Here is a 57,671-nt window from a genome sequence, read left to right as displayed (position 1 = left end):
AGCTAAGCCTTGTAGACCCTTCTGCCATAAGGGTTTGCGAAGCCCATTTATCTGATTTTTCAATTTACAAAAGTTCCGGTTTTTAAAGAGCATTTTTGTACGTATCCTTTTGAGCTTTTTTCTTGTAAATGTAAGTTAAAAGCAACTTCATTATATGCAAAAGTTTACATAAAGACAACTTGCTAATTCATTGCCTAATATTCTTAGCTGTTAATCAAAATTTAAATTAAATAACTTTTCTATTTGATTTTTGTTTTTACATAATAACAAATGCTTCAGGTTAATTTGAGGCTAATGCAGTACGAATAAAAGCACTGATATAAGGATGCATATTATCTTCCTCTCGAATGCCGATATAAATTGTTTTTATAATTCCCTTAATACCGAGCCTCCTGCTAACGATGGATTTATCAGTTCCCATCCATTCTTCTAGCCAAGATGGAAATGCGCTTACCCCTCTGTTAGCCTGAATCATTTGTATAATCATTTCGGTCGCTTCAAGTGTTTTATGCCTTTTAGGGAAACAGTGTGCTGGGATGAGAAATTGAGTAAATACATCTAATCGTTCAATTCCCACAGGATAAGTAAAAAGAGTCTGCCCTGTTAAATCAATTGGTTCAATAAATTCCTTCTGTGCAAGAGGATTATCTTTATGCATAAAAAGCTTCTGTTCATAATGTTTGATAGGTTCAAAATTGAGCGAAGGTCGCTTAATCGGATCTGGGGTAACTAATAAATCTATTTCATGTCTAAGTAATGCGTTTAATCCAGCAAATTGAGCTGCATGATTCACATCGATGTCGACATCTTGCCAAGCAATCAAAAATGGATGAATAATTTTCATTAACCATTCAAAACAAGGATGGCATTCAAGCCCAATTCTAAGCACTCCTTGTTTACCCGTCGCAAATTGTGTCAAAGATTCATCTATACGTTCTAATTGAGGGAGTAACCGTTTTGATTGAGTTAATAGCATTTCACCTGCAGCAGTTAATTTAAGTTTTCTACCTTCTTTCACCCATATACTGATTCCAATTTGTTGTTCTAATCTTTTTATGGTGTGGCTAAGAGCAGATTGGGTGAGGTGCAAACTTTCTGCGGCCGCGGTTAATGAACCTTGCCTTTCAATTTCACGTAAAATACGTAAGTGCATCCGTTCTATCATACTTTTCTATCCTAGTCATTGCAAAGCGTGAAACTTATAACAAAGCGATTAAGTTGGGTAATTAAACAATATTATAGGTTTACCTATAAATTGCATTAAATCTTTTGGTACCCGAATAAAATCTAACTTCAATATTAAAGCATGCGTATTATGACAAATTTTAACGAGTTTATTGATGAAATATACTCATCAAATAATGAAAAATTGCCATTTTTTATCTTTATATATCATATATATAATCAAAAGTGGTCTATTTGATTCAGCCAGTTGCCAAAAAGATAATTTAAGGCAACAAGCCACATCAATCCAAGGAGCTTGGATGATGGGCAATTTAACCTATCATGACAATGCATATCATTCAGGTGCACACAGGCATTTAATTCGATTGCAAGGAGGCGGTATGGTCAAAATTCATAGTCTTGGTTTTCCAAGAATTGGTAGTAAACGAGAATTAAAAATTGCACTTGAGCATTATTGGCAAGGAAAAATAACACAAGCCGCTCTTTTACACGTGAGCAAAGGGTTACGCAAAACAAATTGGGAGCTACAGGATTCTCTCGATTTTACAACTATTGGAGATTTTTCTTTATACGATCAAGTTCTGGATGCTACTTTTTTATTTGGTAATTTTAATAGTCGCGGAGCTAAATTTGCAAAATCACTAATAAATTTATCAGAAATTGACGCGTATTTTTTATTAGCACGAGGAAAAATAAGTGGTGATAATCAGGAATTGCATGAAGAATGTGGATGTATCGAAGCAGGACAAATGCGAAAGTGGTTTGACACTAATTATCATTACATTGTGCCTGAACTTTCTAGTAAATCAACGTTTACGCTTAACCCCTTAAAGTTACTCGCTCAAATCGATGAAACTAATGACATTGAGTGCCCCCTTAAACAAGGAAAAAAAGTAACTCTGATAGGACCTTTAACCTATTTATGGTTAAGTCAGGTATTAGATAAAATTGATGGTATGCTATCTACAGTTATTTGATTTATTAAAAGAAAAAGAGGTTGACTGGGTCCAAATTGATGAACCTATCTTAGTTATGGATATTTCACCTGATTGGAAAGCTGCTTTCATAGATACTTACCAAAAATTATCTTCAAAAGGTGTGAGTATACTATTAACTACTTATTTTGGTAAATTAGAAGAAAATTTAGAGTGGGTAGTCACGCTACCTGTGCAAGGATTGCACATAGATGCCGTGCGTGGTCTTGAGGAAGTTCAAACGATTGATGGTTTATGGCCTTGTGAAAAAGTACTATCAATTGGCATAATTGATGGACGAAATATTTGGAAAACGGATCTCAAGGCTGCATTAGAAATTCTAGAGCCTATTTATCAAACTAGGGGAGAACATCTTTGGCTAGCACCTTCGTGTTCATTGCTCCATGTGCCCGTTGACTTAGAACTTGAAAAACAACTCATTGATGAAGTTAAAAGTTCTCTTTCATTTGCCGTTCAAAAAATTGCAGAGCTCTCCATTTTAAAAAAAGGATTAGAACATGGGCGTGAAGCAATAGCTGAAGAGCTTGTTTTGAATCAGAATGATATAGAAAATCGTAAAAATTCTGATTTAATCCATGCATTAGATGTTCAGCAAACATTGAAGTATATAACGGGTGAAATGAGCAAACGAAATTCAACTTATGAGAGCCGCAAACTAATTCAACAAGATTCATTCATAAAAAAAGGAATTAATTTACCATTATTTCCAACTACGACAATTGGATCATTCCCACAAACTGATACCATTCGAAAAATCCGCAAAGAATGGAAACTCGGTGAAATCGATGAAGATAAATACAGGCAATTAATGCATGTTGAAATTGCAAAAGCCATTAAAGAACAATTAGAATTGGGAATTGATGTTTTAGTTCATGGTGAGCCAGAGCGTAATGATATGGTTGAATATTTTGCAGAACAGCTCTCTGGATTTGCGTTTACCCAATTTGGATGGGTTCAATCTTATGGTTCAAGATGTGTTAAGCCGCCAATTATATTCGGTGATATAAAGCGACAACATCCGATAACAGTGGAGTGGGCTAAATTTGCGCAATCGTTAACGAATAAACCTGTCAAAGGAATGTTAACGGGCCCTGTTACGATACTAAATTGGTCATTTGTGAGGGATGATCAACCTAGAGAAGTGACTTGTCAGCAAATTGCTCTGGCGATTCGCCAAGAAGTACTTGCATTGGAAAAATCAGGTATAAGTATCATTCAAATAGATGAAGCGGCCTTAAGAGAGGGATTACCCTTGCGACAATCTCAATGGGCTGACTATTTAAAATGGGCTATTGAGTGTTTCGGGATTAGTGCTAATGGTGTGAAAGATGAAACGCAAATTCATACTCATATGTGTTATTCAGAATTTAGTGATATTATGCAGGCGATTATCCAAATGGATGCCGATGTAATTACTATTGAAACGGCAAGGTCAAATATGTCATTGTTAGAAAGTTTTTGCCAATATGCCTATCCTAATGAAGTTGGGCCAGGGCTATATGATATCCATAGTCCTGCGATTCCAAGTGTACCAATGTTGGTTGAACGGTTAGAAAAAGCGATTCAGTATATTGATAAAGAACGCCTTTGGGTTAATCCTGATTGTGGATTAAAAACCAGAAAATGGCCAGAAGTGATTCTTGCTCTTAATAATATGGTTTTAGCAGCCAAAACATTACGAGAAACTTATGGAGCAAAATAACCTATTTCAGCCTCTCTTAACATATTTGATAAGCTAATAAGTGGCAGTCCAATTAAGGCATTAGGGTCATTACCTTCTAGACGGTTAAATAAGGTAATGCCTAATCCTTCGCATTTGAAACTACCAGCACACAAAAGAGGGGAATCTAATTCAACATATCGAATAATTTCTTGTCGACTCAACTCTCTAAAGTGTACTGTATAAGTTTCCACACTGATTAAATGCTTATCCGAATAGGGAGCATACAGTGCTAGTCCAGTATAAAATACGACAGATTGACCACTTGCCTTTGTTAATTGAGTGATTGCATTTTCACGTGTATAAGGCTTACCAGTAATTTGATTATCCAACACACAAACTTGGTCGCATCCTATAATTAAGTGATTTGGGTATGCTTCACTCAATGTTTTTGCTTTTGCAAGTGCTAATCGCTCCACTAATTGCGTAGGTAATTCATTTAATCTCGGCGTCTCATCAATATCTGGCGCACCGCATTGAAATGAGGGAATTATTTTTGACAGTAATAACTGTCTATATTTTGAAGTAGATGCAAGCAAAAGTGGAGAGGGGAGGGTAAACATATCATATTTTCCAGTCTAATAGAGAACAAGTAATCGCTTGATTGACTATTCATTAAGTTAATTTATCATGATTTCATTAACTTGATGAACAGAATAAAGTTGAACTCAATGTTCAATCGCAAGAAACCCCAAATTAGCGCCCTTATCTCCCCGCCTGATTAGGCAGGGTTTACGGACATTTTTTTAAGAGTGCTTGTTTGCTTAGTGATTTTGTTCTCTTTCAATTGCACGATAAGCAATATCGGTGCGATAAAAGGCGCCTTGCCAGGTGATTCCTTTTAAAACGGCATATGCTGCTTTTTGGGCTTCACTAACTGTGTTACCAAGCGCTGTTACACACAGCACACGACCACCAGAAGTAACGATTTTCCCGTCAGATAATTGTGTTCCAGCATGAAACACTTTAGTTGTCTCTTCAGTTGCTGAAGTAGTTGAATCAGGCAAACCCAAGATAGGGTGATGAGTTGTATAATTCTCTGGGTAGCCTTCTGATGCCATAACGACACCGACAGATGCTCTTTCATCCCATTCACATGTCCCTTTATCAAGCTCTCCTTTAATCGCAAGCTCGCAAAGTTCAACTAGGTTGCCTTGCATACGCATCATAATAGGTTGTGTTTCAGGATCACCAAAACGACAATTAAATTCGATTACTTTTGGTTGCCCTGATTTGTCAATCATTAGCCCAGCATATAAAAAGCCAGTGTAGGGCATCCCTTCTTTTGCCATACCCTCGATTGTTGGGTAAATGATCTCTTTCATAACTTTATCATGGATTGTTTGTGTAACAACGGGCGCAGGGGAATAGGCACCCATGCCTCCAGTATTAGGACCAGTATCGCCGTTTGAGACTCGTTTGTGATCTTGACTTGTAGCCATAGGTAAAACATGAACACCATCAGCCATAACGATAAAGCTAGCTTCTTCGCCATCTAAAAATTCTTCAATCACAACGCGGCTACCTGCATCACCAAATTTATTACCCGAAAGCATATCTTCAATCGCAGCAATCGCTTCTTCTAGTGTCATGGCAACGATAACGCCTTTTCCTGCAGCAAGACCATCTGCTTTAATCACAATAGGTGCACCTTGTGCTTTAACATACTCAATTGCTTGGTCTTTATCTGTGAAATTGGCATAATTAGCCGTTGGAATATGATGGCGAGCTAGGAAATCTTTAGTAAAGGCTTTAGAACCTTCTAATTGAGCTGCAGCTTGAGTAGGTCCGAAAATAGCAAGGCCTGCTTTTTTAAAGGCATCGACTACACCAATCACAAGCGGCGCTTCTGGGCCGACAATAGTTAAGTCAACGTGATTGGCTTTTGCAAACGTGATTAATGATTCAATATCGGTTGCACTAATGGCAACGTTAGTGATTTTATATTCGTTAGCAGTTCCACCATTGCCTGGAGCTACGTAAACAGTTTGGATATCATTTGATTGGGCGATTTTCCATGCAAGAGCATGTTCTCTGCCCCCGTTGCCTAAAATGAGGATGTTTTTTAGTGGAGAGTGAGCCATGTAAAGCATTCCTTTTAAATAAGTTGATGTTCAAGGTAAGAGACCATTGACTTAAGTAATAATAAGTCCTTTGAAGAGCCTGCAAGTTAGGTTAACGCATAAGGCATTTAATTATTTTAAACTATTTCTCGATTGTTTGATAAAAATCAGTAAATAGATTTAAGCTAGCCGTATGATACAATTAGAACCATATTATTCTATTATAAGGTTGCTAGGTTCAAATAATATACCAATACTGGTATTATCTAACATAGCAGTACTTTATTTCTTTTATATTCTACTTTAAATTATACCAATAAACCATATTAAGGAAATAGCAATGCAAACTTGGGATCATGTTTATACTCCATTTGGAAGTGTTTGGTTATCAGCTCTTGTTGCGCTGATACCGATAGTCTTTTTTTTCATCGCACTAGCAGGACTCAGGCTCAAAGGATATGTTGCTGGTGCACTGACAATGATGGTATCGATTGTTGTCGCTGTTATTGCATTTAATATGCCTGTTGCAAAAGCATTCAGTGCAGCATTATATGGATTTGGCTATGGTTTATGGCCGATTTCATGGATAATAATTGCGACAGTCTTTTTGTATAAACTCTCAGTGAAAAGCGGTAAATTCGAGATTATTAGGCAATCTATTTTAGCTATTACGAATGATCAACGCTTACAAGTATTATTGATTAGTTTTGCTTTTGGATCTTTTTTAGAAGGTGCTGCAGGATTTGGTACACCTGTTGCTATTTGTGCTGCGATTTTGGTTGGGTTAGGGTTTAAGCCATTATATGCTGCGGCTTTATGCTTAATCGCAAATACCGCACCTGTTGCTTATGGTGCACTTGGTGTACCCATTATTGTTGCTGGTGAAGTAACAGGCTTAGACGCATTTGACATAGGTGCTATGACGGGAAGACAACTCCCTATTTTATCATTATTAGTCCCATTTTTATTGGTTTTTATATTAGATGGATTAAGAGGGATTAAAGAGGTTTGGCCTGCCGCTATCGTTGCTGGTGTTGCGTTTGGTAGTGCGCAATTTATTACGGCAAACTTCATTGGGCCAGAATTACCTAATATTACTGCTTCTTTTGCAACGATAATTTCTCTCACTATATTTTTTAGATTTTGGCAACCAAAACGTATTATGAAGCCAGAAACTGCACAAAATGCTGACAATAATAGTGAACAGACCAATATTCGTTATTCTCTATTTCAGCAATTTCATGCCTGGTCACCTTTTGTATTACTAACAGTGATGGTAACGCTTTGGACAATGCCTACCTTTAAATCTATCGCTAAGGTATTTGATTTTAATTTTAATGTCCCTTTTTTATATGAAAGTGTGTTTCGTGTAGAGCCGATAGTACAAGCAAGAGAGGTGATGGATGCAACCTTTAAATTTAACCCTCTTGGGGCAACAGGAACGGCCATTTTCATCTCTGCTTTAATATCTATGCTAATTTTAAGAGTGACGCTCCCTAAAGCGATTGAAGCTTTTAAAGAAACCTTGCAGGAATTGAAATTTGCCATTCTTTCTATCGGAATGGTGCTTGGATTTGCTTTTGTTATGAATTACTCTGGCATGTCAGGAACATTAGCACTAGTCCTTGCAAGTACTGGGTTTATGTTCCCATTCTTTTCACCTTTCTTAGGATGGTTGGGGGTATTTTTAACTGGTTCCGATACCACATCAAATGCACTCTTTGGCGCATTACAAGCTTCAACTGCTAATCAATTAGGACTTGATCCTGTCTTAATGAATGCAGCAAATACAAGTGGAGGAGGTTCAGGTAAAATGATTTCTCCTCAATCTATTTCTATTGCTTGCGCAGCAACAGGATTAGTTGGGCGCGAGTCTGAACTCTTCAGATTTACATTAAAGTATAGTCTCTTTTTCGCCATGCTCTTTGGTATATTAACATTCTTGCAATCTTATGTGTTTACCTGGATGCTAGTCTAGTTGAGTTCTACAACTCACCTTGCTAAGCAAGGTGAGTTTGAAACTTTTATAAATCCTGCATTAATACCAAATTGATAATCTTTAATATCTCTAAATAAAGTTTCAATCCCCCCATCTTTTATAGAAGCAATATCTCTCTCATTTTTAGATCATGACGACTCGCTGCAATTATCCATGGTACCAAATGCTGGTTTCATATTTAATGAGTAATTAAAGAGATTTTATTACAGTAATTGCAATGTTATGATATTTTAATTACTCATTATTTGTGTTTTTATCATTTAATATCACTTACTATACGCATTAATTTTTTAAAAGGTTTTACATGGAAAATTTGACGATTCAGGCGTATCAAGATCATACATGGCGTGATGTCGCACTGCTAAAATTTTCAAATGCTGAACAACACAATTTTGAACAGGTCTTTATAGGTTACCTACGCGAATATGCACTCACTAATTTAGACAGAGACGATGAATTTGCTGTTTCAATTAATTATCCAGTCTCCTTATTTTTTAATTTTAGTACGCATGGATGCTTATCTTTTTTAGATGATTTGATACCCAATGGCGCAAGTCGACGATTTTAGATTAAACATTTAGGTATTCATGATCTATCCGACTTTGAAAAGAATTATATCTTATTAAAAAAAGCAACTATGGCACCGATTGGGCATTTACGGATAAAGGAAGCTGTGCCTTCTAAAGAAGAGGTTATGGATGACCTATATTTTAGCATTGACGAAGTCATTAATAGAGGCAGTAATTTTTTGGATTATGCAGCGCATAGAGGGGCTATCGCGGGCGGTGCAACTGGTGCGGGCGGAGAGGCACCTAAGCTATTGCTAAGACATTCAAAAGAAAAAGGAATTTGGATTGATACCTTACAGGATAATAGTATTAATCAAGATAAGCACTACCTAGTTAAATATCCTAGAGGGGCAAGAACTGAGATTGATTGTAATATTTTAAGAGCGGAATATTACTACTACCATGTATTGCATGAATTTGGTTTTAATACGATTGATATTGATCAGATGCGGTTAGAAGAAGGAATCGCCTATCCTTCACTTTGGATACCTAGATTTGATGTCCGGTTTAATCAATCAGGTCAATTAGAACGTCTTGCTATGGAATCAGTTTATTCAGTATTAAACAAAGAGCAGGGTAGTTATTTAGAGCATAGTGAAACAATTAGAGCACTGATAGCGATTATTGAAAATAGTGATATGGTGGTCAATCAGCAGTTTAAATTCAATAAAAGTGCTTTTGTAATAGAGTGGGTCAAACGAAATCTTTTAAATATTATATTTGGTAATAGTGATAATCATGCTAGAAACACCGCTTTTATACGCTACCATGGTGAGATAACGTTAGCCCCTATCTATGACTTTGCGCCAATGGCGGCAGATCCTGAAGGTGTGGTTAGAACAATCAAATGGCCTAAATCTTGTGAACTAGGTGGGCGTTACCATTTTGGTAAAATTGTGGCATTATTGAGTGATTTAGTCGATACAGAACAATTATGGACCGAATTGCGCGTGATAGCTAATCAATGTCTTAAATTGGAAAATATTCTAGCTGAAAAAGGTGTGCCAACTCAGATATTAACGCACCCCAATATTGGCTTTTTTGCGATTAAAGAAAGGTTAAATGCATGGGGTTTATTAGAGTAAACAGGTGAGGGTATGAAACAAAACAAAGAGATGATAAAAGGAAACGCAAAAAAAGTACAAGCGCAACGCGTATCGAAGCATCTACAACCCACAGAGGATATAGATAGGCACACAGAGATTTTAAACGTGATGCATGACTTACTTTTGGGCAGGCTCACTCAAGGCCAAGCATTAAAGGTTTTACGTATTCATATCGCTGGATTGAAACAAGCTGAATATGTAAAACTAGTTAAAGTATCCAGGAAAACCATTTCAGATATTGAAAATGATAGATCTTGTTTTAACACGGATATACTAGATAAGGTTTTTAAACCTTTTGGCATCAAAGTAGGGTTAGTACCGATCAATTCAAAGGTGATTCAAAGCCTAATGCAGCCTTAATAATAAGTGCAATATTTAACGTATTGGCTGAACATTTACGGCAAGCTATGCTTGAACGCAGCTTAGTAACTCTCCTCAACATGGCAATCAGATTCTAATCAATCCAACCATCTAATGTGATTCCAGCATCAGTAGTCCGACGGCCATAATCGCCATCCACAGGGTCGTAGCCGAGATCAGCGCAGCTATCTTCATAGATTGGCTATTACCCCATTTTTTAGTGTATGTATTGACCTTTTATACTGAGAAAGTTTGAAACGTAAAAATATGCATTTTTACATGGCTCTGATATATAATTTTAATCATACTAAAATTTGGTACAGTTGAAATTGAACTCTAACTTTAGGGGGAATATAAATGCCAAAAAATACCTTAATCTCTTTGGACGAATGTTTCAAAGAATTTTTAGACAAACAAGTGCAGAGCGGTCGTTACAATAAGGCGAGTGATGTTGTAAGGGTTGAGCTGAGATTGCTTGAAGGACATGAAACCCGTTTGAAAGCACTGCAAGATGCACTTTTATTGGGCCAACAATCTGGTGAACCAAAATCGTTTGACAGTGATGCATTTCTAAAAAGGATGCATTCAAAAACTGTTTCCTGATTAAATATTTAAAAAAATCAATCATATAAATATTTTGGTGTTTTGAACTGATTCCTCTTATTTTATCTTGATTAACCTAGATCAATATAGTTAATTCCCTGGACTAATATACGTTTTGATACTTGGCCACCGATTTTGTGCATGGTTTAGTTGCACTCTCAACCAGTATTTTCTCTAATGTGCTATCTATCCAGCCCTCAAGCGCTTCTATAATAGGCCGTGCGATGCTGTTTCTTATCATATGTCTGTATTGATTTGTTTTGAATTTAAGCCGTGCCTCAAGCCGATAAAGCTTTGTGACTTGTTTAATCAAGTACTGTGCTTCATCGCAGATCGTATTTGGACAAATGATATCAGTAAATTTACGTCTTTTAACCTTACAAAGCCAGCGAAACCTATCAGTCAATAAAATTAACAATGAATGATGTTTTATTCATAGTTCCATTTGGTAATGCATTGAATATTAATAGGTTGGGGAAGGTGATATTGAAAGGATGAATAGCCATTTAGACGAGTAGCACAATAAATGCACTAACTAGCTAATTAACCAGTTAGTGCAAATGAAATGAGATTAACCGGTATTACGCATGCCTGCTGCAATTCCAGCGATCGTCACCATAAGCGCATGCTCAATTCTATCATCAGGTTCGGTTTGTTGCCTTGAACGATGGAGCAATTCCGCTTGTAGCACATTTAAAGGATCCGTATAAATATTACGAAGTGCAATAGATTCAGCAATCCAAGGTAAATCTGCCATTAAATGTTCATCATTCGCTAATGATAAAACAGTATTGATATCTGCTTTTAATGCTTCACGAAGTTGTTTACCAAGTGGCCAGAGTTTTTCTTCAACGAGTCTTTGGTCATAATATTCAGTTAACCACAGGTCTGTTTTAGAATACACCATTTCTAGCATACCAATTCGTGTTGAGAAAAATGGCCAATCACGGCACATCTCTTCAAGCATGGGTTTTTTACCATCTTCAATGACTTTGGCTAAAGACGCACCAGCACCTAACCAAGCAGGAAGGATTAAACGATTTTGTGTCCAAGCAAATATCCATGGAATAGCGCGTAGAGACTCGACGCCTCCATTAGGTTTACGTTTCGCAGGGCGAGAGCCTAGTGGAAGTTTGGCAAGTTCTTGTTCTGGTGTTGCAGCCCTAAAATAAGGCACAAAGTCAGGATTTTCTCTTACATAGCTCCGGTAAATATCGCATGATATGTCTGATAGACTGTCCATCAATTCACACCATTGTGCTTTAGGCTCAGGCGGAGGTAATAGATTCGCCTCTAGCACGGCACTGGTATAAAGTGCGAGACTGTTAATTGCAACTTCAGGTACCCCAAATTTAAACCGGATCATTTCACCTTGTTCTGTAACACGCAGTCCGCCTTTTAAGCTACCAGGAGGTTGAGATAATAGTGCTGCGTGAGCAGGCGCTCCACCACGACCAATTGAACCACCACGGCCATGGAATAAAGTTAATTCAATTCCTAAGTTTTGACACAGTTTGATCAATGCATCCTGCGCACTATATTGTGCCCATGAAGCGGCCATCGCTCCAGCATCTTTCGCTGAATCTGAATACCCTATCATGACCATTTGTTTACTTTGTTGCTTGCTTAGCAAAAGTCCACGATACCAGTCAATATTTAATAATGATCCCATTACCGTTTCGGCATTATTAAGATCGTTGAGAGTTTCAAAAAGTGGCGCAACCATTGGCGGATTAATGCAGCCAGATTCGCGAAGTAAAAGGTGCACTGCAAGGACATCTGATGCCGTCCTAGCCATAGAAATCACATAAGCTGCAATCGCTTTTGAAGAAGAGCCTGCAACGAGCTTACAGGTATCTAACACTTCTTGTGTATCAGCAGAAGGCGACCAGACAGATGGAAATAAAGGCCTTCTTGAATTGAGCTCAGCAATTAAAAAGGCTTGTTTATCACATTCAGCCCAACTGTTATAATCGCCAAGCCCTAAATAGCGAGTGATCTCTGCAATCGCATCACTGTGGCGAGTGCTCTCTTGTCGGATATCAATGCGAACAAGGTGAACGCCAAAACATTTGATTCTACGTAAAGTATCAAGTAGTTGACCTTCAGCAATAATATCCATCCCACAAGCTTTGAGAGAGTCAAAACACGCTTTTAAAGGCTCCCACAGGTCCTCATCTTTAAGCAGTAAACTATGGTCAAGTTTTGCATCTTTATTCAGAACCGCTTCTAAATGCTCAAGAGAAGTTGTCAACTGCTTTCTGACACCTTTTAATATATCACGATAAGGCTCTTGTGAGCCCTCAGGTGCGATAGATTTAAGCGCATCAGTTGCATGACTCATGGATAATTCAGAGATAAGTTGCTGGATGTCTTTTAAAAACAAATCTGCAGCTTTCCAGCGGCCTAAAAGTAAAACATGCCTTGTTACGGTTGCTGTGACATTGGGATTGCCATCTCTATCGCCCCCCATCCAAGAGGTGAATTTGACAGGGTTTGCGTCGATGGGTAAGCGGTAATTCGTCGACACCTCGAGTTGTTCATCGAGTTCCCTTAAAAATTCAGGTACAGCTTGCCATAGGCTATTTTCAACCACTGCAAATCCCCATTTTGCTTCATCAACAGGGGTAGGGCGCACTTTACGCATTTCATCCGTATGCCAAGATTGTGCAACTAATTGGCGTAATCTTCTTGTCAGGTTACTTCTTTCATAGTCTGTGATATCAGCATGATCTAAACGTTGAAGACAGTTGTTGACTTCAATTAATTTATGAATCATGGTTCTTCGAGTAATTTCGGTTGGATGGGCCGTTAGGACAAGTTCAATAGAAAGCTCTTTAATCGCATCAACGACCTGTTCACTTGTCACTGAATGAGCTCTTAAACGTTCACGAAGCTGCTGAATGATTTGTGGCGTGGTTGTGTTCCCAGCTTTAGGGCTGATGCTATGGTATTGCTCAACTGTATTGGTCAAATTTAAAAATTGGCTAAAAGCACGGGCAACAGGCAACAATTCATCATTGGATAAATTTTCAAGTGCAGTTAAAAGTGCTTTTCTATCTTCACTATTACCTGCTCTTGAGGATTTAGATAGCAACCTAAGATTTTCAACTCGTTGAAGAATTTTATCGCCCAACGCATCTTTGATTGTATCCCCTAACATACTACCTAACATACTGACATGGCTACGCATAGCCGAATATTGCTCGTTCATGTTGCTCCTGATTATGCTAAAACAAAGATAAAAGTATTTCTTAGTGTTACATGTTCTATTAGAATGCAAAGAAATGATTGCTCTGTCAATCCTTCTTTTATGTTTGATACTTAATTAGTTTGATAAGTTTCATTTAAACAAAAAAATTGAATAAGTTGCGTCAGCACCTTACGTGTTGGCTCAATGAAACTCATATCTATAAACTCATCTGGTTGATGTGCTTGATCTATTGAACCCGGTCCTAGTACGAGTGTTGGACAGAGTGATTGAATAAAGGGAGCTTCTGTGCAGTAGTTTACAACATCTGTTCTTTTGGCTAATAATTTTTCGATTTCTTTGACTAAATGATGATCGGTCGGGCATTCATAACCTGGAATAGAAGCATGCATCTCTTGGATATTTAAACGACCAGGATATTTGTCTGTCACAGGTTTTAACGCATCGGTAACCAAACCATTTAATTCATCTAAGCTGAGACCAGGAAGAGGCCTGATATCTAAATGTAGTTCACAACAAGCGCAGATACGGTTAGCAGCATCGCCCCCATTAATATAGCCAAAGTTCATTGTAGGGTGAGGGACAGTAAAGGAAGCATTTTGATAGCGTGTTTTAAGCGATTCTCTTAGCTCAATCAGATGACCGATTGATTCATGCATTAAGTCAATTGCATTGACGCCAAGCGCAGGGTTACTTGAATGGCCCGATTGGCCAATAATTTTGAGAGCATGGGCAACATGACCTTTATGTGCCCTGATAGGTTCTAAGGACGTGGGTTCACCAATAATGGCAAAATCAGGTCTAATCAGTGCATTTGCAGCAAAATAACGAGCGCCTGCCATAGTACTTTCTTCATCGGCAGTCGCAAGAATATGAAGTGGTTTAGTGATTTTACTTAGGTCAATTTGTGAAAGTGCATCAAGAATAAAAGCGAAAAACCCTTTCATATCGGCAGTTCCTAAACCATATAATTTGTTTTCGCGTTCAGTCAGTTTAAATGGATCTTGCGTCCAGCGACCTTGATCAAATGGGACGGTGTCGGTATGACCAGTTAATAGTAAGCCGCCTTGGGTGACCCCATTTTTAGGGTAAATGCTTGCTAACAGATTGTATTTATCACGACTTTCTGGGACCTTTGATATTGTGATTTCAAAACCAAGTGTTTCAAACCAACTACTTAGAGCCTCAATGAGTGGTAAATTAGGGTTATCTAAATTAGTATCATCAGAACTGACAGTTGGAATAGCAATTAAGGTGCGATATAGCGTAAAAAAGTCTGGTAGTTGAGTCATGATTGGGTTCCTATTGAACATATATTTTGATATATTATGCTAATATTTTGCATAAAAATGCAAGTTAATGGTATCATTAATTTAAAAAAAATTTGAGTATAATGACTTTAATGGATCTTCAAATGACAAGCAAGCTGGCTTTGTATAATGTCGCATTTTTTTGAAATTTCCAATGACAGGTGATTAGCCTAGATGAACACTCTATTGGCAATAAAGCAAACTAATATACAATAAAATGACAAATATTCTTTTTGATTGGATGGTAAGTAAATGATTTCAATTGTACTGCAGGGATTTTTATTAGGGCTCTCATTAATCGTGGCGATTGGTTCACAAAATGCCTTTATTTTAAGACAGGGATTGATTGGTAGACATGTTTTTGCATTAACATTTTTTTGTGCACTTGCTGATGCGTTACTGATCACAATAGGTGTAAGTGGATTTTATTTAGTGGTACAACAGTATCCAATAGTGATTGATATTGCCCGTTTTGCAGGTGCAGCATTCATTACAACCTATGGTATTTTGAGGCTTATTTCAGCCTATAAAGGTACTGGTATATTAGACTCAGCAAACGCAAAAGAGACACAAAGTTTGAAAGTCGCACTATTAAGCTGCGCCGCGTTTACGTTTTTAAACCCTCATGTTTATTTAGATACGGTCATTCTACTCGGTTCGATTGCCGCTCAATTTGGGCAATATGCTTGGTTATTTGGGCTAGGAGCCTGCATTGCTTCATTTAGCTTCTTTTTCTCACTTGGATATGGTGCACGCTTTTTAAGACCGCTATTTGAGAAAAAAAGAAGTTGGCAAATATTAGATCTCATAATTGGTATTATGATGCTGATGATATCAATTAATCTTTTATTTTTCTTCAATGTATGATGAGTTTATCTAAAATTATCTTTTAAACGTGTTCTTCATCAATTAAATTTTATTCAGTGATTGTATGTCAAACTATTTTATTATAAGGAATGAATCAGGTGAATCTTAAAAAACTTAAAACAGCAATTATAGGGGCAAGTGGGTATTCAGGTGCGCAGCTAGCTAGAATTTTATCTCACCATCCTCACTCTGAATTAACCGGATTATATGTCTCAAAAAACAGTCTAGATGCAGGGAAAAAACTTCATGAATTATACCCACAATTGAGAAATGTTGTCTCATTAGAACTTCAACCGATTTTAGATATTAATCAAGTCGCTGAAAATGTCGACGCTGTATTTTTAGCGACGGCACATGAAGTTAGCCATGATATTGCAAAGTGTTTTTTAGATAAAAATGTGACTGTTTTTGATTTATCAGGTGCATTTAGGGTACCTGACCCAGCCTTTTATCAATCTTATTATGGATTTGAGCATCAATATCCAGATCTTTTAAACTCAGCAGTCTATGGATTAGCTGAATTTGCAGCAGATGCCCTTAAACAAGCTTCACTGATTGCTGTACCTGGGTGTTATCCAACAGCTGCACAATTAGCACTTAAACCCTTAATTGACGCATCGTTATTAGACCTATCTGTTTGGCCTGTTATTAATGCGACTAGTGGGGTAAGTGGTGCAGGGCGTAAAGCAACGTTAACGAATAGTTTTTGTGAAGTAAGCCTACAACCATATGGATTATTTAAACATCGCCATCAACCTGAAATCAGTTATCACCTTGGTACAGACGTTATTTTTACTCCACATTTAGGTAACTTTGATAGGGGAATACTTGCCACAATTACCTGTAAATTAAAACCAGGCGTATCACGTGATAAAATAGTGATGGCATATCAAAATGCCTATCAAGGCCAAGAGATTGTCAGACTCTACGAGGAGGGCATTCCCGCTCTTAAATCCGTTGTAGGATTGCCATATTGTGATATTGGATTTGCTGTAGAAGGCGAACATGCAATTTTAGTCAGTGCTGAAGATAACTTATTAAAAGGTGCCGCCTCACAAGCTGTGCAATGTTTTAACCTGAGATATGGTTTGGCAAGCTCTACAGGACTGGTTTGATGCGTTTAATCTTTTGGTAATCATTGAGTGATTATAACAAGGTGAGCCAATGATTAATGACATATTATTCGGTTTAAACTGTCATGTATGAATCATCATAATGAATATTAACTATTTTTCTAATTGAATTAAGGTCAGTAACCTATGAGTAAACAAACGCCTTTAGTACTTAAACTTGGCGGTGTGATTTTAGATACACCAGGCGCTTTAGAATCACTGTTTAACGCTATCAGTGATTTTTGGTCAGAGCAAATACGTGCATCACAGTCAAAAAGACCCATCGTGATTGTGCATGGAGGTGGCTGCGTAGTGGATGAATTGATGAGTAAGCTGAATTTACCCGTCGCTAAAATTGATGGATTAAGAGTCACTCCTCGGTCTCAAATTGATATTGTGGTAGGTGCACTTGCAGGAAGTGCCAATAAGATTTTAATGGGCAAAGCAAAGCAGGCAAATTTAAAGGCGATAGGCTTATGCTTAGGAGATGGAGACAGTGTTTTGGTTTCACCGATTTCTGAGGCACTTGGTCATGTGGGGCGTGCAACTGCAGGGGATCCTGAATTTTTAGAGTTACTGCTTTCTAAAGGCTACTTACCCATCATAAGCTCAATTGGCATTACAGAAAATGGGGAGCGTATGAATGTGAATGCTGATGAGGCAGCGGTTGCTGTTGCTAAATGTTTATCTGGCGAATTAGCGTTACTTGCAGATGTCAGTGGCGTGCTTGATGCTAATAAAACGCTCATACCCAAAATGGATAGAGCACTAGCTGATGAATTGATTCACGCCAAAGTTATCACCGATGGGATGGTGGTAAAAGTGAACGCTGCGCTTGATGCAGCGACTAATTTAGGCGCGCCAGTGGCGATAGCCAGTTTCAAAGCCTTTGATGAATTACCTAAGTTATTTTCTGGTCACTCGATAGGAACTTTGATGTTAAATACCCAATAACGTATGTTAATCTTGTCAAATTAGCATATTATTAGCATACCAACAGATAAATTGTATTTGATGTTTAGTGGCTTACTGCACGCAATATGATAAGTGACGAGAAAGCACGATAAATGAAATCATTGATAGAAATTAAAGGATAAAATATGGCACTTTGGGGTGGAAGATTTACGCAAGCAGCAGATGCTCGCTTTAAATTATTAAATGACTCTTTAAGATTTGATTACCGTTTTGCAAGGCAAGATATTATCGGTTCTATAGCTTGGTCGAAAGCATTGGTGACAGTCTCTGTGTTAACCGAGCAAGAACAAACAAATTTAGAAGTTGCTTTAAATGCACTTTTAGCTGAAGTAGATGCGAATCCTACAGCGATGATAGACAGTGATGCTGAAGATATTCATAGCTGGGTAGAGCAGCAATTGATTGCTAAAGTGGGTGATTTAGGTAAAAAATTGCACACGGGGAGAAGTCGCAACGATCAAGTAGCAACAGATCTTAGATTGTGGTGTAAAGCTCAAATTAATGAATTAATAGGACATCTCACACTTTTGCAGCAAGCATTGGTCCTAACAGCTGAAAGTCAGCAGCACGTTGTTATGCCTGGCTATACCCACCTTCAACGTGCCCAACCGATTACCTTTGCACATTGGTGCTTAGCTTATGTTGAGATGTTAGAACGTGACACGAGCCGGCTTCAAGATGCCCTTAATCGAATGGATTACAGCCCATTAGGCTCGGGCGCTTTAGCAGGAACCGCCTATCCTATGGATAGAGATCAGTTAGCAAATTGGCTAGGATTTAAGGGTGCCACACGCAATAGTCTTGATAGTGTTGCCTCACGTGATCATGTATTGGAATTATTAAGCACGGCTTCAATAAGCATGATTCATTTATCTAGATTCGCAGAAGATATGATCTTTTTTAATAGTGGTGAAGCAGGGTTTATTGCTTTATCAGATAGGGTTACTTCAGGATCGTCATTAATGCCGCAGAAGAAAAATCCAGATGCGCTTGAATTGATAAGAGGTAAGTGTGGCCGAGTCCAAGGTGCCTTATCAGGCTTAATGATGACCTTAAAAGGTTTACCTTTAGCCTATAATAAGGATATGCAAGAAGATAAAGAAGGTTTATTTGACGCGCTTGAGACTTGGTCAGATTGTTTACAAATGGCAACGCTTGTATTAGAGGATATTCGACTTAATGAGTCCAGATGTGAGCAAGCCGCTTCTCAAGGTTATGCGAATGCAACAGAACTTGCCGATTATTTGGTTGCTAAAGGAATACCTTTTAGAGAAGCGCATCATATTGTGGGTGAAGCAGTTGTTGGAGCTATTGCAAAAGGTAAAGCATTAGAGGCATTATCCTTAGAGGAATTAAAAGCGTTTAGTTCGGTTATTGAAGATGACGTTTACCCAATTTTATCTTTACAATCATGTCTTGAGAAAAGAAGCGCTAAGGGTGGGGTGAGTGATAAGCAAATGAATAATGCCATTTTAGCAGCTAAAACACGCTTGGGATTAGAATGATAGTCTATTTAGCCAAATGAACTCGTTAATCAGTTGAATGTAGGTAATAGTTTAGTATTGAATGAATATCACTAAGCTATTACCTAATTGCTAAAATGGAAAAAATTAACAATAAGCAAACTCAAAATCGCTTGTTTGTTAATAAAGTTATTCTTTTGCTACCCCAACCATTGCAGCTCTTAATAGTCTGCCGTTTAGTTGATAGCCTTTTTGCATGACAAAAGCGACATTATTTGGGGCGATTTCTTTAGTTGGCACATTGGTAACGGCTTCATGTAAATCTGGATTAAATGGAACATTTGTCTCTTCTATTACTTCTACACCATAACGCTTGACTGTATCAAGTAGTGATTTTAAGGTTAATTCAACCCCTTCAATCATAGGCTTTAAAGATTCATTCTCTTTATCTGCTACATCTAGTGCACGCTCCATGTTATCTATAACAGCAAGTAGATCTTTAACAATACGCTCAAGTGCAAACTTGTGTGCTTTTTCAATGTCTTGTTCTGTTCTTCTGCGAATGTTTTGCACTTCAGCTTGAGCACGTAATACGCTATCACGAGCTTGTTTTTGCACTTCAGAATCCGCAGCTGCAGCAAGTTGTGCTTCTAATTCAAGAATGCGTGCATCACGTGGATCGATCTCAGTACTCGTCTCTTGCTCGGTAGACGTTACATTCTCTTGTGCTGCTTGATTATCTGTCATGTCTTGATTGGTATCATGTTGACTCATTTAAAAAACTCCTATTTCATCAGCAAGTAAAGCCGTAATGGCAAAATTAAAAATCGATTGGTTTATTTAGTTCTAGGTTTTAAGAAATAAAATATCTGACTTTATTATGGGGATTAATTTAAGTGTTTCAACTCATATGTCAGAAGATTATTTTTAGAGTGCTAAAAAGAGTAACTATTTAGTTACCTAAATCTTAAATCGCTTTGTTCGGTCTGCCTAGTTAAAAAGTATTTGGGAACATTTTGAACTGGGTCTGTGCTTTGCAAAACCTCGCCTGAAACTTCTTTTTAGTGATGTTATGATATCACTAGTTTATATTAAAATGGGATAAAGAATATAATGGTATCACTTATCATGCCAGTCAATGTGGAAAAAAAGCTTGTGTAATAAGCTCGTGTACGACGTTAGCAAATGGATCTAACGAAGGAAGGTCTTGCTGAACGCTCAGGCGTTGCATTACCTACATTTTGTAAATTCGAACGCACTGGAGTTTTATCGCTAGGATCATTTCTAAAACTACATATAGAGCTTGGTGGGTTAGAAGATGTCCTCAGCGACGCAAGTTAAAGACATGCATTTGTCATCAATTGACGATGCAGCTGCGGCAGATTGCAATCTTACCCGTAAAAGACGGAAGCGCAAATGAGGCTGCTCACATCAGTTAAACCAGTGAAGCTTGACATTAACTTTGAATATTGTGTCAATCCACTTGTACGTTTGGTTATATGAAACTGCTAGCGCTATTTCGAACGTGATCAAACGCTTTGTTCATGGCATGCCATACCATATGCACAGGACTCGCGGATGGATTAAGATTTTCGTACACTCCCCTTTGATTACTAAGATTTGGCTGCGCTTACAGTATCCTGACCTTGTGATATGAGTTAGATTGATTAACTTTTAGTATAATCTTCTATAACGAGTGGATAAAACAGATATATATTCAAAATATGAATGTTTTTTGTTGGAAATTGTACATGCTAAGAGAGATATGTACATTTTTTGCCGAAAATTGTACACGTTAAGAGGGATATGTTCGTTTTTTGCCGAAAATTGTACACGTTAAGAGGGATATGTACGTTTTTTGCCGAAAATTGTACACGTTAAGAGGGATGTGTACAGTTTTTGCTGAAAATCGTACACGTTAAGAGAGATATGTACAATTTTCAAACGAAATTACACGCATCAAGGAACGTATGTGTAATTTATTAGGAATAAGGAAGACTAAAAGACATACCAAGGTTCATAATTAAGTAATTAAATTTAACAAGGAAAAGCAGTGCGTCATGACTATCGTAAAATTGCCATTAGCAGACAGTGAAAAATTGGAAACTCGTGCTGTTTTAAAAAAAACAGCATTAGCCCATCGTTACCTTGCCGAACTAAAAGGCAGGGCGGTAAGTATTCCAAATGAAGCTATTTTCATTAATATATTAACTCTACAAGAAGCAAAAGATAGTTCCGAAATTGAAAGTATCATCACAACCCATTATGAGCTCTATAAAGCAAACTTATTTCACAATAGTAGTATAAATGTGGCAGCAAAAGAAGTGCAAAACTATGCATCAGCATTAAAGCAAGGATTTTATGAAGCTAAAAAAAACCGATTAATTCGACTCCATGATATTATTGCCGTTCAACAAAAGCTAGAGCAAAATAATGCTGACATAAGGAAATAGCCTGGAACAGAACTTAAAAATGCTAAGACAGGCCAAGTCATTTATATTCCTCCACAACATTCAGATGAAATAGATAATTTAATGGATAATTTAGTCCAGTTTATTAATGATGATGAATTATGTGGGTGTGATCCTCTCGTGAAGATGGCAATTATTCATCATCAGTTTGAAAGTATTCATCCTTTCTATGACGGTAATGGTCGGACTGGACGCATCATCAATATCTTATATCTAGTGATTAAAGATCTGCTCAATTTACCCATTTTGTATTTAAGTCGATTTATCATAATGCACAAATCTGAATACTATCACCATTTACAAGCGGTTCGTGATACAGGTGATTGGGAGCCTTGGTTGCTTTTTATCCTAGATGGTGTTATCGATACTGCACAGAACACCATTTCTTTGATAACCGGAATGAAAGATCTTATGATTAAAATAAAATCTGAAATTCGCCAACAATTACCACATATTTATAGTCAAGATTTACTCAATAATCTATTTAATCATCCATATACAAAAATTGAATATCTAGTTGAAGAACTAGGGGTGACTCGTGCAACAGCGAGTAAATATTTGGAACAACTCACTGAACACGGTTTTTTAAGTAAGCATAAAATAGGGTGCGCAAATTATTATATTAACCAACCCTTATATGATTTATTGCTAGCGCATAGTTAAGTCTACTCAATCAAATTATTGAAAGAGTAGACGTATTGTTAATGGTTATCTATGATTTTAACGTATTCACAGTTGTAGAATAAACCTGTGAATACTTCATACTGACTAATCAGAAACTAGGGCCTGCGCCCTAGAGTGAATCTTTAATCAAATGCATAAATATTGTTGAATGTAGCTTATAGAAGCGTGTTGTGTGTTAATTTCTCCTGTAGCCATAATAATGTGGTGGTGCAAAGCATTTTTTACCCTTTTGAATGACTCTGGCATTTTGATCGGTTGTTTTGACATACACACATACAGTATATTGCTCATACCCATAATACCAATCTCTTCCTCCTTGCCAACTGTCTTGTACTACCGGTAATTTGATTACCATCTTTGGCGGTTGCGATAACAAAAATTGTTTTGCCTAAATCTGCATCTGTTGGAGTAAAACTGTTACCTTCTACAACACGAACAGTTTGACCTGATACAATACGCCACCTAATCAAAGATGTATCATTTCGATTGCTACCTGGTGTGAAGCTATAATCAGCAACTAAAGGTGTATTGGACTCACCATTTCCAGTGATACGATTGTAAGCACACGGTGAATACACCTACCTAACCGAGATTTTTTCAAAAAATAATGCATGCATCTTAAATAACAAGGAGATGTCCCATGCAGTTATACTCGTTAGATGAAAAAATAGTGCATAATGAACGTTACCGTGCAAGTGGCCTTACTAGAGCACAGTATGCTAATGAAAATGGTATTAAATTTGGTTCTTTTAAAAACTGGCCAACACACATTAAAAAAGCACAAGCTGTACAGAATGAGTTATTGATTGTTCCTGTTCAAATCCAGGAACCAGATAATAAAGATTCAAAGCCTTCTTCTAAATCTCATCTTGCTAATGATTTTAGTCAATCTCAACCTCATGATGATTTATCTATTTTGCTGTCATCTGGTTTGATCATAAAATGCAATTTAACTGTTTTACCACAGGTCGTTAAGATGATGGAGTCTCAACATGATGTTTAAGCCTAATTCTATTTATTTTGTCAATCAACCTATCGATATGCTTATGGGATGACTTAGTTTACCTTATTCGTTCAGGAACACTTTAAAGGAGTATGGCGAAATGGTGCTGCCTTTATTTTTATTAATCGTCGTGCAAATGTGATTAAAATCTTGCAGCTAGACTCTCATGGTGTTTGTCTCTGTCAACGAAAATTACATCAAAGCACATGGGCGGAAAGAACGCCGTAGCGCATATGCTTTGCCGATTGAATTAAATGAAAAGCTATTAAAAAAGTGGCCACATCTCAAAACAACTATAGCCATAGTGAGAGACAGACAAGTAAAAGGAAAAATAGGGACCTACGTTATATCTTATTACGTCTGTATAACTGAAATGACAGCAGAAGAAGCACTTAAAATTGTTCGTCTGCACTGGGGTATAGAAAATCAGTTACACTGGATATTGGATGTGACACTTAAAGAAGATCAGAGTGCTGTACATGATAGGATTGCTGCAAAAAATTTAGCTTCATTCAGAAGAATAACACTGAATTTATTGCGAATAACACAGCTTCTTGAAAAGAAGAAGGAAGCACCGATGACAGCTAAAATGATGAAATCAGTATTTGATATTAATTTTAGAGAATCAGTCATATTTAATTTAGCACGGGGGTAATTTTATATGAATAGCCTATTTACTAAAACTTACAGAGTTTAATCTCCCCCTGTGTATTAAGGGTATTGATGAAGAACTTAGACTTATTATTAGAGTGTTATGCGAACCCTAAAAGTCAATATATAGTGAGGCCGAAAAATGACCAGTTATTAACTAGGTAAATAATTATAAAATATAGTGAGGAAAGACAGTTAAATACCTACGGATGAACGTTAAGTAAAGTAAAGTTCTGCAAAAATAAATTGTAGTTGTTATTCTTTTTAATAATAAAAATTAAGGTTTATGTTATTTTAAGTGATTTATATTTATATTTTTTTAATGGTTTTAATTGATTTTTTATCTAAATTTTTATCCAATTTTTATTGAAAATAACATTGAAATGAAATTAAAAAAATATTTGTAATGTGGTAATCTATCTGGATAATCTACATGAGTGTAAATTAATCATGAATTATTTATCTGAGTCTATGCTGAATAAATTAGCAGATCAGTTAACACTAAAATGTAAATTAACCATAATCAAATTTATAATATTAAAAATATAATGGGAAGAACTTAAATGATTCAATATATAATAAATTTTTTGATTAACTATTCAAAAAATAAAGCAAAATTTATTTTTACAAATTTTGCTTTATTACTTTGTGTTTTTACAGTTGACGCAATACCAATGTCAGCTAATAGTTATAAAACAAAATCAATACAAGGTCACGCACCTTATATGCATTCTATCGCTGCACGATTAGATATTGATAAAAACCCTGCATTTACTGAAAATGGTGAGGCAATTTTAACTATAGGATCAATTGTTTATATTCCTTCAGAAATCTGTAATATACCTACAATTACGTTAGAATCAGGTGTGATCCCAATAGATCAGTTATTTTTTTATTATTTCCATGATCAAGATAGAGATGATTGTATCGGATTAGAACATGAAATTGAATGGTATATGTTACAAAGTAATGACAAACCATGGGAAGAAGTTAATAGTTGGTCTGAACTTTCTGCTACCTTGATCAGTAATCAAGATTATCCAGGGTCAATTTTAGAACCTAGTTTGATTTATCCTGGTCTTAGAACCGCAGGGTTAAAAATCCCGCAAGAAGCAGTGGGTAGTAGAATAGGTTTTATTTATAAAGCCTATTCTAAGCAAGGGGTACCATTTTTAGGTCCTACGATCAAAGTATGGGATCTAAATTACTTTTTTTCACAAAATGCCACGTCTAAAGATAAATCAAACCAAAGTTTAAATGAGGGGAGTAGAACTAATTTAATTCTAGATAACACTAAAGCAGGAGGAGTGGTTCAGCCAACGACCTTACCTCCCAGCATAGAATCACTCAAGATCACAGGTGAATTTGCACTAGGTAGGCAGCTTAAAGCAGAATATGTTTTTATTTCAAATGGAAGTGCTGATGCTGAGGATAGATCTCTATTTTGGTGGGGACCTGAAGGCACGACCGCTTATTTAGCTGCACAAGCACCTACATCAGGTGGTTTAAATGCTCAGTCTGGCATTTTAACTGAATCTGATCTTGGTCAAGTATTAGAGGTGACTGTTTTACCATCAAAACTAGAGTTAGGGCAAATAGTTAGGGGGCAGGCTGTTACAGTAACAACGCGAGAAAATAGTAATGAAATACAATTTGCACCAAGTTTATTAGAGTTGACAATAGAAAGCCGCTTTCCAGAAGCAGATGGATTAGTAGTGAATGATATGATTTATGGTCAATACCGAATGCAGTTTGGAACAAATGAACAAGATGCTTCTCGTTATGAATGGAGACGAGGCCTTACAAATGAAATAATTCAACAAGGTTCAACTTTACCTGCAGTCATTAATGCAGGTTCGCAAGGACTGACTGCACCTCTAATACTGATCCCAGATTTTATTGGTGATTTTATTACTTTGACCGTATTTCCTATAGATAGGAATAATTTACAAGGCAAATCTTTGATAGTTAGCAGTGGAGATATTAATCCATTGCCCTTTATTGATAACTTAACATTAATATATGAACAAACCGGCACAAGTGAGCCTCCAGAATTTGGTTTAGAAGTAAATCATAATATTTATGGTACTTATGAATTTACCAGTTTTACTCAATCTGTTGATCGCTCTATTTATAATTGGGAAATTGACGGAAGTAATGAGCTTATTCAAAGTGGTACAGCAAATAATGGCATAGTCCCTAGTATTCGAATTCAACCAGAATATTTAGGACAAACAATACGTTTAATCGTGACTGCTGTTGATAGTGTCAATCGAATTGGGAATGTTCGTAATGTAGTATCAGGCATTGTTAATCAAATACAACCCGAAGTAACCTCTGTTAGTATTATTTATTTGGATGATCAGTATATGCTTTCAGTGGATCATTCAATTAAAGGGCAATATAAATTTATCCCTGCGGTAGAAGGTACATCAGATAATTCAAGTTATATTTGGCAAATAAAATCGAATGGCGGAATCTTAGAACAAGGGAAAACGCTTATTGAAAATGGGTTAGGTGTCACTCCCGAATTTAAGATTCCTTTCAGCGCTGTTGGCGAAATTATTACCTTAACTATTTTACCTTTTGATAATGCTGGTAGAGAGGGAAAACCACAAACAGTTGATTCTTTGATTGTTGATTACAGTTATCCTGTTATTACGGATATTCAACTAATTTATCCTCGTGATATGCCACCTGAATCTGTCTCTGTAGGGCAGAGATTAGGTGCATTTTATGTTATAAATGAAGGTGAACAACCGCTGGATAATTCTGAATATGAATGGCGTCTCCTTGGTTTAGGTGTGGTATTACAGCAAGGACAAACAATAAAGCCACCAAACGATCCGCAAGGTTATATACCGCCTGTTGTTATTCCGGGTTATGCAATTGGAGATGTGGTTCAGTTAACTGTACAACCAGTTGATATAAAGGGTATTAGAGGGTTGGAAAGAAGAGTTCAGACTGGGGAATTGCAAGATTTATACCCGTATATAGAGCAATTAGCTTTTTTAAACCGAGATGGTCAACAACTTGATTTTCGTGTAGGGCAATCTTTGAGTGCAAGTTATCAATTTTATTCTAAGTTTGGTAGCGAAGATCGCTCCAAATATCAATGGTCATTGATAAGCAATGGTCAAGTTTTAAAAGAAGGTGATACGACGAGGTTTAATACAGGTCAAGGTTTAGTAACAGATTTTATTATTCCTAATGCTGCAATAGGCGATATCCTTCAATTGACGGTATTTCCTATTGATTCTAATTCACTAGAAGGTAGTGAAAGTAGCATTGAAACAACAGAAATATTTTATCAAATACCAGAAATTAGAAATTTGAGAGTGGAATTTATTGAATTTAAAAACTTAATACCAAGTGGAGAAAATGATATTCTCAGAGCTAGTTATCAATTTATAGGTACTGAAGGGTCAACAGATAAATCAACTTATCGTTGGAGGTTGTATTCAACAAAAGAAACACTTGAAGAAGGTATAAGTGTCGTAGATGAACTTAGAGGACTTAGCTTTATTCCAGATTTACCAATTATACCCAATTATTTTGGAGAGGTATTAGAGCTTACGGTCTTCCCTATTGATTCTAATGGCGTTGATGGAAGAGAGCAATCAGTACTTACGGATAATATAAATTACATAGCACCTCAAGTTACTGATATGTTAGTCCTCAGAATGAGTCCGTGGGATGAGAAAAAAATCTTAGTAGCTGGTCGATATCAGTTTGTACCAGGTTCTAATTCAATAGATGAATCAACATTCCAATGGATATCTGGTAATACTGGTAAAGTGCTCTCACAAGGACAAGTATATCGCTTTCAAGGAATGGGTAATGCTGCAATACCGAATGTAATAGTGGATCGCTTAGATACTATTATATTAAAAGTTACGCCAATTGATGGAAAAGGTAATAAGGGAGAGCCTAAAACAGCTTCGATATTTATAGACTAGAACCGCTAAGTTAAATTTTATTAGGTTGATTAGAGGAATCTAATCAACCTAAAGGTACTATTTATGCGTTCATTTTTTATGATTCTTGGACGAATTGAATGGTTTTAAATTGTTTTATGATTTTTTGAAGCAAACAGTGGGTGATTGTGTGTTGAAATGGACACAAAAGCCGAACACGTTCACATATTGATTGCTTATCCACCGAAACTCTCACTAAGTATGATGGTGAATAATTTGAAATCAATTAGCAGTCGTTGTGTGCGTATTTTAAATACACATTTACGCAAGGGGACTAATAGTGGCGTGCTTTGGTTACGATCTTATTTCACTTGTAGTGCTGGAGTTACAAAAATAGAAAAAACTAGAGCGTATGTACAATCGCAAGAAATCCCAAGTTTGCGCCCTTATATCCACGCCCGACTGGGCGATGGGTTACGGGCTTTTTGCTAAGGTTGATGACCTGTTTTAATTTCGTCTATACCCATAATAATGCGGTGGGGCAAAGCATTTTTTACCCTTTTGAATGACTCTGGCATTTTGATCGGTTGTTTTGACATACACACATACAGTATATTGCTCATACCCATAATACCAATCTCTTCCTCCTTGCCAACTGCCTTGTACTGCATTGTCATGGTGTCCTGCTTGAACAGGGAAAGTTCGACTCGAAACAACCGCTTTTGTCATTGGATTCACAAAATCGACTCGGTAACTTTCAGTTGTATCTGGAGTATTTCCAGGAACATTCGGATTAACATAGTCATATTCCACCCATTGTCCTGTGGGTTTTACTGCAGATGAGGCCGTCATAATTTGTATGAAATTCGCCTCTGGCCAATTTTCCGCTACTGTAATTGAATTGGCGAACTCATCTGTATTACCGGTAATTTGATTACCATCTTTGGCGGTTGCGATAACAAAAATTGTTTTGCCTAAATCTGCATCTGTTGGAGTAAAACTGTTACCTTCTACAACACGAACAGTTTGACCTGAGATAATACGCCACCTAATCAAAGACGTATCATTTCGATTGCTACCTGGTGTGAAGCTATAATCAGCAACTAAAGGTGTATTGGGCTCACCATTTCCGGTGATACGATTGACCTTGATAGAGGGAGCTTGATATGTAAGAGAATTAGTTGAGTAAATAGGTGTTCCCTCTACGCCCGAACGATCAATAGGGGTAATTTTTAATCTGAGTGTTTTCCCTGTATCTTTTGATAATACCGTATATGCATTAATGCCATTGACTTGATTGGTGCCGACTAATAGTCCTGTTTGTACAGTTTGGTCATCTGCAAGCCATTCATATCTTGATGCGTCGGCAGGATTAGCGCTAGAACCGGGTTTATAAAGATAGGTAGCAGTCATGACTGCACTTTGTTCAAAATTAGCTGAAATGACAAGTGAATCAATCGAGGGTGCATTCGATTCAACTGTATTCGCGCTTATGACCGAAACAGTATTCCCCCCAGGGGTATTAGCTGAGTCAGCAGCAGTAATTTCTAATTTAATATACTGACCAACATAGTCTTGACTAAGATTAAAAGCAGGTGCTAATCCAGATTGAGTGATTCGACTCTGTTGTTTTTGAACGTCATTAGCATACCAAGTCACAATAGAGGCATCTGTCGCATTCGGTCTACCGGTTCTAAAATCATACCTTCCTGAGAGTTGATTGCTGACCAATAGTTTATCAGCAGGATTACCATTTAGCGTAATGATTGGATTACTCACTGTCGGTGCTTGTATGACTACAATTGATTGATCTTGCGCGGTATTACCTTCGTTATTACTTCCATCCCGAGCCGTCACTCTTAATGTAATGATGTTGCCAACATCATTAATTCCAATGGTATAAGGTTCAATACTTCTAGCTGGACCTACGCTCCCTCGTAATCTCACCGTGTCAGCTGATAGCCAAGTATAAATCGAGTTATCCCCTCTAATTGAACCTTCAATAAAAGTTGTATAGCTACCCGTTAGCCTATGAGTTGGCAGAAGAATCTCTCTGGAATTTGCATAAGAAATCGTGACGCCATCGACAAATGGAGGGGTAAAAGCGGGTCTCACGGCTGTAGTATTGTTCGCGAATTTCTGATTACCAATGATGTCATTCCCATCAATAGCGGTCACTTGTAATCCGATTATTTTACCGACGTCTTGTGCGCTAAGTGGATAGGGTGCATCAAATGCTAATACTCTATCTTCTGTATTGTCTTTGAGCCAAGTTGCACTAGAACGATTGACACGATTATTGCCGAAGGTAAAGGTCGCATTAGCTCTCAGGGATTGATTTTCTATTGGGTCACCTGCAATTGAGAGCGTATCAACACTTAGAGCTTGATAAAATAGTGTGTTAGATAGCAAGGTTTGGCCCTCTAACTCAGAAGCATCCTTAGCAAGTATTTCGAGGCGAATGAGTTTCCCTACATCGGATTGGGTAACTTGATACGCATCTTCTCCACTGACACTACCAACTGTAGTTACTGGTTTAAAATCAGCAACAGGTAGGCCACCGACTAACCATCTATACATTGAAGCATCAGCATTATCAGCGCTGACACCAGGCTTATAAACATAGGTGCCAGAAAGCATTAATGAGCCTGGAACATTAAATTTAATGGATACCGAATCAATTGTAGGGGATTGATTAACCATGCTACCAATGACTGACTGGCTAAAATTACCTTCAATTCCAGCTGCATCTTTTGCGATCATCTCTAAACGAATTAATTGACCGATATCATCAGCCTGTATGGTAAATCTGAGTGGATTTGAACCAATAATACCAGATGTCACTCCTCTATTTGCTACCCATGAGAATAAAGAACGATCTTCATTGCTCTCAGAGCCGGGTTTAAAATCATAGGTTGCACTCAATATATGATTGGGTAAGTACCTATTCGTATTCGGCGCTGAAAGATTGGTGATGGTTAAATTGCTAATTTCAGGTTTGATGATGGTTGGAGCAGGAATTAAGTAAGTTGCTGATTCAGATTGTCCAACAATCCCTGCTAAATCTCTTGGGTGTATTGTTAACGTTAGCGTTTTCCCTGCATCAGTATGATTGATGGTTAAGGGCGGTAGACTTATTGTCCTATCGGCTATTGTTCCATCTGCTATTGGCGTTGGACGATTGATCTGCTCAGATGCTATTCCTGTCCAGCTATAAGTTGAATTGTTATTGGGATTCGATGATATCCCTTCTATAAACGTATAAGACCCTTCAACAGAAACATTCCAAGGATTTGTTGAGGTATTAATAGGCGTTATTTTAATATTTGAGACGCTAGGGGGCATGACAACTGTATTAGTCGCGGCATTAGCTTCATTACCAATATTACCTAACCCGTCTTTTGCTATCATTTCTAACTCAATGACTTGCCCTGCATCAGATGTTTGTATTGTAAATTCTATAGGGCCTTGAACTGTACCTAATTGATTACCTGATGTCGCTTTCCAGAGATAACTTGAAGCATCACGATTATCCATTGAACTCGGTGTGAAATCATATTTTGCAATAATTGTGTCATTCACATAGAAAAAGGCGCCATGTTGTTCATCTTTATTTTCTAATTTGAGATTGTCTATTTTAGGCGGTAATTGTTGAGTCGGTGCTCTTGTAGTCGCCGTTTTTGTTTCACCCAACCATAAATTACCATCCCTAGGTGTCATGGAAAGCGTAATAAGATTACCAGCATCACTAAGAGATAGAGCAACAGGGGCAATGTGACCGCTGTCTGATTCATTCGTAATGCTTCCCTCAGCCGGTGAAGTTAGCCCTGTCCAGGCATAGGTAGAGTTATCATTAGGTTTATCAGTCGTGCTTGGCACATAAGTATAGTTTGCATCAAGTATCACTTGATAGGGGGAATGGCTAATTACATCTGTGCGAATGGTTAAGTCTTCAATACTAGGGGGAACGGGCATGGTGAATGTTGCGGTATCAGCCTGCCCTGTTTGTCCCGCTAAATCTCTCGGTGTCACCGAGAGGGTGATCACGCGGCCTATATCAGTTGGACCAAATACATAATTTCTCGTATTAATGTTAGCATTGCCGCCAGACCAGAGATATCGCATGTCATGTGTTAGATCTTCATTCGCATTGGTTGAAATGCCTGGTTGGTACTCATAATTTGCGCTGAGCATGCCAAAGAAAAAAGGTGAATATGAAGTGGTCGCATTAATAATGCGCGTATTTTTTGCTGTAGGCGGCGCTGAATTCAGAACGTAATTAGCCTGAATTTCAGAACCAGCAAAGTCAAGCGCATTGATAGGCGTAATTTTAAAAGTAATGACTTTACCTAAATCAGCACTGGTAAATTGATATGTTTTGGTTTGTGACGCTACGAGAGTCTCATCAATCCAAAATGCGTAGGTGGATTTATCTGTAGGATCATTTGGTATATTCGAATCAAAATCATACTTTGCGGTTAATGTAGAGCGATAGCTTGGCAAGCGGACTTCATTGCTTGATTCAATTACAAGATTAGAGACAGTCGGAGTCGGTATGATGGGAGATACACTCTGCGTTAGTCTATTGCCAATACGATTATTTTTATCTTTTGCTCTGACTGATAATGTTATCTGCTGACCTATATCATCAGTACTAACAATATAGGATCCTGTTATGCCAGATTGTGTTACTGTTATTCCTTCAAAATCATTATTCTCAGGTTCATCCTTGCCCCAAAAATAGAGTGACGCATCTTCATTTTGTACTGTTGAATTTGACGGGGTGAATATATATCGCCCTGTGAGCTCTGTTCCTGTTGTGATGACCGAGGTATCCGCGTCAATGGATAAATTTTCAATTTGCGGTAAAGACACAGACGCTAAGCTTTCCAAACTGACAGAGTAGGTGTTGCTCCCAATTCCATATCCATTTAGTGCTAAGATACCGACTTCCATGACTTGCCCTAAGTCTTCTTCAGTCAGTGGGCGTAATTTAAAGCTATTATGCCCGATGATGCGATTTTCCCCTGCTGTTTGTGAAGCAGGGCTTAATTTGCCTATTGCTTGACCTAAAGGTGCAAATTCATAAACGGATTGATTAAGGTTACTTTCAGGATCATTTGAACTATCAGGTTCATAGACATAGTGAACTTCAATCACTTCATCTTTACCCAACAAACCTGTTAACCAAAGTGCGCTGATAGTAGGCTCTTGAGATAATCCATTTTTATCTTGGCGCATACCTAATGCATCTGTATTTAAAAACACTTGCATAAATCGTGTTGCTATATTTGCCCCAATTGGAGGAATAGGTTTGGGTATAGGCATTTTACAATCTCTTACAGGCAAAGTTTTAGGGTCAAGTAAACAGTCAAAATTGACAAATGCAGGCTTGATAACAGTATTTAGCGTAAAGAAATCCCGTCTGCTAGCCTCAGGAAATAATGGATTATTTGCATTGACAAGTTGTGGGTATGATGAAATAAGTTCCCCTGAACCACTTGGGTTATTTTGAATGAAATCACTATCAGGAGCGGCATCTTCTAGTGTTAATGGACGTGTTGATGGGTATTGTCCCCATAATTTAGATGCAACAAATGGGACTTTGATTTGTCTGCCTGTATCTGGATGACCAGATTTTGTTTTTGGGGTGAAAATAAAAGCAGGCCTCGCAAGGTGCGCTATTTTTTGAAAGCTGCCAGGGCCATATTCGAGTTTAATTGCACTTAAGAAGTTACCGCCAATAGCATCAAAATTATACAATCCACCCTGACCAGGTTTTATCACTTCAAAACTGATATTATCAACTACCTGTACATCATCCCAAGATTTAACTTCATTCCAAATGAATTCCGATTCATAGCCTAATAAGCCGATTAAAGCATTTGTCATTTCTCCCGATTCGATAAGGTCAGCAACTTTTTGTTTAAATGCAGCGAATTTTTCACTTTTGGGTTCAACGACAAACCATTCGATTTGATCTGATGAAATATCACAACTGTCGCCATCAGCGTCAGCAATCCAAAAGTAAGGCCTAAAGTATTTTAGTTTTGCTTTATTATCTTCTAAAGGCACTTTTAGTGCTGGAAAGTTTAATTGCTCTGCTAAATTATCTAGCTGTTCGTATGTTTCAATATCTTGATTTCTAAATTGACAAAATGCATCTGGTATATATGCCACTGCACCTTGGCGAGGCCTTGATTCTGGTAATCCACCATCGACAGCATGTTCACCAGTATATTCTATTGCCAAAGTTCTAAATTGATTACCGTGATATCCAATCATCGTTCCATTTGAGGCATAAAGTGCACCAATTGAACGAACATAAGGAGGCCTACCAAGCTGAACGACTCCCCCTGTTGTGCTTGGGGCGGTACCATCAGCTTGCTCTGTTGGATTATCTCCTAAAATAAAACCAATATTTTCTTCAATGATGTCACCTGATTGGCTCGGTGGGTTTTGGGCAAAATATTTACTTAAATCCCAAACTTGCAGTGGCATGCCATTTACAGGTAAACCATACTTAGATTTTACTTGTAAGGTGAATCCTATTCGCTTACCTAATGCCGCAGTGGGAATTTCGACTGCATCTAATGTATTTAAACTGATCGCTTTTTCTCTTAAAGGTGGGAAATTATGCTTGTTTTGATATTTTTTAGCCACCTCTGAACCTGCTTTAATCACATATTCCTCAGGGATCTCGATTGGATTTAACTCTTCCCATTTTAACGAATCAGTCCATGGAGTGATATTGTCTAGCATATACCATTTTACAGAAATACCTGTTCCTATCGTTGAATCACAGGGATCAAGGTCAAGATCAACAAAATTAAAATGGTTAAAAAAAGGAGCAAGAGAGGTATTTTCTTTTGCAGCAACCATATCAGAAGGAAGAACCGAGCAAAAAATATCTGGGACATAGGCAATGCTTCCAACAGTAGGTATTCTTACAGAAGAATCTTCATTTAGTGTCCATGGAAAATAGTGTGTTGTATTGGTTTCACTATCATGTACCTCAGTCAGTAATTTAGCACCAACAGATTGCATGTATGGATAATATCCACGGATTGGTTTTTGTTCTATTTTTTTTGACATGATTTCAGCATAAACATCACTATGTAATCCCATACTTAGCAATATAAAAGAGAAAATTGCAATTGGGTTTATATTTTGTTTTTGAAATTTAATTTTCACAATAATCATCCTGAAGTTTGAATTTTAAAATATATCCTTAATGTGGTTTTTATATCATATTATATTAATGATGTCCGTGAAGTAAATAAAAATAAGATATTAAATATTTATTTTTTTATATAATAAATTTATATTGTTTTTGCTTTTTATTTTGTTTTCTTGTTTATTTTTATATTGTTTTTTTTGGCTTGGGTGCTATATTCATTAGTCTTTTTGTTTGCTTGTTTATATTGTTTTTTTTGTTTTAATTGTTGATTTCATTGTTTTTATGTTTAAATAATTAATTAATAATTTTATTGGTTGTTGTTTAATTTTTATTGAATGAAGAACGAATAAATTAAATGTGCTAGACTTTTTTATATTATTTTGTGTTATTATTGATTTGACTTTTTTATATTTTATTTATACATATTTAATTATATTTTTCTTTTTGTTTAAAATATAAATTTTGAATGAATTAATTAAATTTTATTTGGTGTTTTTTGATTTTTAATCAAGGAATCTGTCTTTAGATGTGATATTGATTTCATGTCAGTTGAAGAATGCGGGGTAATTCTCGTAAAGTAAAAATTAAAATACTGGAGAAGGATATTCCATGAGGTATCAATGTAATTTAAAAAAAATGATCGTGTTAATAACGATTTTTAGTGAACCCGCTATCAGTGCCACCCTATATCAAAAACAGGCTCACACCGAGATTTATGGAAGTTCTCCTTATTTTGACTCAATCGGTTCTAAGGTAATAAAAAGTGATAGAGTCATTGACGGTGTATTGCAAATTAGCGTGGGTGCAATGATAGAAGTACCGAGTCATGAGTATGAATTTAATAGTCAGATTAAAAACCCATTTTTTTCATTCATTGATCATGATAATGATGTCGCAACCGTGCTGGGTAATGATTCACCAGGGAGCCTTCCAACCGATCTTATTCCTAGTAAATTTACCCAAGTTAGGTGGTTTATTATAGAGGCAGCAGAGGGATATAAATTTGCTGATGAAGTGTCTAAATCAGGTGAAATTATCACTAGATGGACGCCTGAGCAGATTCGTATTGTTTCCGAAATTACTGATGGGCGTAATGTCAATTTTTTCACAGATAATAAAAATAGTAAGTCACTTATTGTACCTGAAGCTGCAGTTGGTTATCGTATTGGATTTTGGGTGCTTCCTGAAACTGAAAATGGTATACCTAATGCTGGAAACTGGATTAAGGTTTTCGACCTCAATAAATTTTTTTCACAAAAAGCACCAAGTGGGCCTGGTCCAGGAGAGTGGACTGATACTAATCATCCCCATAATCCAGATCCTGATATTGCATGTATTAACTTAAATTGTGGTATTCCAAGTGTAGACAATCCTGGCGGAGGAGGGGGACTTGTCACTGGTGCTGATTGGATTATTAATATTTATGATGTCATAGACCCAGACGATCCAAGTAAAGATATCCTAGCAGACACTTCAGATACGGCTCGTGTTAATCATGAATATTACGCGACTATACGAATTTTAGAAGATAATTCTGTTGAAGGAATTGGGGCTGTTTATCGAGATCCAACAGAAAAAGAGTTAGAAACCTTAGAATGGGAAATTATCAATTTAGAGACTGATGAAACGATAGCGTCTTATAGTGAAAAGAATAATCCAACACGTGTTAATAACAATGCAGGCACGATCACAATTGGCGCACAAACATTTAAACGCTACTGGTTTAAAACTCAGTTTACCAATGCAGAGGCGCAACAAATATTACAAGAAACAGGACCTCAATATTCAGAGCAAGGTTGGGGGATTAGGGTGAAAATAGTTAAAGATGAATAATAGCTTGTAAAAATAGAGGCTATTTCTATTTTGAATGAGGTATTAGAGAACGCGTGATTAGTCTGAATTTGCCATAATATGACATATGGGCTAAGTCAGTATGGCAATATGAATCGTTTTGATGAAACGGCAGCTAATCTGATGTAAGTATAAAATAATGTGATGTATTACCTATCATTTTAATCGAGATATTCACTTAACTATAAACGATTAGCAAAATATTTTTCTATTGACATATGAAATCTTTAAAGACATAGTCTAAGCTATAATATGAGCTAATGACTAGATGATTTACTGAAGTGCTTTAGTAAATCATACCTTTTGAGGATTTTATTGGTATGTTAACAACATCGACTACTTATCATCAACATCATTTTGGTACCATCGCTTTGATAGGTCATCCTAGGTTAGCAGCGGCTCTCAGCACCCATCGACAGCTACATGATTGGTTGACTGTAGAAGGATATGATGTATTAGTCGAAGAGACCTTGGCGCCTAAACTGCAATTACAGGCTATGAAGTGTGCGAGTCTTGATGAGATTGGTAAGCTTGCAGATTTAGCAGTTGTAATTGGAGGGGATGGAAATTTATTACGTGCCGCCCGAATTTTAGCGAATTATGATATTAATGTCATAGGGGTTAATCGAGGTAACCTTGGCTTTTTAACGGATATTGATCCCGATGAAGCGGTAACGCAACTTAAACGCGTTCTAATGGGGGATTACATCAGTGAAAATCGGTTTTTGTTAGATGTTGAAATTAAGATAAAGTCCTCTAAAAAAAATAAAAATAATCAACAAATAAAATCTCATAAAGAAGACCACGAAAAAACGACTAGCTATCGCAGTAATGCTATCAATGAACTTGTGCTACATCCTAGGAAGATTGCACATATGATTGATTTTGAAGTGTATATCGATGATCAGTTTGCTTTTAGTCATCGCGCTGATGGGCTGATTATAGCGACCCCTACAGGCTCTACTGCTTACTCACTTTCAGCAGGTGGGCCAATCTTAACCCCTGATTTAAATGCACTACTTCTTGTCCCCATGTTTCCTCATAGGTTAACTGCTAGACCTTTAGTGGTAAGTGGTAATAGCCAAATTAAACTTAAATTTCCAAATATTAAAAATAAATTAGAGGTCAATTGCGACAGTCAGGTTGCATTAATGGTTCAGCCTGGTGATGAGGTATTAGTTCGTAAGGCAGAACAAATGCTTAAATTAATCCATCCAATTGGTTATAGTTACTTTAATACATTAAGTAATAAACTTAACTGGGCTAAATAATTTTTTAATCTTGCGATTATAGTTACTTATGATTAAACAAAGGGCGTAATCAACTAGCATAAAGTAGGTTTTAGAAAAGCTGATATGATTAACTTTTGGCTCATAAAAAGGTAAATTTAAGCATTCATGTTGCTAAATTCCGTGATTTAAAGGAGATTACTGCATTGAGTGCTTTTAATTATTCGTAATAAGACGTAAAATCTCCTAATTAATTAACATTTGTTGGAGAATCCCCATGACTTATCAACTTGCTCGTACCTTAGCCTATGTCAAACTTGTATCTGGATGGTTAATCTTTACTGTATGCTTGCTTTGGACTACGTGTGGTGCATTACAATCTTTGTTGGCTTATAGCAAAGTCACTACGACAGCCTCCGGTGCAAATGAAGAGGGTAATATCGCTTTTATTATTGGCATTATTCAATCTGTTATTGCAACGCTTGAGACCAGTTTAGCTAAAATGAATTTTATTGGTTTCTATTGGTCAACTGCTCCAACACCTACCATTGGCCATGGTTTTTTTGGTGATGGAAATTTTTCATTTTTTATTGTGTTTTGGGGAATGTTCTTGGGTATGGCATTAGTACAATCAAGTGATAAACTTTTCAGGCAAGTCAGAAATGTTAAGCAAACAGTTGAAAGTTTATTGCTTATTGAATCTGCTCGTGGTGAAACTGTTCAAAGCCGAGATGAATTAATTTCTCAATTAAAGTTAAGGCATCACTCTGTTTTCGTTCAATACTTTCCGCTTTATATTTTTCCGATTATTATTATTGCTATTATAAACTTTGCATTAGGTTTTTTAGGCATGTAATCAATTTTTTACGTGTTATTGCAGTTTCTGTAGTCATCAATAAAATGTGTGATTAAACCCATCTCAACTGCCTGAGTGAGATTCACTTAGGCAGATTTAGGAGTTAGCTATGGAATATACCCGTAAAGAGCTTAGCTCTACTGAATGTACTTCAAAGATGACCGTAGATGAAACTGAAATCCAGTCATCAAGTCAAGATGAGCTAGAATTATCCTCAATTCCTAATCCAATAGAGAATTCAACTCCTATTGAGACTGATATACAAGCAGAACTCACCCGAAAATTTAATCAAAAGCGAACGCCTAAGAGTAAGAAGGCAAAATGGATAGAGCGTGGATTGATATTCACAAGCCGAATCTTTACTGGTATGCATGTAAATGGGTTAGAAAACGTCCCTTCTGGACCTGTTATTTTTTATGCTAATCATCAAAGTCATTTAGATGGACTAGCTGTGTGGTCAAGTTTACCAGCAGATAGACGGCAGCAAGTTCATCCTATTGCCGCTAAATCTTATTGGCAAAGTTCTAAAATAAAAAGATATATTGCTAATGAAGTTTTTAACGCATTGTTAATTGACAGAGAAAAAGAGGGGCGGGTAGTTGATCCTGTTTCCCAGATGTCGGCTTTATTGGAAGACGGGGAAAGTTTAATCTTATTCCCTGAAGGAACTCGTGGGGATGGCCATGAAATTCATCCCTTTAAATCAGGTCTTTTTCATCTAGCACAAAAAATGCCTTCAATTCCGCTTGTGCCAGTATATTTACATAATCTTCATAGAGTCTTGCCGAAAGGGAGCAAACTCATCGTGCCGATTTTATGCCAAACTACTTTTGGACAAGCAATTGAACCTATTTCACCCACAGAGGATAAATTTACCTTTTTGGCGCGTGCGCGCTTTGCATTGGAGGCGTTAAAGCATGATATTTGAAGATGAAAAAATAAGATTTTTGTTATTAGGATTAGCCGTATTTTTAACGATAGCCTCTATGATTGGTTTTGCATTAAGCAAAAAGGTCAAATCTGAAAGTCAAATAGCCACGGTAAAGAACTTAAATGCACGAATTATAGCTTGGTGGGTGATGTGCTGGGTGTGTGTATTTGCAATGGCATTTCATACACTAGGGACGGTTTTATTGTTCACTGTGATTTCTTTTTTTGCGCTTAGAGAATGTATTACATTGATACCGACTCGTAGAGGGGATCATGAAGTGCTATTTTGGTGTTTTTTTATACTTCTACCTATCCAGTATATTTTAATTGGTCTAGGCTGGAATGCGCTCTTTACCGTTTTTATACCAGTGAGTGCCTTTATCTTGATTCCAACTCGAATTGCGATTGCTGGGGATGCTGAACATTTTATGGAGCGCACTGCTAAAATCCAATGGGGGGTGATGGTTGCAGTCTATCTAATTAGTTATGTGCCTGCGCTATTATTATTAGATATTGAAAACTTTCAACAAAACAATATTAGCCTTATTCTCTTTTTACTGATTGTCGTCCAACTATCTGATGTCTTACAATACATTTTTGGTAAATTATTTGGTAAGCATAAAATTGCCCCATTAATCAGCCCAAATAAGACGGTTGAGGGATTTATTGGTGGTATCTTATCTGCCATCGTGATTGCAATGACTTTGTCATGGTTAACCCCTTTTAATTGGTGGCAAACCGGAATGATCGCGTTTGTATTAACCTTAGCAGGCTTTATGGGTGGGTTATGTATGTCAGCTATAAAGCGCGATCAAGGTGTAAAAGATTTTGGTGTTCTGATTAAAGGCCATGGTGGCATGATGGATAGAATAGATTCATTGTGTTTCTCAGCGCCATTATTTTTCCATATTATTTATTACTTTGCTTAGTTATTTGAACGTTCATAGAATGCAAAAATTTAACTTGATAAGACTAATAGCAAGATAAATTAAAAGTAATGTTACACAATATGACTAATCAGTCTAAATATAGAAGAAATATAGACAAGTTGGTATCTAAGAAACTTAATTTTATACGGTTAAATGATCAAAAATAATTTTTATAGGACACTTAAATGACTCGACATGTATCAACCATGATACAAAAAATATCTCTATCAACACCACTAATGGATTGGTTTGAGTCTCAGATTGCATCAGATATGATTGCAGTAATTGATAAGCAATTAACATTTTTTTTAATGCGTTTTTGCCAAGAGAAACTGAGCGAGATTGAACGAGATCAACTCGCTATATTTTTGTGTTATCTCAGCCACAAAATGGCGCAAGGCGATGTCTGTATTCGTATTGATAACAAAATTAGTAAGACGATTCTTCCTGCTTTTTTTACAACCCTACCTCTTGAACTTCAACGCTCTTTAACACAATTAACAAGCATCATGTTGATTGACATTTTAAACAAGAGTGAACTTGCCATCATCGCTGAAACGGACATTGAAGTGATAGAAAGCTTAAAACAAGTTGACTCCATCCCCCCTATCATCATGGTTGGTAATCGTATTTATTGGCAAAGAATGTGGGAAGATGAGCACAAGGTAGCCGATTATCTTGTTAAGCAATCTAAACAAGCTGACACGTCGCCATTCGATTCAATGAAGTCAGTATTGAATCAGGTTTTTGCGAACTCTGATTGTCAAATTGATAGACAAAAAATTGCTGGCGCAATCGCACTAAGTAAATCTATTTCTATTATTTCAGGGGGGCCTGGGACTGGTAAAACAACCACTGTTGCAGGAATATTACTGAGTGCCTTGAGACTTAATCCTAATAAACGGTTGCGTATTTTATTAGCCGCTCCAACAGGTAAAGCAGCAGCCCGTTTAACTGAATCTTTACTCGGTGCAAGAAATCAATTTGTATTGTCAGAATCAGAAAAAGAAAATCTAGCCTTAGAAGCCGTCACATTGCATAGACTTCTGGGCGCGTCTTTAAATGGGGATGGATTTAGGCATCATAATGGTAATCCATTACATGGTGACATATTAGTCGTGGATGAAGCGTCTATGATAGATCTTCGTTTGATGTCTGCTTTAATCGATGCATTATCACCTACAATGAGAGTCATTTTATTAGGCGATAAAGATCAACTTTCATCAGTTGCGCCTGGTCGTGTGTTAGGTGATATTTGTTCTTTTGGCCAATTAACGTTTAGTCATCACCATGCGAATTATCTGGCTGAGTTAATGTCATTAGAGTTAGAAACGTTATATGATCCTGCTCTAAGTAATCAAAGTACGGTAGGGGATGTTATCGGATTATTAACTAAAAGTAGGCGATTTGCTGAAGATTCAAAAATTGGCAAACTCGCCACAGCCATTAATACGCAAAAACGTAAAGAGGTGGAATCATTATTATTAGATCATCAATGTGAGTTTGATGGTAAGTCAGCTCAATTTCTTGCGAAAGAACCAGGATTTAAATATGTTGATTTTGCTGATACAGAAAATTATGAGAAAGCCCAATGTTATGAAGCATTACTAAATGACTGCTTGATAGGATTTAAACCGTACCTAGAGCTAGTCGCTGCATTTGTTGAAGGCAAACCTTTAATCGATGTAAAAAACACACTAAGCACAATAGATGAGCAGAATACTTTATCACAAGAGAATTCTAAAGAGAGTGAAGCCATTATTGACATTTTGAAACAGTTTAATAAATTTAGAGTGCTTGCCAGTATTCATAGTGGGTTATTTGGCACAGATAGTTTAAATGAGAACCTAATTTTGCGTTTACAAGAAGCCAAATTAATTACTCGATCACGTGATAAGCATTTCATAGGGCGCCCAATTTTAATTACACGTAATGATGCAAGTTTAAAACTCTTTAATGGCGATATTGGTGTAACATTAAGAGATCTTGAGTCAGGGCAAATGCGAGTTTATTTTTTAAGCCCGACAGGGCAATTACAATCAGTTGTCCCTTCTCGATTGCCAGAACATGAAACGGCATTTGTGATGACTGTTCATAAATCACAAGGATCAGAATTTGAGCATACTCTTATCGTTCTTCCTGATGTCCCCAATCCCGTTTTAACAAAAGAGTTAATTTATACAGCAGTAACGAGAGCTAGAACTCAGTTAACCCTCTATAGTTCAATGCAAATATTACAAGGCACAATAAGGCAACTCACCCCGAGAACAAGTGGACTCATTGACCAAATTCAGGTATTAAGTCAAAGTGAATACTCCTGATTGAGGATAACAAGATGCCGACTATTTCTTTATTTGCCAAGTCGGGCATGGTTACCAAATAACGCCAACCATTCTCAGTATGAATGTACGTAATGTCACTACACTCATGCGTATTTAATTTAGGTTGGCGAATTCAAAATGTAGTGCTCATTTAGCTAAAGGGACCATTATCTAACCCTTGTTTGATATCAAGAATGTTATCACTAAATATTCTAGCGCATCAATTGATAGTGGGAGAATACTCAAAAAACATTAATATATCGTATCGACTCAACATGGATTGTGGAATTACCTTGATAAAACAATTTCTTGATTAGTATTGATAAAAAATGATATGCGACGACTTTTTTGACAGGTTCAGGTCACTAAGAAGCCAACTTTATGGAAGCATTCGAAACAAAGATAAAATCATATTTTTGTTTGGCAAGCGGGAATAGTCCACATATAGTCTACCACCATTACAGATAAAACATACTCATCCCTCATAATTGGCTTCATAATACACGCCATGATTACTGCATGATTCTTTTTTAAGATGCATTTAGTATTCGATTTTGGGATTTGATTTGCTCAACTTTAATGCTATTCTAAATATTAAAAATACGCCTATATCTTTCCACCACCCAATTCAACTTATTACTTTTTGACTTATGTTCAATCTTAACGCCGTCATTAATCAAGATTTAAAGCAATGGCCTAATATTACAATTAAACGAGAAGATGCAATTCATCCGGACGTGTCTGGTAATAAATATCGTAAATTGCATTTAAACCTTGATGCTGCGAAGAAACAAGGTAAAACGACATTACTGACCTTTGGGGGAGCCTACTCAAATCATATTGCAGCTACCGCTGCAGCAGGTGCATTATATGGATTTAAAACTATAGGTGTTATACGTGGAGAAGAGTTAGCCCATTCAGTTAATCTGAATCCTACTCTATCTTTTGCAGCTAATTCAGGCATGACTCTACATTTTGTCTCTAGGGATATGTATCGTAATAAAAATAATGAACAGATGATTGCTCAACTTGCAAAACAATATGGTGAGTTTTATCTCATACCAGAAGGAGGCACTAACCTGCTTGCGATTGAAGGATGTCGATCTATATTAACACATGAAGATGCGGCCTTTGATGTGATTGCAACGGCTGTTGGCACAGGAGGCACCATAACAGGTATCATCCAATCAGCATTATCTCATCAAGAAGTCATTGGGTTTCCGGCTCTCAGGGGCGATTTTTTGACAGATGAGATTAAAGCATGGTTAGATAAAGATGCGATTGAGGTTTTGGCTAAATGGTCCTTGAATCATCATTATCATTTTGGTGGTTATGGCAAGACCACCCCTGAGTTGATCGCATTTATTAATGCATTTTATAGAACTGAAGGTATTTTACTTGATCCTATTTATACGGGCAAAATGGTATTTGGCATAATTGATAAACTGAATCGTGGATATCTTAATAAAACCCAAAAAATATTGATTATCCATACTGGCGGACTGCAAGGTATTGCAGGGTTTAATGCGCATCAAAAATCGACTAACAAGCAAGATATCATTATACTTTGACACCATAATCTTAAAATACCTCAATGAGGCGCTAATTTACATGTGTAAGCGATTTTACAGTATTTACTTAATGTAATTAAAGGTGCGTAGTAGGCCTCCCCTTGCTTTAGCAGGGGGAGGGCGTCAATTATTCTTAATCATCACGATGTGGTTAGTATTTGGTGCGTATGTCAAAACGTGTATTATTAAGGTGCTAGGACATTAACCGGTAAAAAAACAGTTGGTGACATGTCATCATTATAGGGATTTTCTTGGAGTTTAAATTGTTTAATGTCCACAGGTAAGGCATCAAAAACCAATTTCAGTGATAATTCATTCCCTTCCCCTAAATAGTCTAATTCATTAGTGCATTCTTGAATATCTGTTACTTGCGATTTTAGCCGATAGGTTTCAAATGTATCCATATCTATTAATCTAAATGTATTTTTACTCTCAACTGGCCAGAGACAAAAGGTCATTTGACTGCCACCGATAAAGGTAAGATTAAAGATGGTTTGTGTTTTAGTTCTCGTAATTGTGTCTAATCGAATGAGATTTGACGTATCCATTTGACATATTGTCTGCTTAATCGTGCCTTCTTTATCAATCGTTAAAATATTAGGTCTGCACGAGGAAATTGTTTGGGCGGTCGAACGAATATTTTCATTTTGAGCTGCCGAGCTAAAAGTAATGGTAATCAATAAAGCGATAAGTAAATTTTTGAAATTCATAATGAAACCTTGTGATATGTGCTGATGATATTTTAAATAGAGTGTAATTAAATACAGAACAATTAAATACCGATTATGTTCTAGTTCAATGGAATGAATCTGGAAAATTCAAACCGTGACTACCAAAGCCTACCCACTAGAAAGGTTAATCTAATAAAGGTGATAACAGAAGATTCTTCTATTTGTAATTGGGTTTCAAGTGATTCAATTTTTTGATCATCTACAAATACAACAAATAGCCCATCAAGATAGGCTTCTAATGCACAAGCAATTGCTTTATCGGTTTCTACGACGTTATTGTTGTAATTAACATCAAAATGATATTTCCCCGCACTCATCATACTAATGAGTGAGGTTGGTGCAATTGGGGAAAGGGATAAATTATCAGCGCTCTCAAATTGATGAACTGGTTTTTTAACATATTCGTCAATTTGCTGAACAACTAAAGCTTCAATCAATGATTTGAGCGTAATAGGGGCGGTTAAGCTTGGTAAAGTAATTTGTTCTTGCTTGATGGGATGCTTTTTACCCAATTGTTTCATCGCGATATTAATGATCATATTTGGCCTTTTAAACTAGGGATCATGGAAACAGCATATGCATTGTATTTATGGGTCCTACGGGCTTATTGATTGTATCTGTAACCATCGCCATGCACTGTTTTTATTAATGTTGGACAAGTCGGATCAGTTTCAAGCAGTTTTCTCACTTTTAAGATAATTTGGTCTAATGCCCTAACATTAGGTAATCCCTCAACACCCCAAATAGAATTGATTAAAAAGTTTCTTGAAACAGTCGTATTTTTATATTGGTATAAACAGGTCAATAATCGAATTTCACGAATTGATAAGTCAACTATTTTGGTATTCGTTTTAGCTAAAAAAGCATTAGGATGGATAAGCCAAGGACCAAATGGAAAAGGAAGATCACCTTGTGTTTGCTTTTGTTTGATCGCTCGTCTTGCAATACTACGGATACGAGCTCTGATTTCATGAATACCAAATGGTTTTTCAATATAATCATCCGCACCAAGCTCCAGCCCAATCACCTTATCTATCTCCTCACCTTTAGCTGAGAGAAAAACGATTGGAATGTCATCATTATGTTCTCGTATATATCGACAGACACTGAATCCATCTTTTTCTGGCATCATGATATCAAGTAATACAAAATCTGGTTGAGTTTGATTAAATTTATCAATAGCAATGGTACCATTTTCTGCAGTGATGATATCATATCCCTCTTTAATTAGGATTTCATATAAGGCATTTCTGATATGGATGTCATCTTCTGCAATGAGTATTTTCATAATAGGCAAAGTCTCTTAAAATGGAACGAATAATTTACGAAAGATTACACTATTAAACCTCACTATGACAATTAATTTTATCAAATCGCCATAATACCGATACCGATACCGATACCGATACCGATACCGATACCGATACTGATACTGATATCGATATTGAGTTAGTTTGCTGTTCATTATTTTCCATTCTGTCATCTATTTTATTGAGGTTTTTATGAAAACACTGTCTGCTGTATTAAAAAATAAAATGCGTAAAACCATTCCAAGCCTTTTTGCAATCACTGCAATGTGTATGAGTCATCTTGCCGGTGCGCAAAATGTGACAATTAATGCGAAACTTGCTTCACCTGTCATCTTACCTAATGAGACACAAAGTAATTTTCTAAAAGTTGCATTAATAGGGGATAAAATAAAATCAGATGATCGTAAAGTCATTAATTTGACTTTAGTTATTGATAAATCAGGTTCAATGGAAGGTGATAGAATTCAAAAGGCTAAGGAAGCCGCTATTTTAGCTGTCAATCAGTTAGACAAACATGACATTTTATCGATAGTCACCTATGATGACGTTGCAGAAGTGATCATCCCAGCGACAAAATTAACCGATAAAGCAGAGATGATTCAGTTGATAGAAAATAGAATTGATGCTGATGGTGGCACTGCGCTATTTGCTGGACTCAGTAAAGGGCTGGTAGAGGTTGATAAATTTAAACATACTAATCAAATTAATCGCATTATTTTACTGTCAGATGGCCAAGCGAATGTCGGACCTAGTTCGACTCATGAATTAGGAGAGCTGGGCGTTATTGCGGCAAAGCAATCGATTGCAGTGACGACAATTGGATTAGGAGAAGGTTATAATGAATCACTAATGGCTGCAATAGCGAGTTATAGTGATGGCAATCATGCTTACGTACAAAATTCTGATGATTTAGATAAAATATTTGTGAAAGAATTTGATGATGTTATGTCTGTTATTGCTCAAAATGTGGTGGTTAACATAGAATTAGAAAATGGTGCTAAACCAATTAGACTTTGGGGAAGAGAAGGGACGATTGATGGTAATACGGTTCGAGTGAAACTCAATCAACTCTATGCTAATCAAGAAAAATATGTTTTATTAGAACTTCAATCTCCGACTGAAAAAACAACGCAATCAGTTAAATCTGATGGCAAGGTGAGTGTTGCTAAAGTGTACATCACTTATGACGATCTTTATCAAGAGCGAAGAGTTGAAGAGAATCAATTATTAGCGATTGAATTTAACGATGACAAAGAAAAAGTTCAAATGGCGCAGCAACAAGATGTTATTGTTGAATCATTGATTCAGCAAAATACGGAACGTCGTAAAGAGGCGGTAAATTATCTTAAGTCGGGTGATAAGGCTGCTGCGGAATCATCGCTCAATGCCAGCTATGAATACCTTGAACAAAATTTAAGTGGTATTACTGATGGCGCCGCAGCAGCAAAATTACGCACGCAAATAGAAAACGAAAAATCTGTTTTAAGCGAAATGCAAAATCCAGCGGCTTCTGCACCGGTGTTAGAGAAAAAAATTACAGAAGACGTTTATAAAACGAATCAACAACAAAGGAAATAAGACTATGGATTGCATCTTTTTAAATCATGAGGCGACAGATGACGGTTTATAAACGCTATCAAAGTAAAAAGATGCAAGCAAAATTGTTAGTAATGCTCATGACAATTTGTGGGCTTATTTTGTGTATGATTAGTTATCTTGCCGTTATGACTATCAACCAGCAACGTGCAATGGTGAAAATTCAATCAGATGCATTGGTGCAAAGCCGGATTGAAACCATACAGAATGTCATTTTTGATATCTTATTACAAAAAGAACATGCACTAAAATTGAGGCTGAAGACACAAAGCTTAAAACCTGAAGCGCTCAATGCTTGGATGGAAACAGATCCGAATATTAATCAAATTTTTGTGATGCGACTTAAAGCGGATGCAAAGCTTGACGACACACCAGTAACGCAGCATCAAATTGAATTTCCAATTGTCCATAGTGACAACAACCAAATAGACCCAAATAATTTAATCGGAGTAATTTCACCTATTATTCAAGATCCGTCTTTGCTTTTTCAACATAACCTCAAAGAAGGAGAAATAAGCCCCACATCAGGTTGGTATGTGAGTCAGTATGAAGGGCAACCTATTTTAATGTATTGGATGATCAACACGACAGATTCAAAATATCATCAATCAGATAATGGTTTCGCTGAGGGGACTGATTTTAATGGTGATAAGAATTCAGGGTATACCCTTTCTGGGACAAAAGTTTTAATTGGCATAAAACTCTCTTATGTGAAATTATTATCAGATGTTCTTGCCAGGATAGAGGCTAATTATGCGCCAGATAACCTGGAGATAGTGCAATCTGGCCGGATGTTATTTCAGTCCCAAACTTCATTAGTAAATGACAACAATACGCTTGAGAGCACAAGCGAATCCGAGCTGTTTACCAAAGTACTTCCTTACCCGCTTCATGATTGGCAGATCAATTACAAAAAGACATTAAGTACAACGCCAAGCCTATATGGCGTGACGCTTGTGATTGTCAGTGGGATTTGCCTGGTTATTCTCTTATTAACCATCGTTGTTTATAGAGACTTAACCAAACAACATAAAGCGGCCAGTATGCGGGTAAATTTTGTCGGGCAAGTCTCGCATGAATTAAAAACCCCATTAACCAACATATCACTTTATGCACAAATGCAAAAAGAACAATTAGAAGAATTTGATTCTGTTGCAGTATCGAATGAATACACCTTGCCACCCTCGCTACACCAATATAATGAAGTTATATTACAAGAATCACAAAGGCTTAGCCGTTTAATTCAAAATGTACTTGATTTTACAAAGCCATCCAAGGTCGTACTTAATTCAGTATTAGCGATTGATATCGTACGCACGCTGAGTGATTTGTTTCTACCTCTGCTTCACGCAAAAGGGCTTAAACTGAATGTCATATGCCAAGATGACATTCAGTTAACAACCGATGCAGATAAAGTTGTACAGATATTATGTAATTTACTTAGCAATGTTGAAAAGTATGCGTCAACAGGTCAAGCCGTTGATGTCATCGTTAGCCAAACTGAAGAGCGTGTGATATTTGAGGTAAGAGACTATGGCCCAGGCGTAGATGATTCTTATTTACCAAGATTATTTGAGCCGTTTTACCGCATTAATTCTAAGCTAACAGAAGGGGTGAGTGGAACAGGGATTGGGCTCACGATTGCAAAGCAGCTTGCCCAAAGTTTATCAGGAAAATTGATAGCAAGTCCGAGAACCCCCGGGCTTGCTGTGAGTCTCATCATCCCTAAGGTATGAGTGTTTGGATAAAAACTCAATAAGTTATCATGACCAATTTATCATTACTTTAAGAAAATGCGGCCAGCAAGAGCAATGCGGCAAGACTCAAGATAAATCCTTGAACAATTGCAGCAGGGACAATTTCAATGCCGCCATTTTTTTGAAGTATGGGCAAGGTGAAATCCATCGATGTTGCCCCAGATAATCCCAGTGTAATATAACGATATTGGGCGGTAAAAATTGGAATAAGTATAATCACTAATATTTCACGAGCTAAATCATTAAAAAAGGCAATGCTCCCCCAAAGTGGGCCATATGCATCACTGATTAATATGCCTGAAAGAGAGTACCAGCCAAATCCAGATGATAGTGCTAAGCCTAATTTCATGTCCATGCCAAGTATTAATGCAGCTAACATACCAGCGAGTAGTGAACTTGTTAAAATTAATCCACTTAAAAGCAGTCCTTTTTTGTTGAGTAAAATTTGTTTAATGGTTAACCCTGAATGCCTGAGTTGAATTCCAACTAAAAAGATTAAGATTGAGAGAGCGTATTGGCTAATATCGAGCGCATAATTAAGAAGTGGTTCAACTTTTGTATCGTTAAAGCTAACACCAATAATAAAACCTGCAATTACACAACCTATTAATTCAAGGGAGCCTTTTAACATCAACCAATTAATTTTCCCATGCCCTTTTATTTTACTGTCTCGCCAAGGAGTAATCCAAGATAACAGCATCAAAATTAGCAGATTTGCAAGGCAAATAAAGAAGAAAAAAGTACCAGAGTAAAGCGCAATACGTTTTAGATTAGTGACTAAATCTTCTAAAAATGCTAAGTTAACCCCCATACAAAATAATATGACAAAGACCATGTAGTTAAGAAATTGATTAATGAATTTATTGATTTGTGATGCATGGGTGAATTTATCGATTACAATCAAGTAACCGGCCATTAATGGCAATAAAATAACGAGAAAATTAAGTAACATATTTTTATGATATTCCTTTATTGTTTAATCTAATCCCTATGAAGAATTCGATAACATGTATATAAAACATATAGATATTTCAGGTTTTCGTGGTATCAATCGTTTAGCACTATCGCTAAAAAGTAATAGTGTTTTGATTGGTGAAAATGCTTGGGGGAAAACGAGTTTATTAGATGCACTTAGTTTACTTGCACCAAGCGATACGCTTTATCAATTTACTCAAAATGATTTTCATTTTCCGCCCGGAGATAGCGCAGCTAAGCACCGTAATTTGCAAATTATTTTTACTTATTGTCAGGATAATATATCAGCCGAGCTGCCAAAGCGCTATGTTTCGTTTGAAAAATTATGGGTTCCTCAAGAGAATGATAGAGCTCATATCTATTTATCTCTTGAAGCTGAGTTAGATGAGTTAGGCAATTGCCAGACTAAACGCTCATTCTTAGATATCAATGGTGAAAAAATTAGTGACGTTAAAACTGATTTTTTAATGGGTGAATTGATTAGATTTCATCCGATATTGAGACTAAGAGATGCTAGATTTATTAATAAATTATCGCCAGGTGCGTTTTCTGGTTACGAAAGCCTTAATCAACAAGCATTAAAACAACAATTGACTATTTTAACTGAACGACTAGCTCGTGAACCACAATCTCTGAGTAATCAAGAACTCAAAGATGGTTTAGGAGCAATGCAGCAATTGCTTGAACACTATTTATCAGGCTCAGGTATAGGATTTAAACCGTTTTATACTTCTCCAATTAACGATCGTCAAGCTTGGCAATCACTTGATGCGATTAATACCGTTATATCCCAGTCAAGCAGTCGTACAGTAAGAATGGTTTTGCTTGGCTTGATGATAACTTTAATAGAAGCTAAGAATAATGTACGTTTAGATATGGATGCAAGTCCCATTTTAGTGATTGAGGATCCTGAAAAAGGATTGCACCCTGTTAACCTTGCGATTGCTTGGGGTTTTTTTAATCAGTTACCTTTGCAAAGAATCACGCTTACGAATTCAGGGGACCTGTTGACCTTAACACCGATTAAGTATATTCATCGATTAATTAGAGAATCAACCAAAGTCACCGCTTATAAAATTAAAAGTGAAAAATTTGCAACTGATGAGCTTAGGCGTATTGGATTTCATATTAGAATGAATCGTGCAACCTCATTATTTGCAAGAGCTTGGCTGTTAGTAGAAGGGGAAACTGAGGTTTGGTTATTGACGGAACTCACAAGATTGTGTGGTTATAACCTTGAAGCTGAAGGAATTAAAATAATTGAATATGCGCAGTGTGGGCTAAAACCATTAATTAAGTTTGCTCAGCAACTTGGTATAGAGTGGCATGTGCTAACAGATGGTGATGAAGCGGGTAAGCGTTATTCACAAACAGCACTCTCTTTTGCACCAAAGCATGACGAGGCTAGACGATTAACGACACTACCTGCTTTTGATATGGAGCATTTTATGTATCGTTCTGGTTTTATGCATGTTTATAAACGAGTTGCTCAGCTACCTGAATCGCCTCATTTATCAGCTAGGAAAATTATAGATAAAGCAATTCATCGTAGTTCAAAACCCGATCTTGCCATAGAGGTCGCTTTAGAAGCTGAACGATTAGGCATTGAATCAATACCACTGATTATTCGCAAAGTGTTTGCGAGAATTGTTGGAGAAGCTAGGGGAAGGGCAGAGTAATGGGGAAAATAAGCGAATGTTCAATCAATCTGTTATTGGATTTAATAGGCATGACCAAGTAAGTGCATAGGCAAAGAGTGATCGAATGATAGAATTGATATCGGCAGAAGTACCCTATGGATCGTTTGATTTATCGGTTGAAAAAGGGGAGAAAATTGCAATTCTCGGCCCAAGTGGGGCCGGTAAAAGCACATTATTGAATATTTTAGCAGGTTTCTTAGTGCCTGATATAAAATTGCAATCTCAAAAACCGTTAGATAAGCGTTATAGATTACGGTTAAATGCAGAAGAACATTCTTATAGCATGCCAGGAAAACGACCTATTTCAATGTTATTTCAAGATAATAATCTATTTGAGCATTTATCTATTTATCAAAATATTGCGATAGGCTTGCATCCACGAATGAAAATAACGGCTCAACAAAAAGGATTACTTGACGAATTATCTCAAAAAATGGGGTTGTCGACATTTATGCAAAGATTACCAGAACAATTATCAGGCGGGCAACGCCAAAGAGTTGCACTCGCGCGTGCATTACTAAGAAAGCAACCAATATTGTTACTTGATGAACCATTTAGCGCATTAGATATTGAGTTACGTCAGCAAATGCTATCTTTAGTCAATGCTTTATGCGATGAAACCTGCATGACAACTTTAATGGTAACACATAGTTATGATGATGCGATGTTATTTGCCTCACGTATTCTCTACATTCAAGAGGGGCGGATAATTCATGATGGTTCGGCAGAACACGTTATGAAGGTATTAACGCCACTTGTCTTACAGCCCTCATAAAAATACATCATATACTATGTTAAAAATAACAGCACGTTATCGCCGTTTGATGGCAAATCTACTCGTAACTATGGTGATTGGACTGGCAATTGTATTGGGATTTCGATTCTGGCCGCATCCTCCTTTAAGTGAGTCATTAGCAAGCAATGGGCTATCAACGGTTTACTTAGATAATAAAGGCGAGTTATTACGTATTACAAGTGCTAAGGATCAGCGATTTCGACTTTGGACACCATTTAACGCTATTCCAAAAACATTTCAAACAGCAGTTTTACTCCATGAAGATCGCTATTTTTATCGGCATTTTGGGTTTAATCCTGTGAGTTTAGCCCGTGGATTTGTCAAAAGTTACGTATTTAATGAACCTTTGCAAGGCGGTTCAACCATTACTATGCAACTTGCCAGAATGCACTGGCAATTAAATACTCGTAGCATTAAAGGAAAATTAATTCAGATAGTTCGGGCAGTACAATTGGAATTATCATATTCTAAAAATGAAATTTTAGAAGCCTATCTTAACTATGCCCCGTACGGTCGTAATATCGAAAGTATTGGCGCGGCAAGCTTAATCTATTTTAATAAGCCTCCTAATCAACTGACACTCCCTGAAATTCTGACCTTGGCTGTATTACCCCAGTCGCCAAGCTTAAGATTAAAAGATAAAAGTGGTCTTGTAGGGGAGCGACTAGTTAATGCCCGTAATCGTCTCTATTCAAGATGGGTTGAGCTTTATCCTGATGATAGGCAGTATGAAGATTTTTTTAGCTTACCATTAAAGTTAAGACAGCCAGAGCAATTACCCTTTATTGCGCCGCACTTTACCGATATGTTGAAGTTGCAAGATACCTTAGAAACGGGGAAAAATTCTCAAATCAGTCAGTATGAACGGCATCAAACAGAATTAAATGCCCAGTTTCAAACTACAACACTGGATAAACAGCTACAAAATATCATTGAGCAACAAGTAAAAGCATTTATTGCTAGGCATCAAATGGTAGGGATTAAAAATGCCTCTGTTTTATTAGTTGATACGCGTGATATGGGGGTTAAAGCATTAGTCGGATCTGCGAATTATTTTGATACAAGTATTCATGGGCAAGTCAACGGAACATTAGCAAAACGTTCTCCAGGTTCAACCTTAAAGCCGTTTATTTATGCATTAGCACTTGATCAAGGTATTTTACACCCAGCCACTATTTTAAGAGATGTTCCCATTCAATACGGCGCATATAGCCCAGAAAATTATGATTTAAAGTTCCTAGGACCTATATCAGCGACTAAAGCGCTTAACTATAGCCGAAATATTCCAGCAGTCACAGTAGCCGCTCAGCTTAAACAACCTGATTTATACTCCTTTCTCAAAAAAGCGGGTGTGTCAAAATTAGCCAGTCGAAATCATTATGGCTTAGCGCTTGTTTTAGGCGGCGGTGAAATTAATATGCAGGAGTTAGCTAAGTTATATTCGATGCTAGCAAATCAAGGCATTAACCAGCCACTCAAATTTATACAATCTGATTTATCAAAATCAGTAACTCTTAACTCTTCTGGTGTCCAGTCTGCTAATCAGTTAATTTCTCCCTCTGCTGCATATATTACCATGGATATGTTAGGACAACATGCAAGACCAGGTGATACATTAGCGCAATCAGCAGCAAAAATCCCTGTTTATTGGAAAACAGGTACCTCTTGGGGATTTCGAGATGCGTGGACTGCTGGAATTTTTGGTCCTTATGTGCTTGTTGTTTGGGAAGGTAATTTTAGTGGTGAAGGTAATAATGCATTTGTAGGAGTAGAGGCAGCGGCTCCTCTGTTTTTTAACATCATTGATAGTATCAAAGCACATTATCCTAATATGAAACCAACCTATTTAACCGTACCAGATACGATAAAAAAAGTCGATGTCTGTTTGAGTAGTGGACAATTACCAACAAAATGGTGTCAGCAAATTGGACAGACCTGGTTTATCCCAGGTGTTTCACCAATTAAGGCCGATACCATTTTTAGACCTGTGGCAATCGATATTGAATCAGGAGAAGTGGCTTGTCCGCCTTTTGAAGCAGATAGGGTAAAAATAGAAATATTTGAATATTGGCCATCTGATTTATCATTAGCATTCAGTCAAGCAGGGGTTCCAAAGAGAACTCCACCACAAAATAATCGCTGCATAGGCGCACAAGCTAATTTATTGAACTTTAGTCCGCCTAGGATTATTTCCCCTCAGAAAAATGTTAAGTATACATTTAGACGTAATGAAAATGAACGAGAGAAAATGAAGCAGTTAGTTCTTATTGCAAATAGTGATAATATCAATACTCATTTATATTGGTTTATTGATGGCAGCTTTTTAGGCCATACTGTAGGTAAACAAACGTTAGTATGGGAGCCTAAATATAGTGGGGTGTATCAAGTTAGAGTGGTAGATGAGGTAGGTCAAGTTGATACTAGAAGTATTGAAGTCAATTTTATTGATTGATATATAGTCATCTACTTAAGGTAAAAGCTATCATCAATATAGAAAATATTTAAGATGTACGAAAATTAGACAAGTAAAAGAAAAATAATAATTTGGTGGATGATTTTAATCTTGGAGTGTGACATGAGTAGAAAAAACAAAATGATTATCTTATTTTTTGGATTACCATTCGCAGTTTTCATTAGTTATATTTTAGCTCTAATGATCTTTCTATCAACCGAGGATCGTTTTTATGTTGATTCATATAATAAAAAAACGATAAATGATATTTATTGGCTTTTAGGTGATCCTACTCATGATTTTAGTATGAAAGGATTTGTTGGATGGCAAGAAACACAATTTGGTTTTATCAGCAATAGCTTAACGATTAGAGGGGATTTTTCTGAAAATGCTTCACTTGATGTTTTGGCAGATGAGATAAAAGCGAGTAAATCACTTATTATTTATGATACAACTCTATTTTCTTTGACTGAAACGTCTAATATTAAAACGCAGCATAGTGAAATTAATCGGCAATTAATTGTTTGGCCTTTCGGTGTCTGGCCCCAGACAGTAGGGTTATTTTATTTATACCAGAAAATAGGAATTTAAAAGTATATGCTTTAAGCTAATAGTATGTACTATAAATAGTATCACGCTTTTTCTTCAGTATGATTCATTTCCAATACTTGTTTGTAATGCATTTTTAATTCACTTTCTTTTTAATCACTAAATATCAATAACCCCTAATATTTTTACTAATATACTTTTCATTACTTTATATAATTCATGCTAATTACCTGTCAATTAATTAAAAATCTAATTGGAGTCTATTAAATTTTATCACTTATAAAGTTTTTTCAGGCCATTTAATATTTATTAGTTAATTTAGTAAATACACTTGAATGCAATTAATAAAAGATGACTGATCATTAAGTGCTAAAGTGTGTCATAGTGTTTTTTATGAGTTTCAAAGTGTAAAATTTATTGCTTAATGTTTTTAATTGTGCAATATTATTTGTCATGTAACATTTTGACGCGGTTGTTTGCTTTGACCAAGATGAACAACTATAGAAATGTTTTTATATTTTATACAAGTGCGCATGTTCATGAATAATTTAATGGAATAAATAGATGAAAATTAAGTTTTTATCAGCATATAAAATGTTGATTTTTATGATTTTTTATGGTATAATAACGCCAACAGCCAACAGCCAACAGCCAACAGCCAACAGCCAACAGCC

The 57,671-nt window shown here is 36.7% G+C and carries 42 protein-coding genes and 2 pseudogenes; 30 read left to right on the top strand and 14 right to left on the bottom strand.

Going from position 1 to position 57,671, the window contains the following annotated elements; genetic code table 11:
* Positions 1–280: 280 nt before the first annotated feature.
* The gene (locus BMW37_RS02430; protein WP_093317539.1) at positions 281–1,165 is read right to left on the bottom strand and encodes a LysR family transcriptional regulator; all 885 of its coding nucleotides are present in this window, start codon (positions 1,163–1,165) and stop codon (positions 281–283) included.
* A 400-nt stretch (positions 1,166–1,565) separates the two neighbouring features.
* Here BMW37_RS02430 and metE point away from each other — a divergent pair.
* Positions 1,566–3,882, top strand: a pseudogene (gene metE, locus BMW37_RS02425) (5-methyltetrahydropteroyltriglutamate--homocysteine S-methyltransferase).
* Here the strand turns inward: metE and BMW37_RS02420 are convergent.
* Both BMW37_RS02420 and purD read right to left on the bottom strand, forming a co-directional pair.
* A complete protein-coding gene (locus BMW37_RS02420; protein WP_093317536.1) occupies positions 3,867–4,463 on the bottom strand; it encodes a Maf family protein in 597 nt (198 codons plus the stop codon). The pseudogene metE and the gene BMW37_RS02420 sit on opposite strands and share 16 nt — an antisense overlap.
* Positions 4,464–4,664: 201 nt before the next feature.
* The gene (gene purD / locus BMW37_RS02415) at positions 4,665–5,984 is read right to left on the bottom strand and encodes a phosphoribosylamine--glycine ligase (RefSeq protein WP_093317534.1); all 1,320 of its coding nucleotides are present in this window, start codon (positions 5,982–5,984) and stop codon (positions 4,665–4,667) included.
* Between the two features lie 319 nt (positions 5,985–6,303).
* Between purD and BMW37_RS02410 the strand changes: the two genes are divergently transcribed.
* From BMW37_RS02410 to BMW37_RS02395, 5 genes are all read left to right on the top strand, one after another.
* A complete protein-coding gene (locus tag BMW37_RS02410; protein WP_093317531.1) occupies positions 6,304–7,941 on the top strand; it encodes a lactate permease LctP family transporter in 1,638 nt (545 codons plus the stop codon).
* Between the two features lie 325 nt (positions 7,942–8,266).
* The gene (locus BMW37_RS15440; protein WP_245711004.1) at positions 8,267–8,530 is read left to right on the top strand and encodes a hypothetical protein; all 264 of its coding nucleotides are present in this window, start codon (positions 8,267–8,269) and stop codon (positions 8,528–8,530) included.
* A gap of 69 nt (positions 8,531–8,599) precedes the next feature.
* Positions 8,600–9,616 (top strand): HipA domain-containing protein, encoded by a 1,017-nt coding sequence (locus BMW37_RS02405; RefSeq protein ID WP_245711003.1) that lies wholly within the window; start codon positions 8,600–8,602, stop codon positions 9,614–9,616.
* A gap of 12 nt (positions 9,617–9,628) precedes the next feature.
* A complete protein-coding gene (locus tag BMW37_RS02400; protein ID WP_093317529.1) occupies positions 9,629–9,997 on the top strand; it encodes a helix-turn-helix transcriptional regulator in 369 nt (122 codons plus the stop codon).
* Positions 9,998–10,354: 357 nt separating this feature from the next.
* The gene (locus BMW37_RS02395; protein WP_093317527.1) at positions 10,355–10,600 is read left to right on the top strand and encodes a type II toxin-antitoxin system ParD family antitoxin; all 246 of its coding nucleotides are present in this window, start codon (positions 10,355–10,357) and stop codon (positions 10,598–10,600) included.
* A gap of 103 nt (positions 10,601–10,703) precedes the next feature.
* On the opposite strand, the gene BMW37_RS15880 is transcribed toward BMW37_RS02395, so the two are convergent.
* From BMW37_RS15880 to argE, 3 genes are all read right to left on the bottom strand, one after another.
* Positions 10,704–11,006: an IS66 family transposase gene (locus tag BMW37_RS15880; protein ID WP_093317525.1), complete on the bottom strand. Its 303-nt coding sequence runs from the start codon at positions 11,004–11,006 to the stop codon at positions 10,704–10,706.
* Positions 11,007–11,171: 165 nt separating this feature from the next.
* Positions 11,172–13,814 (bottom strand): phosphoenolpyruvate carboxylase, encoded by a 2,643-nt coding sequence (gene ppc / locus BMW37_RS02385; RefSeq protein WP_093317522.1) that lies wholly within the window; start codon positions 13,812–13,814, stop codon positions 11,172–11,174.
* Positions 13,815–13,924: 110 nt separating this feature from the next.
* A complete protein-coding gene (gene argE, locus BMW37_RS02380; protein ID WP_245711002.1) occupies positions 13,925–15,103 on the bottom strand; it encodes an acetylornithine deacetylase in 1,179 nt (392 codons plus the stop codon).
* Between the two features lie 270 nt (positions 15,104–15,373).
* Here argE and BMW37_RS02375 point away from each other — a divergent pair, with 270 nt between their 5' ends.
* From BMW37_RS02375 to argH, 4 genes are all read left to right on the top strand, one after another.
* On the top strand, positions 15,374–15,988 hold the full coding sequence (locus BMW37_RS02375; RefSeq protein WP_218139448.1) for a LysE/ArgO family amino acid transporter: 615 nt from the start codon (positions 15,374–15,376) through the stop codon (positions 15,986–15,988).
* Between the two features lie 98 nt (positions 15,989–16,086).
* Entirely contained in the window at positions 16,087–17,103 is a 1,017-nt protein-coding gene (argC, locus tag BMW37_RS02370) for an N-acetyl-gamma-glutamyl-phosphate reductase (protein WP_245711001.1), read from the top strand.
* A 144-nt stretch (positions 17,104–17,247) separates the two neighbouring features.
* A complete protein-coding gene (gene argB / locus BMW37_RS02365; RefSeq protein WP_093317515.1) occupies positions 17,248–18,054 on the top strand; it encodes an acetylglutamate kinase in 807 nt (268 codons plus the stop codon).
* Between the two features lie 146 nt (positions 18,055–18,200).
* Positions 18,201–19,580, top strand: a complete 1,380-nt coding sequence (argH, locus tag BMW37_RS02360) for an argininosuccinate lyase (protein WP_093317512.1) — start codon at positions 18,201–18,203, stop codon at positions 19,578–19,580.
* Between the two features lie 147 nt (positions 19,581–19,727).
* On the opposite strand, the gene grpE is transcribed toward argH, so the two are convergent.
* Entirely contained in the window at positions 19,728–20,312 is a 585-nt protein-coding gene (gene grpE, locus BMW37_RS02355) for a nucleotide exchange factor GrpE (RefSeq protein WP_093317510.1), read from the bottom strand.
* Between the two features lie 411 nt (positions 20,313–20,723).
* Between grpE and BMW37_RS02350 the strand changes: the two genes are divergently transcribed.
* The 3 genes from BMW37_RS02350 (at position 20,724) to BMW37_RS15290 (ending at position 22,672) form a co-directional block, all read left to right on the top strand.
* Positions 20,724–20,879 carry a hypothetical protein gene (locus BMW37_RS02350; RefSeq protein WP_218139447.1) on the top strand — a complete coding sequence of 52 codons (156 nt, stop codon included), beginning with the start codon at positions 20,724–20,726 and terminating at the stop codon, positions 20,877–20,879.
* Positions 20,880–21,598: 719 nt separating this feature from the next.
* Positions 21,599–21,991 carry a Fic/DOC family N-terminal domain-containing protein gene (locus tag BMW37_RS15295; RefSeq protein ID WP_218139446.1) on the top strand — a complete coding sequence of 131 codons (393 nt, stop codon included), beginning with the start codon at positions 21,599–21,601 and terminating at the stop codon, positions 21,989–21,991.
* Between the two features lie 39 nt (positions 21,992–22,030).
* A complete protein-coding gene (locus BMW37_RS15290) occupies positions 22,031–22,672 on the top strand; it encodes a Fic family protein (RefSeq protein ID WP_218139450.1) in 642 nt (213 codons plus the stop codon).
* 308 nt (positions 22,673–22,980) lie between these two features.
* Here BMW37_RS15290 and BMW37_RS02340 read toward each other — a convergent pair whose 3' ends face one another.
* Positions 22,981–23,271 carry a hypothetical protein gene (locus BMW37_RS02340; protein WP_093317507.1) on the bottom strand — a complete coding sequence of 97 codons (291 nt, stop codon included), beginning with the start codon at positions 23,269–23,271 and terminating at the stop codon, positions 22,981–22,983.
* Between the two features lie 62 nt (positions 23,272–23,333).
* Here BMW37_RS02340 and tnpA (BMW37_RS02335) point away from each other — a divergent pair, with 62 nt between their 5' ends.
* From tnpA (BMW37_RS02335) to tnpA (BMW37_RS02315), 4 genes and pseudogenes are all read left to right on the top strand, one after another.
* Positions 23,334–23,696, top strand: a complete 363-nt coding sequence (gene tnpA / locus BMW37_RS02335) for an IS66 family insertion sequence element accessory protein TnpA (protein WP_093317504.1) — start codon at positions 23,334–23,336, stop codon at positions 23,694–23,696.
* 166 nt (positions 23,697–23,862) lie between these two features.
* Positions 23,863–24,351 (top strand): ISAs1 family transposase, encoded by a 489-nt coding sequence (locus tag BMW37_RS02325; protein WP_143047589.1) that lies wholly within the window; start codon positions 23,863–23,865, stop codon positions 24,349–24,351.
* A gap of 559 nt (positions 24,352–24,910) precedes the next feature.
* Positions 24,911–28,306 carry a hypothetical protein gene (locus tag BMW37_RS02320; RefSeq protein ID WP_093317499.1) on the top strand — a complete coding sequence of 1,132 codons (3,396 nt, stop codon included), beginning with the start codon at positions 24,911–24,913 and terminating at the stop codon, positions 28,304–28,306.
* Positions 28,307–28,456: 150 nt separating this feature from the next.
* Positions 28,457–28,756, top strand: a pseudogene (tnpA, locus tag BMW37_RS02315) (IS200/IS605 family transposase); the annotation flags it as partial.
* Positions 28,757–28,771: 15 nt separating this feature from the next.
* On the opposite strand, the gene BMW37_RS02310 reads toward tnpA (BMW37_RS02315), so the two are convergent.
* Positions 28,772–35,458, bottom strand: coding sequence for a hypothetical protein (locus tag BMW37_RS02310; RefSeq protein WP_143047588.1), 6,687 nt, complete (start codon positions 35,456–35,458; stop codon positions 28,772–28,774).
* A 595-nt stretch (positions 35,459–36,053) separates the two neighbouring features.
* Here BMW37_RS02310 and BMW37_RS02305 point away from each other — a divergent pair.
* The 7 genes from BMW37_RS02305 (at position 36,054) to BMW37_RS02275 (ending at position 45,131) form a co-directional block, all read left to right on the top strand.
* On the top strand, positions 36,054–37,277 hold the full coding sequence (locus BMW37_RS02305) for a hypothetical protein (RefSeq protein ID WP_093317492.1): 1,224 nt from the start codon (positions 36,054–36,056) through the stop codon (positions 37,275–37,277).
* Positions 37,278–37,615: 338 nt separating this feature from the next.
* Positions 37,616–38,566, top strand: coding sequence for an NAD(+) kinase (gene nadK / locus BMW37_RS02300; RefSeq protein WP_093317490.1), 951 nt, complete (start codon positions 37,616–37,618; stop codon positions 38,564–38,566).
* 235 nt (positions 38,567–38,801) lie between these two features.
* Positions 38,802–39,380, top strand: coding sequence for a YniB family protein (locus BMW37_RS02295; RefSeq protein ID WP_093317487.1), 579 nt, complete (start codon positions 38,802–38,804; stop codon positions 39,378–39,380).
* A 109-nt stretch (positions 39,381–39,489) separates the two neighbouring features.
* A complete protein-coding gene (locus BMW37_RS02290; RefSeq protein WP_093317485.1) occupies positions 39,490–40,308 on the top strand; it encodes a lysophospholipid acyltransferase family protein in 819 nt (272 codons plus the stop codon).
* Positions 40,298–41,239, top strand: coding sequence for a phosphatidate cytidylyltransferase (locus BMW37_RS02285; protein WP_093317482.1), 942 nt, complete (start codon positions 40,298–40,300; stop codon positions 41,237–41,239). Before BMW37_RS02290 ends, BMW37_RS02285 begins: the two co-directional genes overlap by 11 nt.
* 185 nt (positions 41,240–41,424) lie before the next feature.
* Entirely contained in the window at positions 41,425–43,560 is a 2,136-nt protein-coding gene (recD, locus tag BMW37_RS02280) for an exodeoxyribonuclease V subunit alpha (protein WP_093317480.1), read from the top strand.
* Positions 43,561–44,210: 650 nt separating this feature from the next.
* On the top strand, positions 44,211–45,131 hold the full coding sequence (locus tag BMW37_RS02275; protein ID WP_093317477.1) for a 1-aminocyclopropane-1-carboxylate deaminase/D-cysteine desulfhydrase: 921 nt from the start codon (positions 44,211–44,213) through the stop codon (positions 45,129–45,131).
* A gap of 185 nt (positions 45,132–45,316) precedes the next feature.
* Here the strand turns inward: BMW37_RS02275 and BMW37_RS02270 are convergent, their stop codons facing one another.
* The 4 genes from BMW37_RS02270 to BMW37_RS15705 all read right to left on the bottom strand — a co-directional run bounded on the left by BMW37_RS02270 (position 45,317) and on the right by BMW37_RS15705 (position 47,337).
* Positions 45,317–45,841 carry a hypothetical protein gene (locus tag BMW37_RS02270; protein ID WP_093317475.1) on the bottom strand — a complete coding sequence of 175 codons (525 nt, stop codon included), beginning with the start codon at positions 45,839–45,841 and terminating at the stop codon, positions 45,317–45,319.
* A gap of 119 nt (positions 45,842–45,960) precedes the next feature.
* Entirely contained in the window at positions 45,961–46,401 is a 441-nt protein-coding gene (locus BMW37_RS02265; RefSeq protein ID WP_093317472.1) for a hypothetical protein, read from the bottom strand.
* 65 nt (positions 46,402–46,466) lie between these two features.
* Positions 46,467–47,150, bottom strand: a complete 684-nt coding sequence (locus BMW37_RS02260) for a response regulator transcription factor (protein WP_093317470.1) — start codon at positions 47,148–47,150, stop codon at positions 46,467–46,469.
* Between the two features lie 52 nt (positions 47,151–47,202).
* The gene (locus BMW37_RS15705; protein WP_281241255.1) at positions 47,203–47,337 is read right to left on the bottom strand and encodes a hypothetical protein; all 135 of its coding nucleotides are present in this window, start codon (positions 47,335–47,337) and stop codon (positions 47,203–47,205) included.
* Between the two features lie 27 nt (positions 47,338–47,364).
* Here BMW37_RS15705 and BMW37_RS02255 point away from each other — a divergent pair, with 27 nt between their 5' ends.
* Together BMW37_RS02255 and BMW37_RS02250 are read left to right on the top strand one after the other, a co-directional pair.
* On the top strand, positions 47,365–48,750 hold the full coding sequence (locus BMW37_RS02255; RefSeq protein WP_245710999.1) for a vWA domain-containing protein: 1,386 nt from the start codon (positions 47,365–47,367) through the stop codon (positions 48,748–48,750).
* A 38-nt stretch (positions 48,751–48,788) separates the two neighbouring features.
* Positions 48,789–50,504: a sensor histidine kinase gene (locus BMW37_RS02250; RefSeq protein WP_177168555.1), complete on the top strand. Its 1,716-nt coding sequence runs from the start codon at positions 48,789–48,791 to the stop codon at positions 50,502–50,504.
* A gap of 49 nt (positions 50,505–50,553) precedes the next feature.
* On the opposite strand, the gene BMW37_RS02245 is transcribed toward BMW37_RS02250, so the two are convergent.
* Positions 50,554–51,477 (bottom strand): LysO family transporter, encoded by a 924-nt coding sequence (locus tag BMW37_RS02245; protein WP_093317464.1) that lies wholly within the window; start codon positions 51,475–51,477, stop codon positions 50,554–50,556.
* Positions 51,478–51,532: 55 nt separating this feature from the next.
* Here BMW37_RS02245 and BMW37_RS02240 point away from each other — a divergent pair, with 55 nt between their 5' ends.
* The 4 genes from BMW37_RS02240 (at position 51,533) to BMW37_RS02225 (ending at position 57,039) form a co-directional block, all read left to right on the top strand.
* Complete coding sequence (locus tag BMW37_RS02240) at positions 51,533–53,179, top strand: ATP-dependent nuclease (RefSeq protein WP_093317462.1); 1,647 nt, start codon at positions 51,533–51,535, stop codon at positions 53,177–53,179.
* 85 nt (positions 53,180–53,264) lie between these two features.
* Positions 53,265–53,975, top strand: a complete 711-nt coding sequence (gene thiQ, locus BMW37_RS02235) for a thiamine ABC transporter ATP-binding protein (RefSeq protein WP_093317460.1) — start codon at positions 53,265–53,267, stop codon at positions 53,973–53,975.
* Between the two features lie 16 nt (positions 53,976–53,991).
* Complete coding sequence (gene pbpC, locus BMW37_RS02230) at positions 53,992–56,448, top strand: penicillin-binding protein 1C (protein ID WP_093317714.1); 2,457 nt, start codon at positions 53,992–53,994, stop codon at positions 56,446–56,448.
* A 123-nt stretch (positions 56,449–56,571) separates the two neighbouring features.
* A complete protein-coding gene (locus BMW37_RS02225) occupies positions 56,572–57,039 on the top strand; it encodes a hypothetical protein (RefSeq protein WP_093317458.1) in 468 nt (155 codons plus the stop codon).
* Positions 57,040–57,671: the final 632 nt, after the last annotated feature.

Source organism: Thorsellia anophelis DSM 18579 (assembly GCF_900111395.1).
GTDB classification, from domain to species: Bacteria; Pseudomonadota; Gammaproteobacteria; order Enterobacterales; family Thorselliaceae; genus Thorsellia; species Thorsellia anophelis.
Note: the sequence above shows the minus strand (reverse complement) of the source record. Positions and strands in the feature narration are given on the sequence as shown.

Bases quoted from the DNA above. Each gene is read 5' to 3' on its own strand.
- BMW37_RS15295 (WP_218139446.1), top strand. From the start codon at position 21,599: ATGACTATCGTAAAATTGCCATTAGCAGACAGTGAAAAATTGGAAACT.
- BMW37_RS02405 (WP_245711003.1), top strand. From the start codon at position 8,600: ATGGCACCGATTGGGCATTTACGGATAAAGGAAGCTGTGCCTTCTAAA.
- tnpA (WP_093317504.1), top strand. From the start codon at position 23,334: ATGCAGTTATACTCGTTAGATGAAAAAATAGTGCATAATGAACGTTAC.
- argB (WP_093317515.1), top strand. From the start codon at position 17,248: ATGAGTAAACAAACGCCTTTAGTACTTAAACTTGGCGGTGTGATTTTA.
- BMW37_RS02260 (WP_093317470.1), bottom strand. From the start codon at position 47,150: ATGAAAATACTCATTGCAGAAGATGACATCCATATCAGAAATGCCTTA.
- BMW37_RS02250 (WP_177168555.1), top strand. From the start codon at position 48,789: ATGACGGTTTATAAACGCTATCAAAGTAAAAAGATGCAAGCAAAATTG.
- BMW37_RS02245 (WP_093317464.1), bottom strand. From the start codon at position 51,477: ATGTTACTTAATTTTCTCGTTATTTTATTGCCATTAATGGCCGGTTAC.
- BMW37_RS15705 (WP_281241255.1), bottom strand. From the start codon at position 47,337: ATGGAAAATAATGAACAGCAAACTAACTCAATATCGATATCAGTATCA.
- BMW37_RS02320 (WP_093317499.1), top strand. From the start codon at position 24,911: ATGATTCAATATATAATAAATTTTTTGATTAACTATTCAAAAAATAAA.
- BMW37_RS02295 (WP_093317487.1), top strand. From the start codon at position 38,802: ATGACTTATCAACTTGCTCGTACCTTAGCCTATGTCAAACTTGTATCT.
- BMW37_RS02265 (WP_093317472.1), bottom strand. From the start codon at position 46,401: ATGATCATTAATATCGCGATGAAACAATTGGGTAAAAAGCATCCCATC.
- BMW37_RS02270 (WP_093317475.1), bottom strand. From the start codon at position 45,841: ATGAATTTCAAAAATTTACTTATCGCTTTATTGATTACCATTACTTTT.
- ppc (WP_093317522.1), bottom strand. From the start codon at position 13,814: ATGAACGAGCAATATTCGGCTATGCGTAGCCATGTCAGTATGTTAGGT.
- BMW37_RS02395 (WP_093317527.1), top strand. From the start codon at position 10,355: ATGCCAAAAAATACCTTAATCTCTTTGGACGAATGTTTCAAAGAATTT.
- BMW37_RS02350 (WP_218139447.1), top strand. From the start codon at position 20,724: ATGGATCTAACGAAGGAAGGTCTTGCTGAACGCTCAGGCGTTGCATTA.
- argH (WP_093317512.1), top strand. From the start codon at position 18,201: ATGGCACTTTGGGGTGGAAGATTTACGCAAGCAGCAGATGCTCGCTTT.
- BMW37_RS02285 (WP_093317482.1), top strand. From the start codon at position 40,298: ATGATATTTGAAGATGAAAAAATAAGATTTTTGTTATTAGGATTAGCC.
- purD (WP_093317534.1), bottom strand. From the start codon at position 5,984: ATGGCTCACTCTCCACTAAAAAACATCCTCATTTTAGGCAACGGGGGC.
- thiQ (WP_093317460.1), top strand. From the start codon at position 53,265: ATGATAGAATTGATATCGGCAGAAGTACCCTATGGATCGTTTGATTTA.
- BMW37_RS02410 (WP_093317531.1), top strand. From the start codon at position 6,304: ATGCAAACTTGGGATCATGTTTATACTCCATTTGGAAGTGTTTGGTTA.
- BMW37_RS02325 (WP_143047589.1), top strand. From the start codon at position 23,863: ATGGTGTTTGTCTCTGTCAACGAAAATTACATCAAAGCACATGGGCGG.
- BMW37_RS02290 (WP_093317485.1), top strand. From the start codon at position 39,490: ATGGAATATACCCGTAAAGAGCTTAGCTCTACTGAATGTACTTCAAAG.
- BMW37_RS02375 (WP_218139448.1), top strand. From the start codon at position 15,374: ATGATTTCAATTGTACTGCAGGGATTTTTATTAGGGCTCTCATTAATC.
- nadK (WP_093317490.1), top strand. From the start codon at position 37,616: ATGTTAACAACATCGACTACTTATCATCAACATCATTTTGGTACCATC.
- argE (WP_245711002.1), bottom strand. From the start codon at position 15,103: ATGACTCAACTACCAGACTTTTTTACGCTATATCGCACCTTAATTGCT.
- BMW37_RS02400 (WP_093317529.1), top strand. From the start codon at position 9,629: ATGAAACAAAACAAAGAGATGATAAAAGGAAACGCAAAAAAAGTACAA.
- recD (WP_093317480.1), top strand. From the start codon at position 41,425: ATGACTCGACATGTATCAACCATGATACAAAAAATATCTCTATCAACA.
- grpE (WP_093317510.1), bottom strand. From the start codon at position 20,312: ATGAGTCAACATGATACCAATCAAGACATGACAGATAATCAAGCAGCA.
- BMW37_RS02305 (WP_093317492.1), top strand. From the start codon at position 36,054: ATGAGGTATCAATGTAATTTAAAAAAAATGATCGTGTTAATAACGATT.
- BMW37_RS02225 (WP_093317458.1), top strand. From the start codon at position 56,572: ATGAGTAGAAAAAACAAAATGATTATCTTATTTTTTGGATTACCATTC.
- BMW37_RS02255 (WP_245710999.1), top strand. From the start codon at position 47,365: ATGAAAACACTGTCTGCTGTATTAAAAAATAAAATGCGTAAAACCATT.
- BMW37_RS02430 (WP_093317539.1), bottom strand. From the start codon at position 1,165: ATGATAGAACGGATGCACTTACGTATTTTACGTGAAATTGAAAGGCAA.
- BMW37_RS15440 (WP_245711004.1), top strand. From the start codon at position 8,267: ATGGAAAATTTGACGATTCAGGCGTATCAAGATCATACATGGCGTGAT.
- BMW37_RS02420 (WP_093317536.1), bottom strand. From the start codon at position 4,463: ATGTTTACCCTCCCCTCTCCACTTTTGCTTGCATCTACTTCAAAATAT.
- pbpC (WP_093317714.1), top strand. From the start codon at position 53,992: ATGTTAAAAATAACAGCACGTTATCGCCGTTTGATGGCAAATCTACTC.
- BMW37_RS02275 (WP_093317477.1), top strand. From the start codon at position 44,211: ATGTTCAATCTTAACGCCGTCATTAATCAAGATTTAAAGCAATGGCCT.
- BMW37_RS02240 (WP_093317462.1), top strand. From the start codon at position 51,533: ATGTATATAAAACATATAGATATTTCAGGTTTTCGTGGTATCAATCGT.